The 57,671-nt window shown below is 38.6% G+C and carries 53 protein-coding genes and 1 tRNA gene (2 of these 54 only partly in view); 33 read left to right on the forward strand and 21 right to left on the reverse strand.

Annotated elements, in window-relative coordinates; translation table 11 throughout:
• The 3 genes in view from EHR01_RS11415 to EHR01_RS11425 are tightly spaced (at most 5 nt apart) and all read left to right on the forward strand, a layout consistent with a single transcriptional unit that may run on beyond the window.
• Nucleotides 1-1,298, forward strand: partial view of a hydrogenase large subunit gene (locus tag EHR01_RS11415; protein WP_135694913.1) — the 3' portion only. The gene continues 133 nt to the left of window position 1, outside the view; only the last 1,298 of its 1,431 coding nucleotides appear in the window; its start codon lies off the left edge, out of view; the stop codon is at nucleotides 1,296-1,298.
• On the forward strand, nucleotides 1,295-2,113 hold the full coding sequence (locus EHR01_RS11420) for an NADH-quinone oxidoreductase subunit B family protein (protein WP_135694914.1): 819 nt from the start codon (nucleotides 1,295-1,297) through the stop codon (nucleotides 2,111-2,113). Before EHR01_RS11415 ends, EHR01_RS11420 begins: the two co-directional genes overlap by 4 nt.
• A 5-nt stretch (nucleotides 2,114-2,118) precedes the next feature.
• Entirely contained in the window at nucleotides 2,119-3,351 is a 1,233-nt protein-coding gene (locus tag EHR01_RS11425; RefSeq protein ID WP_135694915.1) for an adenylate/guanylate cyclase domain-containing protein, read from the forward strand.
• A gap of 32 nt (nucleotides 3,352-3,383) precedes the next feature.
• Here the strand turns inward: EHR01_RS11425 and EHR01_RS11430 are convergent, their stop codons facing one another.
• The 3 genes from EHR01_RS11430 to EHR01_RS11440 form a co-directional block, all read right to left on the reverse strand.
• Nucleotides 3,384-4,226: an HDOD domain-containing protein gene (locus EHR01_RS11430; RefSeq protein ID WP_135694916.1), complete on the reverse strand. Its 843-nt coding sequence runs from the start codon at nucleotides 4,224-4,226 to the stop codon at nucleotides 3,384-3,386.
• A 62-nt stretch (nucleotides 4,227-4,288) separates the two neighbouring features.
• Nucleotides 4,289-5,410: a SpoIID/LytB domain-containing protein gene (locus EHR01_RS11435; protein ID WP_208721773.1), complete on the reverse strand. Its 1,122-nt coding sequence runs from the start codon at nucleotides 5,408-5,410 to the stop codon at nucleotides 4,289-4,291.
• 56 nt (nucleotides 5,411-5,466) lie between these two features.
• Nucleotides 5,467-6,786, reverse strand: coding sequence for a class I SAM-dependent RNA methyltransferase (locus tag EHR01_RS11440; RefSeq protein WP_135695076.1), 1,320 nt, complete (start codon nucleotides 6,784-6,786; stop codon nucleotides 5,467-5,469).
• 46 nt (nucleotides 6,787-6,832) lie between these two features.
• Between EHR01_RS11440 and EHR01_RS11445 the strand changes: the two genes are divergently transcribed.
• Nucleotides 6,833-8,887 (forward strand): adenylate/guanylate cyclase domain-containing protein, encoded by a 2,055-nt coding sequence (locus EHR01_RS11445; protein ID WP_135694918.1) that lies wholly within the window; start codon nucleotides 6,833-6,835, stop codon nucleotides 8,885-8,887.
• Between the two features lie 8 nt (nucleotides 8,888-8,895).
• Here EHR01_RS11445 and EHR01_RS11450 read toward each other — a convergent pair whose 3' ends face one another.
• The 3 genes from EHR01_RS11450 to EHR01_RS11460 are packed head-to-tail and all read right to left on the reverse strand — an operon-like array spanning nucleotide 8,896 to nucleotide 11,380.
• The gene (locus EHR01_RS11450; RefSeq protein ID WP_135694919.1) at nucleotides 8,896-9,612 is read right to left on the reverse strand and encodes a DNA alkylation repair protein; all 717 of its coding nucleotides are present in this window, start codon (nucleotides 9,610-9,612) and stop codon (nucleotides 8,896-8,898) included.
• On the reverse strand, nucleotides 9,609-9,893 hold the full coding sequence (locus tag EHR01_RS11455; RefSeq protein ID WP_135694920.1) for an ATP-dependent Clp protease adaptor ClpS: 285 nt from the start codon (nucleotides 9,891-9,893) through the stop codon (nucleotides 9,609-9,611). The genes EHR01_RS11450 and EHR01_RS11455 overlap by 4 nt, the downstream gene beginning before the upstream one ends.
• The gene (locus tag EHR01_RS11460) at nucleotides 9,890-11,380 is read right to left on the reverse strand and encodes a deoxyribodipyrimidine photolyase (protein WP_208721768.1); all 1,491 of its coding nucleotides are present in this window, start codon (nucleotides 11,378-11,380) and stop codon (nucleotides 9,890-9,892) included. The genes EHR01_RS11455 and EHR01_RS11460 overlap by 4 nt, the downstream gene beginning before the upstream one ends.
• Before the next feature lie 295 nt (nucleotides 11,381-11,675).
• Between EHR01_RS11460 and EHR01_RS11470 the strand changes: the two genes are divergently transcribed.
• Together EHR01_RS11470 and EHR01_RS11475 are read left to right on the forward strand one after the other, a co-directional pair.
• Entirely contained in the window at nucleotides 11,676-13,064 is a 1,389-nt protein-coding gene (locus EHR01_RS11470; RefSeq protein WP_135694921.1) for an ammonium transporter, read from the forward strand.
• Between the two features lie 20 nt (nucleotides 13,065-13,084).
• On the forward strand, nucleotides 13,085-13,429 hold the full coding sequence (locus EHR01_RS11475; protein WP_004786287.1) for a P-II family nitrogen regulator: 345 nt from the start codon (nucleotides 13,085-13,087) through the stop codon (nucleotides 13,427-13,429).
• Between the two features lie 69 nt (nucleotides 13,430-13,498).
• Here EHR01_RS11475 and EHR01_RS11480 read toward each other — a convergent pair whose 3' ends face one another.
• Genes EHR01_RS11480 through EHR01_RS11490 form a run of 3 tightly spaced genes read right to left on the reverse strand, consistent with a single transcriptional unit; the run spans nucleotide 13,499 to nucleotide 19,903 of the window.
• Nucleotides 13,499-16,804 (reverse strand): GH36-type glycosyl hydrolase domain-containing protein, encoded by a 3,306-nt coding sequence (locus EHR01_RS11480; RefSeq protein ID WP_244310092.1) that lies wholly within the window; start codon nucleotides 16,802-16,804, stop codon nucleotides 13,499-13,501.
• Nucleotides 16,801-18,504 carry an ABC transporter ATP-binding protein/permease gene (locus EHR01_RS11485; RefSeq protein ID WP_208721769.1) on the reverse strand — a complete coding sequence of 568 codons (1,704 nt, stop codon included), beginning with the start codon at nucleotides 18,502-18,504 and terminating at the stop codon, nucleotides 16,801-16,803. The genes EHR01_RS11480 and EHR01_RS11485 overlap by 4 nt, the downstream gene beginning before the upstream one ends.
• 49 nt (nucleotides 18,505-18,553) lie before the next feature.
• Nucleotides 18,554-19,903 (reverse strand): adenylate/guanylate cyclase domain-containing protein, encoded by a 1,350-nt coding sequence (locus EHR01_RS11490; protein WP_135694922.1) that lies wholly within the window; start codon nucleotides 19,901-19,903, stop codon nucleotides 18,554-18,556.
• A gap of 156 nt (nucleotides 19,904-20,059) precedes the next feature.
• Between EHR01_RS11490 and EHR01_RS11495 the strand changes: the two genes are divergently transcribed.
• The 20 genes from EHR01_RS11495 to EHR01_RS11590 all read left to right on the forward strand — a co-directional run bounded on the left by EHR01_RS11495 (nucleotide 20,060) and on the right by EHR01_RS11590 (nucleotide 37,583).
• Nucleotides 20,060-20,950, forward strand: a complete 891-nt coding sequence (locus tag EHR01_RS11495; RefSeq protein ID WP_135694923.1) for an alpha/beta fold hydrolase — start codon at nucleotides 20,060-20,062, stop codon at nucleotides 20,948-20,950.
• Nucleotides 20,935-21,528 (forward strand): TetR/AcrR family transcriptional regulator, encoded by a 594-nt coding sequence (locus EHR01_RS11500; RefSeq protein ID WP_135694924.1) that lies wholly within the window; start codon nucleotides 20,935-20,937, stop codon nucleotides 21,526-21,528. Before EHR01_RS11495 ends, EHR01_RS11500 begins: the two co-directional genes overlap by 16 nt.
• A 49-nt stretch (nucleotides 21,529-21,577) precedes the next feature.
• The gene (thrS, locus tag EHR01_RS11505) at nucleotides 21,578-23,491 is read left to right on the forward strand and encodes a threonine--tRNA ligase (protein WP_135694925.1); all 1,914 of its coding nucleotides are present in this window, start codon (nucleotides 21,578-21,580) and stop codon (nucleotides 23,489-23,491) included.
• 48 nt (nucleotides 23,492-23,539) lie between these two features.
• The gene (locus EHR01_RS11510; protein WP_135694926.1) at nucleotides 23,540-24,421 is read left to right on the forward strand and encodes a hypothetical protein; all 882 of its coding nucleotides are present in this window, start codon (nucleotides 23,540-23,542) and stop codon (nucleotides 24,419-24,421) included.
• A 90-nt stretch (nucleotides 24,422-24,511) separates the two neighbouring features.
• Nucleotides 24,512-25,075 (forward strand): translation initiation factor IF-3, encoded by a 564-nt coding sequence (gene infC / locus EHR01_RS11515; RefSeq protein ID WP_135694927.1) that lies wholly within the window; start codon nucleotides 24,512-24,514, stop codon nucleotides 25,073-25,075.
• 8 nt (nucleotides 25,076-25,083) lie between these two features.
• Nucleotides 25,084-25,284, forward strand: coding sequence for a 50S ribosomal protein L35 (gene rpmI, locus EHR01_RS11520; protein WP_002988170.1), 201 nt, complete (start codon nucleotides 25,084-25,086; stop codon nucleotides 25,282-25,284).
• Nucleotides 25,285-25,287: 3 nt separating this feature from the next.
• On the forward strand, nucleotides 25,288-25,641 hold the full coding sequence (rplT, locus tag EHR01_RS11525) for a 50S ribosomal protein L20 (RefSeq protein WP_002975326.1): 354 nt from the start codon (nucleotides 25,288-25,290) through the stop codon (nucleotides 25,639-25,641).
• A 57-nt stretch (nucleotides 25,642-25,698) separates the two neighbouring features.
• Nucleotides 25,699-26,337 (forward strand): hypothetical protein, encoded by a 639-nt coding sequence (locus EHR01_RS11530; RefSeq protein WP_135694928.1) that lies wholly within the window; start codon nucleotides 25,699-25,701, stop codon nucleotides 26,335-26,337.
• Nucleotides 26,338-26,342: 5 nt separating this feature from the next.
• Complete coding sequence (locus EHR01_RS11535) at nucleotides 26,343-26,660, forward strand: cell division protein ZapA (RefSeq protein ID WP_135694929.1); 318 nt, start codon at nucleotides 26,343-26,345, stop codon at nucleotides 26,658-26,660.
• Nucleotides 26,657-27,241: a 5-formyltetrahydrofolate cyclo-ligase gene (locus EHR01_RS11540; RefSeq protein WP_135694930.1), complete on the forward strand. Its 585-nt coding sequence runs from the start codon at nucleotides 26,657-26,659 to the stop codon at nucleotides 27,239-27,241. Before EHR01_RS11535 ends, EHR01_RS11540 begins: the two co-directional genes overlap by 4 nt.
• 36 nt (nucleotides 27,242-27,277) lie before the next feature.
• The gene (locus tag EHR01_RS11545; RefSeq protein ID WP_135694931.1) at nucleotides 27,278-27,781 is read left to right on the forward strand and encodes a chemotaxis protein CheW; all 504 of its coding nucleotides are present in this window, start codon (nucleotides 27,278-27,280) and stop codon (nucleotides 27,779-27,781) included.
• Nucleotides 27,782-27,799: 18 nt separating this feature from the next.
• Entirely contained in the window at nucleotides 27,800-30,991 is a 3,192-nt protein-coding gene (locus EHR01_RS11550) for a chemotaxis protein CheW (protein ID WP_135694932.1), read from the forward strand.
• The gene (locus EHR01_RS11555) at nucleotides 30,988-32,055 is read left to right on the forward strand and encodes a protein-glutamate methylesterase/protein-glutamine glutaminase (protein WP_135694933.1); all 1,068 of its coding nucleotides are present in this window, start codon (nucleotides 30,988-30,990) and stop codon (nucleotides 32,053-32,055) included. Before EHR01_RS11550 ends, EHR01_RS11555 begins: the two co-directional genes overlap by 4 nt.
• 1 nt (nucleotide 32,056) lies before the next feature.
• Nucleotides 32,057-32,419 carry a response regulator gene (locus EHR01_RS11560; protein WP_002975323.1) on the forward strand — a complete coding sequence of 121 codons (363 nt, stop codon included), beginning with the start codon at nucleotides 32,057-32,059 and terminating at the stop codon, nucleotides 32,417-32,419.
• A 3-nt stretch (nucleotides 32,420-32,422) separates the two neighbouring features.
• Nucleotides 32,423-33,166 carry a segregation and condensation protein A gene (locus tag EHR01_RS11565; RefSeq protein WP_135694934.1) on the forward strand — a complete coding sequence of 248 codons (744 nt, stop codon included), beginning with the start codon at nucleotides 32,423-32,425 and terminating at the stop codon, nucleotides 33,164-33,166.
• A 6-nt stretch (nucleotides 33,167-33,172) separates the two neighbouring features.
• Nucleotides 33,173-33,802, forward strand: coding sequence for an SMC-Scp complex subunit ScpB (gene scpB / locus EHR01_RS11570; RefSeq protein ID WP_135694935.1), 630 nt, complete (start codon nucleotides 33,173-33,175; stop codon nucleotides 33,800-33,802).
• Nucleotides 33,803-34,894 (forward strand): prephenate dehydratase, encoded by a 1,092-nt coding sequence (gene pheA / locus EHR01_RS11575; protein ID WP_135694936.1) that lies wholly within the window; start codon nucleotides 33,803-33,805, stop codon nucleotides 34,892-34,894. It begins immediately after the preceding gene.
• Complete coding sequence (locus EHR01_RS11580; RefSeq protein ID WP_135694937.1) at nucleotides 34,891-35,784, forward strand: prephenate dehydrogenase; 894 nt, start codon at nucleotides 34,891-34,893, stop codon at nucleotides 35,782-35,784. Before pheA ends, EHR01_RS11580 begins: the two co-directional genes overlap by 4 nt.
• Complete coding sequence (locus EHR01_RS11585; protein WP_135694938.1) at nucleotides 35,781-36,938, forward strand: DUF1343 domain-containing protein; 1,158 nt, start codon at nucleotides 35,781-35,783, stop codon at nucleotides 36,936-36,938. Before EHR01_RS11580 ends, EHR01_RS11585 begins: the two co-directional genes overlap by 4 nt.
• Nucleotides 36,939-36,992: 54 nt before the next feature.
• On the forward strand, nucleotides 36,993-37,583 hold the full coding sequence (locus EHR01_RS11590; protein ID WP_135694939.1) for a LemA family protein: 591 nt from the start codon (nucleotides 36,993-36,995) through the stop codon (nucleotides 37,581-37,583).
• Between the two features lie 142 nt (nucleotides 37,584-37,725).
• On the opposite strand, the gene EHR01_RS11595 is transcribed toward EHR01_RS11590, so the two are convergent.
• The 7 genes from EHR01_RS11595 to EHR01_RS11625 all read right to left on the reverse strand — a co-directional run bounded on the left by EHR01_RS11595 (nucleotide 37,726) and on the right by EHR01_RS11625 (nucleotide 44,230).
• A complete protein-coding gene (locus EHR01_RS11595; protein ID WP_135694940.1) occupies nucleotides 37,726-39,156 on the reverse strand; it encodes an MBOAT family O-acyltransferase in 1,431 nt (476 codons plus the stop codon).
• 1 nt (nucleotide 39,157) lies between these two features.
• Nucleotides 39,158-40,396 carry an LA_2490 family SGNH/GDSL-type esterase gene (locus EHR01_RS11600; protein ID WP_135694941.1) on the reverse strand — a complete coding sequence of 413 codons (1,239 nt, stop codon included), beginning with the start codon at nucleotides 40,394-40,396 and terminating at the stop codon, nucleotides 39,158-39,160.
• A gap of 42 nt (nucleotides 40,397-40,438) precedes the next feature.
• Complete coding sequence (locus tag EHR01_RS11605) at nucleotides 40,439-41,389, reverse strand: LA_2486 family SGNH/GDSL-type esterase (RefSeq protein WP_208721774.1); 951 nt, start codon at nucleotides 41,387-41,389, stop codon at nucleotides 40,439-40,441.
• The gene (locus EHR01_RS11610; RefSeq protein WP_135694942.1) at nucleotides 41,373-42,053 is read right to left on the reverse strand and encodes a DUF6989 domain-containing protein; all 681 of its coding nucleotides are present in this window, start codon (nucleotides 42,051-42,053) and stop codon (nucleotides 41,373-41,375) included. Before EHR01_RS11610 ends, EHR01_RS11605 begins: the two co-directional genes overlap by 17 nt.
• A gap of 96 nt (nucleotides 42,054-42,149) precedes the next feature.
• A tRNA-Val gene (locus EHR01_RS11615) sits at nucleotides 42,150-42,226 on the reverse strand.
• Nucleotides 42,227-42,240: 14 nt separating this feature from the next.
• Nucleotides 42,241-43,524 carry a UvrD-helicase domain-containing protein gene (locus EHR01_RS11620; protein WP_135694943.1) on the reverse strand — a complete coding sequence of 428 codons (1,284 nt, stop codon included), beginning with the start codon at nucleotides 43,522-43,524 and terminating at the stop codon, nucleotides 42,241-42,243.
• 46 nt (nucleotides 43,525-43,570) lie between these two features.
• Nucleotides 43,571-44,230, reverse strand: coding sequence for a class I SAM-dependent methyltransferase (locus EHR01_RS11625; protein ID WP_135694944.1), 660 nt, complete (start codon nucleotides 44,228-44,230; stop codon nucleotides 43,571-43,573).
• 80 nt (nucleotides 44,231-44,310) lie between these two features.
• Between EHR01_RS11625 and EHR01_RS11630 the strand changes: the two genes are divergently transcribed.
• Together EHR01_RS11630 and EHR01_RS11635 are read left to right on the forward strand one after the other, a co-directional pair.
• On the forward strand, nucleotides 44,311-45,996 hold the full coding sequence (locus EHR01_RS11630) for a tetratricopeptide repeat protein (protein WP_135694945.1): 1,686 nt from the start codon (nucleotides 44,311-44,313) through the stop codon (nucleotides 45,994-45,996).
• Complete coding sequence (locus EHR01_RS11635) at nucleotides 45,993-47,162, forward strand: tetratricopeptide repeat protein (RefSeq protein WP_135694946.1); 1,170 nt, start codon at nucleotides 45,993-45,995, stop codon at nucleotides 47,160-47,162. The genes EHR01_RS11630 and EHR01_RS11635 overlap by 4 nt, the downstream gene beginning before the upstream one ends.
• Here EHR01_RS11635 and EHR01_RS11640 read toward each other — a convergent pair.
• On the reverse strand, nucleotides 47,159-48,133 hold the full coding sequence (locus tag EHR01_RS11640) for an alkaline phosphatase family protein (RefSeq protein WP_135694947.1): 975 nt from the start codon (nucleotides 48,131-48,133) through the stop codon (nucleotides 47,159-47,161). The genes EHR01_RS11635 and EHR01_RS11640 overlap by 4 nt on opposite strands.
• A gap of 50 nt (nucleotides 48,134-48,183) precedes the next feature.
• Here EHR01_RS11640 and EHR01_RS11645 point away from each other — a divergent pair, with 50 nt between their 5' ends.
• Genes EHR01_RS11645 through EHR01_RS11660 form a run of 4 tightly spaced genes read left to right on the forward strand, consistent with a single transcriptional unit; the run spans nucleotide 48,184 to nucleotide 52,112 of the window.
• Nucleotides 48,184-50,955, forward strand: a complete 2,772-nt coding sequence (locus EHR01_RS11645) for a hypothetical protein (protein WP_135694948.1) — start codon at nucleotides 48,184-48,186, stop codon at nucleotides 50,953-50,955.
• Nucleotides 50,927-51,535: a tetratricopeptide repeat protein gene (locus tag EHR01_RS11650; RefSeq protein ID WP_135695082.1), complete on the forward strand. Its 609-nt coding sequence runs from the start codon at nucleotides 50,927-50,929 to the stop codon at nucleotides 51,533-51,535. The genes EHR01_RS11645 and EHR01_RS11650 overlap by 29 nt, the downstream gene beginning before the upstream one ends.
• Nucleotides 51,535-51,726, forward strand: coding sequence for a CopG family transcriptional regulator (locus tag EHR01_RS11655; RefSeq protein WP_135694949.1), 192 nt, complete (start codon nucleotides 51,535-51,537; stop codon nucleotides 51,724-51,726). Before EHR01_RS11650 ends, EHR01_RS11655 begins: the two co-directional genes overlap by 1 nt.
• Complete coding sequence (locus EHR01_RS11660) at nucleotides 51,723-52,112, forward strand: hypothetical protein (protein ID WP_135694950.1); 390 nt, start codon at nucleotides 51,723-51,725, stop codon at nucleotides 52,110-52,112. Before EHR01_RS11655 ends, EHR01_RS11660 begins: the two co-directional genes overlap by 4 nt.
• On the opposite strand, the gene EHR01_RS11665 is transcribed toward EHR01_RS11660, so the two are convergent.
• The 4 genes from EHR01_RS11665 to serC form a co-directional block, all read right to left on the reverse strand.
• A complete protein-coding gene (locus EHR01_RS11665; protein ID WP_135694951.1) occupies nucleotides 52,074-53,645 on the reverse strand; it encodes a concanavalin A-like lectin/glucanase in 1,572 nt (523 codons plus the stop codon). The genes EHR01_RS11660 and EHR01_RS11665 overlap by 39 nt on opposite strands.
• 89 nt (nucleotides 53,646-53,734) lie before the next feature.
• On the reverse strand, nucleotides 53,735-54,172 hold the full coding sequence (gene rpiB / locus EHR01_RS11670; RefSeq protein WP_002975248.1) for a ribose 5-phosphate isomerase B: 438 nt from the start codon (nucleotides 54,170-54,172) through the stop codon (nucleotides 53,735-53,737).
• Nucleotides 54,169-54,828: a hypothetical protein gene (locus EHR01_RS11675; RefSeq protein WP_135694952.1), complete on the reverse strand. Its 660-nt coding sequence runs from the start codon at nucleotides 54,826-54,828 to the stop codon at nucleotides 54,169-54,171. The genes rpiB and EHR01_RS11675 overlap by 4 nt, the downstream gene beginning before the upstream one ends.
• Nucleotides 54,821-55,918 carry a 3-phosphoserine/phosphohydroxythreonine transaminase gene (gene serC, locus EHR01_RS11680; protein WP_135694953.1) on the reverse strand — a complete coding sequence of 366 codons (1,098 nt, stop codon included), beginning with the start codon at nucleotides 55,916-55,918 and terminating at the stop codon, nucleotides 54,821-54,823. Before serC ends, EHR01_RS11675 begins: the two co-directional genes overlap by 8 nt.
• Nucleotides 55,919-56,042: 124 nt before the next feature.
• Here serC and EHR01_RS11685 point away from each other — a divergent pair, with 124 nt between their 5' ends.
• Nucleotides 56,043-57,671: the 5' portion of a P83/100 family protein gene (locus EHR01_RS11685; protein WP_135694954.1), read on the forward strand. 48 nt of this gene lie beyond the right edge of the window; the window shows 1,629 of its 1,677 coding nt (coding positions 1-1,629); it begins with the start codon at nucleotides 56,043-56,045; the stop codon falls past the right edge of the window.

Here is a 57,671-nt window from a genome sequence, read left to right on the forward strand (position 1 = left end):
CAGTTTGGCTTGTTCGACATGCATTTGGCCAAGACATGGGTGCAGAAGATTATTCTGAGTTAAAAGAAGAAGACTATTTATCAGAGAATAGAGGAAAAAATCTTTCCTTACATCAAAAAACGGGCATTGTAAGAGATTTATCTTACCACGGACTCTCTGTCCCTTTTCATGAAGGAACATATTCTCATGCAGTGGGACCCATTCACGCAGGAATCATTGAACCTGGTCATTTTAGGTTTGTTGTGGAAGGTGAAGTCATTCGCCACTTAACCATCCGATTGGGTTTTCAACACCGTGCCATTCCTGAGAAAATTAACGGAAAATCAATGGCTGAGGTGATGCCCTTTTCTGAAACTATTTCTGGTGACACTAGCGTTGGTTATGCGAAGGCATTTACTCAAATTTATGAAGAGATGTATGGAATCTCAGTTTCCAAAAGTGTATCTTTGTTTAGATCTTTTCTGATTGAACTGGAACGTATTGCGGTTCATATCGGAGACTTGGGTGGTATCTCTGAAGATATTGGATATTATCCTTTGTATGGAGTATGTGTGACGGACCGCGGGGCTGCTCTTGGCCTTATGGAAACTTGGACTGGAAATCGATTTGGAAAAGCAGCAATTCGACCGGGAAAGGTTCGAGTCAATCGGCGTATTACCGCAAAACAAGCAAAAGATGCCTTTTTTAATTTAAAGAAGGTATATTTTAAAAAAGTTCGTCCACAAATTTTGAGAGCATTGTCTGTTTCTACGTTGAAAGAACGGATGCAGGGTTGTGGTTTTATTTCTGAATTGGATGTACAAAAACATGGTTTTTTAGGAATGGTGGCACGAATGGCGGGAGTAGGTGACGATTTAAGAATCAATCATCCTGATTATCCTGGTTGGACAGCCTTACCATTACAGGAAGAACACCACCATTATAATGGAGATGTTTGGGCTCGTATGTACATTCGTTATTCAGAGATCGAACAATCATTAGGTTGGATGGAATCACATTTGGATGAAATTGATTGGGAATCTTTATGGTCTGATAATGAATCTGCGACTATAAACTCAATTGAAAAAAATGGGAAAGCCAAGGCCGGAATTTATACAGCCGCTGTTGAAGCCTGGCGTGGTCCTTTGCTTGTTTCTTTGGAATTGGATTCTGAAGGATTGATCAAAAACTCTTATATCCGGGATCCTTCCGTTCTCAATTGGCATGCCTTGGAGTTGGCAGTTCGAGGAGAACAGGTAGGTGATTTCCCTTTAAACAACAAATCATTTAATCTTAGTTATGTTGGGTTTGATTTATGAATTTTCTATATGAACTAAAAAGTTTTTTATTCCCAAAGAATGTATTAAATTTTAATACAGCGTCTCCTGTCCATCCTGCAAGTAGAGGAATTCCTGTGCCTACTAAAAAGATGCAAGAGGGCTCTGGTAATTTATCAGAATCGGCAAAAGTTTGTCCGACAAAAGCAATCCGAATTGTATCAGATTCGGAAGTCCAATTTGACTATGGAAAATGTTTGCAATGTGGACTTTGTACAGAACGTTCGGAAGGAAAACTACGTGATTCAGGTTTTATTTATACGTTTGCCTTAAATCGTGAGGAATTGAAAGTCACTTACCTTTCTGGCCGAATGAAAAAAGTAAGTGACTTACCTTTTCCACTGACTGCAAATCAAAAACAATTTCAGAAATTGACCAAGAAACGAGGTTTTCTCTATCGTGAAGTGGCTGCAGCTGGAAACAATACGGTAGAGTCAGAGCTAAATGCTTCTTTCAATTCGGTTTTTGATTCGGAAAGAGAAGGGGTTCGTTGTGTGGCAAGTCCCAAACATGCCGATGCCATTGTGTTTTCTGGCCCAGTTGGTCAGAATATGGCAGCACCTTTGGAAACAGCTTGGGAGGTGATGGCAGAACCTAAAGCACTCATCGCTTGTGGAACAGAGGCAGTGAGCGGTGGTTTGTACCCAATGGGCAAGTTACCCAAAGAACCGGATCTCTATATTTCAGGAGATCCCCCAAGACCAGACGTCATTTTGCAAGGTTTTCGTCTTTTAATGGGAAGATTTTCCTTCCAGTTTCAAGAGGCGCTTCACAAAATTTTAGAGAATGAAAAATAAGGTGCGTGGATTTAGAAAAAGAAGAAATCGTTCGTGTCCTGGTCCTAGAACCTCAAAAGAAATCGTATGATACCGTCTCCCAACTGCTCAGTGAGTGGTTTGGAGATTACATCGAGTTAACTTGGCGATCCGTTTTCGAAAACGGAGCTCAGGAAATCAAAAAAGCTCAGTATGATCTTTTAATTACTGAAATCCAATTCCCTGAATTAGAAGATTCACCCGAAGCAATATTAGAAATGATTATGGATTTAGCCGGTCCATCCGAACTTCCCGTTGTTGTGTTTACCAAAGCAGAGGGAAAACAGCTCCCAATCCAAGCCTTTCAATTAGGAATTAATGAATACTTCGGCAAACGACGGTTAAAGAAAAATATTTTAGAGCATAGATTTCGCAATTTGTTTCGAGAAATATATCGCAAAAAAGTTGTCTCGATTCAAATGGATGATAGTTTAAAAAGATTCCAGGATCTTTATGGAATGAACCAAACAGAGATTCAAGATTTGAATACGATGGTCAAAAAATTTAAGAAGGAACTGGAAAAAGAATACGAAGAGAAATTAAATTTAGAAACCGAAAAAAAGAAAATGCAAAATGTTTTCGGTATGTATGTAGATCCTGTTATTGTTGAAAGTTTGATGAACAATACACTTTCTCTTGATCAAAAAGGAAAAGAACAGGAAGTTTCTGTATTGTTTTCGGATATTCGTGGTTATACGACACTTTCTGAAAAAATGAAACCTGAACAGGTCATTTCTTTTTTAAATGAATACTTCACTGCGATGACAGAAGTGATTCTTGGTTATGGCGGAATGATCGATAAATATATTGGAGATTCCATCATGTGTTTGTTTGGTGCTCCAGTGTTCCAGGAAGACCATAGGCAAAATGCTTTAGATTGTGCTGTGGAAATGGTGCAAGTCTTTGAACTTTGGCAGCCAAAATGGGAACAAATTTATGGTTTTGTTCCACAGATCGGAATCGGCCTTGCATCAGGTAAAGCAATTGTTGGAAACGTTGGTTCTTTTCAAAAACTCTCCTATACGGCGGTTGGAGATACAGTCAATATGGCAAGTCGATTGGAATCAATTGCGAAACCAATGGAAGTTTATGTTTCTGAGGGGTTGTATAATTTTTTACCAGAGGAATATGCCAATAAATATAAATACGAAGAATTAGAGCCTGTAAAAATTAAAGGAAAGGAAGGTTTACACCGAATCCTCAGTGTAAAACCGATTTAACTTATAACAAAGATTAAAAAACTTTATCGAATCTAAAGAGTACTACAGAACTGGTACAATTCGTTTGATTTTAGTTTTTGATCCTTTGCAGTTAAAAATTCTTTTTTATCTTCAATCTCTAAACCAAGAGTCAACTTGTATTCTTCGAATTTTTCTTCCATACCTGGTTCTTGTTTTCCGTGTCCAGTGGCTTTTGCAATCACACCTGCAAATCCAATGATTTGACCAAGAACTGTTTGTTCTGCAACTGGTTTAGATAAATCTTCTATAGATGAAATAATAATATTTGGCATTTTCCAAAGTTTGGCTGCAGCACTTCCTATTTCATAAGAATCTACACCAAAAGATTTTTTCTCTAAGGAAATCAAACTTACATCTGAAGTTTGGAATTCAGTGAGAACTTCCACATATTTTGTTCGGTCAATGGTATTGAGTACGATTCGTCCGAGATCTTGCATAAGACCACATGTGATGGCAAGTTCCGCTTCTTTTTTTAATTTTTTTTCTTCACAAAGAATTTGTGCGAAGATCCCTTTTGCAACGGAATGATCCCAAACTTCATCTCGAAATTTTTTATAATTTCCTTGGCTAAAAAGCGAGTCGGTCATTGACATCGCTACCATACTGCGTACTGTTTTGAATCCTAAACGAGTGATGACCTGTTTCATATTCGCAACGGGGTTGCCTCTGGAGAAAAAAGGTGAGTTCGCCAGTTTCAAAAGTCTTGCGACAAGCACTTGGTCAGACTGGACTTTTTTCTCCAACTCCCCAAAGGAAAGTTCATTGTCATCATCTAGGGAAAGTACGGAAAGTAAGACTGGCGGTACAATCGTCAGGTCTTTGATTTTGGAAAGGTATTCTTCAACAGTTGCCATTCGGATAGGGACCTAAAGTCAGATTCTAGAATCATTGGACTAAGGAAACTAAAAACTCCCAACTATCTAGCAACTATTCTTGCGAATTCGATTCCTTTGAAATAATGTTGTAGGATTTCCCTGTGGTTGAATTGGCTTTTTGCCATAGCAAAACTCCCCCATTGGGACATTCCCACGCCATGACCGGAACCAAGTCCTTTTACGAAATAATCTCCAGAGTCTTCCTTGCGGATCCCAAATCGTGTGGACTTCAATTTAGTGGCACCTAGTTTTTTTCGAAACTCAATTGCTTTGATTTTTTTGGATCCAGAAGTTCCAATAATTTCCATTTCATTCACACGAGAAGAGGGGAAACGGCTTGTCACAAGGATGTCTTGGATTTCTCCAACACCTAAGTCTCGTAAGTTGGTATTTATGAAGTCAGTTTTCCATTTTTCTTCCCAAGAGTATTGTTCTCCATCTTTGTCATATTCGGATGGAACAGGTTTTAAGTATTCGACAGGACTTCCCCAAACATTGACTGGATCTTCTGTATACCCACCAGCATTCGAATGGAAAAAACTTTGGATGGGTTGTCCTTTGTGAATCAAAATTAATCCTTCTGTTTCAAAAACTGCTTCAGATGTATTTTTATGTTCTTTATTTTTTCCTTTGTAAACTTGTGTATTGGTAGAAGTATCTACATCAAACTCTTGTTTTTTTCGGTTCAACATTTCTCGTACAACATAAGTCCTTGCACAAACCGCTTGTGCTTTCAGGGCTTCTTTGGGCCAAGAGGCACTCACTTCAGATGGAACAACAGACAAAAGATACAATTCGATCGGCACTAAATTAATAATAAAAACTTTTCCTTCGATAGGTTTAAGTAAAATAGAACCTCGGTAACTAACTCCTTTGTATTCTATCCATTCTGAATTACTTTGGATTGAGATTGGAGCTTTGATCGCAGTCGGATTTAATGATAAAAAATCATAAGCCTTTTTTATTGTAAGGTCATTGGCATCGCGAACAATGATTTCACCTGAAGATTTGAATACTTCTTCGTCTGTCGCATAACCAAGAAAAACTCGAACTGGTTTGGATTTAAAATTTGGTTCTTCAGGAGACCAATTGGTAACCATTACACTCGCACAACCGATTTGCCCTAAAATGGCCAGACAAAGAATGATCATCGATTTTTGAATCTTCATAGTACCCTCCCTTCTAGTTTCGGAAAAATTCTAAAATTGGTGAAGGGAATTTATTTGGGTTTTCTTTGAAAGAAAAGCACTGATTCTGTATGAGGAGTGTGCGGGTAGGGGTCTATGATAATTCCATCCACAAAATCATATTGGGGAAGAAAAATTGAGACATCTTCTTTTTGTGAATAAGGATTACAAGAGACATAGAAGACATACTCCGGTCCAAAATCTCTGATCCACTGGTTTACTAATTTTCCGGCTCCCGCTCTAGGGGGATCTAAAATCAAAGTTGCGTTATCTCTTTCTTTTAATGGTTCAATTGACATAAACAAATTGGCGATTTGAAAAGAATGAGATTTGTTCGGATAGGTTCTTTGGAAGGTTTGGGTAGCAATTTCAATTGAAGACTCAGTGAGTTCATATCCATCTATATGTTCAAATGAGTCACCGTATAACAGAGAAAAGAAGCCATTCCCACAAAATAAATCGATTAGATTTTTTCCCGTTTTTGGCAAACGTTCTTTAATAAACGATAGGATTGGTAAAAAACCATTGGGATTGGGTTGGAAAAAAGAATCGAAAGGGATTTCAAAAGAACGACCAAGGACAGATTCAATAAACGTTGATTTCCCTCGTAAAATTTCTGGACGACCAAAGGCTGAAACTTCGGATTTCGGTCGGTTATAACAAAAAAGTAAGGATTCTTGTGTTAGTGAATTTAAACATAGTTTACGAAAATTTTCCATAGAAGGATGTGATTCATAACCATCGGTAAACGTAAAAATCAAAATTCCATCATTTGTGTTTTGGGCTTTTCTGATCGTGAGATATTTTAATCCGCCTTCTTCTGATCTTCGATCCCATATTATTTCTGGCATTTCGTTGAGTACAGATTGTACGTCTTTTAGGGCCTGGTTTGCCCAGTTGGATTGGATGGAACAAGATCTAATTGGCACAACTTTTCGAAAGTTTCCACGTTGCCTTTGTCCGATGATGGGACCAGGGAATACAGAAAAATCCATTCTGGATCTATATTCATAAATTTGTTCAGAAGGAATGTATTGGATTGAAATACCTAAGTCTTTTTGGAATCCATCAATGATGGGTGACAGTTTTAAGTTTAATTGTTCTTTGTAGTCGATATGTTGGCCCGTACATCCTCCGCACTCACCAAACACATTACATTTCACTAATTTCCAGTCGTGATTTCGGATGGTTTCATTGATCCTCAAGGATCTTTGTCTTGGCCTTCGTTTGACATACTCTACAATTAATTCATCTCCAGGGTAGGCAAAAAAAACATTCACCTTTTTTCCGTTAGGTGCTGTGACGATTCCCGAAAAATCGGAATCCAAACTTTCCACAATGACTTTGTCCAATGTTTTATACTTGCCAGTTCCTTTTGATTTTAATATGATTTCCGACATGGTTTTTTCGAAAAGACTCTTTTGTTTATTTCTCAGTACCCTTAGTTTTACGGGATTTCTCTCAACCCTTTCTGCCCAGGTTTTGCTCACCAACCAAATTTTGGACCTTAGGTCAGAGACTTCTTTTGGTCAAACAGTTCACAAGTGGAGTTTTAAACCGGGAGACTCTCCTCTCGTCTCAGAAGAAAAAGAAGATGATTTATATTTAGATGAAGAAAATGGCCAAACCAAAGCATTACGTTTTGCACATGCCCAACCTCTTTTGGAAGAATCTGCGCGAAATGGTTGGATCTCTGGGTTTCAAATCCAAACGGCCTGGGACAAAGTAAGAGACGGAGATGGGGAATTGTATTTCCCTGACTTTGTTCAATTCCAAAGTGCTTACCAAGGATATGCTTGGTATCGAACAGAAATTCAGATTTCAGAAGAGGACATTCGGTCAAAATTTAAATCCAGAAATTTAACAGTTCGTTTGGGTCAAATCAGCCAAGCAGATGCAGTGTATTGGAATGGAAAGTTTATCGGTGGAACTGGCCTCCACTTAGATACAGATGTCGGAACAGCATTAGAGGATAAGTCCCTTTACACCGATAAAATTCGGTTTTATCAGATTCCCATAGACCAACTCAAAACAGATGAACCTAATGTTCTTGCAGTTCGTGTGTATGCAAAATATCCATTAAGCCCTGGTTTATCACATGATAAGTTTTATATTTCATCTGTAAAATATGCGGAGAGAGCAGAGTATTGGAACGATTTCAAAAAGATATTTGTGATCGTATTGACCATGTTACTTGGAAGTTTTTATTTATACTGGCAATTTTTGTTCAGAAATGAAGACGACGCTACCATCTATTTTGCGTTAGGTTCTATCTTTATGGCATTGAATACTTTGTTCCAAAGCCAAATTATTTATTCAATTGTTGGTGATGGATTTTGGATCAAAAAAATAGAATATTTTGCTTGGATAGGACTTGTACATTTACTGTTCAATTTTATCGTTCGTTTTGCCCACGTAAGATTCGGGTGGATTGCTGTCACCAATCGATACATTGATATTGCTGGAGTTCTGTCGATGGTAGTCGCTCTATTTTCTCCGAATTTGTTTTTTCTTTCGAAGTTTTTTATCTATTGGAGTTTTGTGACTATATTACTTGGTGTTGCCTTGTTTTATATTATTTTCCTTGGAAGAAAAGTCCCTTCTATGGGGACAGTTTCACTCGGATTTTTAGCCTTCATCACTCTGATACTCAATGATATCTTTGTTGAAATGCAATGGGAATGGTATCCAAGTCATACTTATTTAAAGGATTATGCTTTTGCAGCTTTTTCTGTGTCGGTTGCTCTTTCGATTGTAAAGAACATGATTGATTCTAGAAGACTAGTTGAAAAACAAAGAGAAGAAAAAGATAGGCTCTCTCGGTATTTTTCGCCAGCAGTAATGGAAACCATCGTTGCCGATAATATAAAGTTAGGTGGCGAAGAGAGAGACATTGCTACTTTGTTTTCTGATATCGTTGGTTTTACCACTTTTGCAGAAAAAAATCCTCCAGGTGTCGTACTTGATCATTTAAACACAATCTTTGAATCCTTGTCTGATTTGATATTTCATTATTCAGCCACTTTGGATAAGTTCATTGGAGATGCCATTATGGCATTTTGGGGTGCACCAAAACAAACAGAATTAGATGCTTACCACGCGATTGCTTGTGCTGTTGATATGCAAAAAAAAATGGAAGAAATCAATCGTGATTTAGGACTTCCTCCTGGAACTTTCCGGTTGCGAATTGGGGTCAATTATGGAGAGGCAATTGTTGGGAATATTGGTTCAGTGAAACGAATGGATTACACTGTCATTGGCGATGCAGTGAATACAGCTGCTAGATTAGAAAGCCATGGGATTCCGGGAAAGGTGGCAGTTTCTGAAGCTGCTTATTTGGCTGCTGGTGGGAGTGAATACATTGAATATGAAGATATCAAAGAACTCTCCCTCAAGGGAAAGTCGGAGCCGGTCAAAGTGTACTTTGTGACAAAAGTAAAACCCAGAGCATAAATCAAAAATTACTTAGCGGATAACCAGAATTTTCTTTCAGATTCTGGAAGTTTTTCGATTGCATAACGTAGCATTGTTCTTGGCATCTTTGCTGCGTTAGATTGTAAAAAACGATTTAGGATTTTTTTGTCTCTGTTCCCAACCTCACGTAACATCCATCCGGTGGCTTTATGGATCAGATCATGTTTGTGTGTTAAATAAGATTCACAATATCGTAACGTATCGTTAAAGTCATTTTTTCGAATAAAATAAAATGTGCTTAAGATTGAAATTCGATTTTTCCATAGATCCTTCGATGTATGAAATTTATTTAGGACATCTCTCTGTCTTTGAAATAAGAAGGCACCAAGGATTTTATCGGCACTTGAATCGACTAGATCCCAATTGTTGATTGAACTTGTATGTTTGAGATAAAAATCAACAATTTCTTTTTGTTTTTTTTCAGTGATATCCTTGGACTCAAATTTAAGAACTAAAATAAATAGAGTTGTTAATCTTACTTCGTGAAATGGGGAAGTGATGAGTGATTTGAGAGCAGGGATTTCGATCTCTTTATAATATTTTTTTGCTACCTTTCTTTGGATGGGAACAGTGACTCCTAAAAACTTGTCACCTTCTCCATATTCTCCTGGTCCAGTTTTAAAGAACTTTGGTAAAAATTCTGCCTTTTCTTTGTTTCCTTCTTTTTTTAAATCAGAGAGGATCTGCTCTTGTATTTGTTTCATACACCTAAAATCACAGTTAAGTTGGCACTTGTCATATTCTCTGCAACAGTTTCACATTCTTCCATACTACCTTGAAAACAAACTGCTTTCCCATTGGTATGGGCTTCCATGGCAATTTTTTTTGCTTCTTTTTTTGTTTTGAAACAAAGTTTCATCAAACAATCTTCTACATATGAAAATTCATGAATGGAGTCGTTAAAAAGAATGACAAAGTAAAAGTAAATAGAATCAAAATTGGTTTTTGTTTCTTCAAATGTAGTCGGTAGGTTCTCTTCTGTCATGGAAAAAGTGAGTCGGAGTTCCCACTCAGTTCACCAATATACTCCAAATAGGATTTCATTTTAAACTTCTTTTTTGTGGAATCGGAAGACATAAACCGAACATTCCCGAATACATTTCGTTCAGGAAACCATGGTCTATCAAATAATCCAAAACACCATAAAATCCCTGTATAAGAATTAGGATTTCTGCCATCATAAGCATATTTGTTATTGAGATGTTCTAAAATTTGGAAGGCTTCTTCGTAAGTTTTTGTCCATTCGATTACTTTTTTCCCCCATAACATGCGCATATAATTATGCATCCTTCCTGTTTTGACAAGTTCTGTTTGGGCTGCATTCCAAAGTTCATCGTGAGTTTTGGCAGATTCAAATTGTTCTAGGGAATAAAGATATTCTCTCGTATCTGATTTGTGTTTTTTGAAATTAGTTTTAACCCAATCTGGTAGATGATCTAAATTAATATTTTGAGGTTTTGATTTCCAAAAAAATAAATATCCTATATCTCTCCAAGTGATGAGTTCATCTAAGAAATGATTGGCGGAAGTTGACTCAGAATAAAAATGTTCTCGGTCTCCCGGTTTTTTGTGACTCAAACGTTCTGGATTCCATTTCCCTTTTGAGGAAATATCTAAAACAGCATAGAAAATTTCTTCGATTCCAATATGTCCAAAATGTAGGTAAGGAGAAAGGCCACTTGTTGCAGTTAAGTCAGGGGGATTCGGATTGGATCTACCAGTCTCATATTCTGTTATTTTTTTTGAAATAAATGTTTTTAAAATCTTAAGCGCTTCATTTCGACCACCTTTCACATCTTTGGCGGGGATTACATTGTCTTTGAAATCAAAGGCACTCAAAAATGGTTTCAATTCTTTTGGTAATCCAAATCCATTCGGTGGTTTCGAATTTTGGTGAAGGCCTTTTAAATCTTCTTTTTTCCAGATTGCTTTTGCCCTTTCAGGGATTCCTTTTAAAAATTCTTTATGAATCCAAATGCGTAGAATCCTTGCAGCACTTGCTTCTTTTTCAAATCGAGAGAATGGAATGAGTGAATTACTATCCACAGCAAAAAGAGCGCAGTTGATTTTTCCGGCCAATTTTTTCGTTTGTTCAGGAATGATGAAACAAGGAAAGTCATCAGTGACAATTGCCGCAGCATTTTTGGATAATTCTTTTAAAATTCCACGAGCGGGATTTGTTTTAGATTCAACAAATGGCCAATAATTGATGCCTAACTCGTCTGCTCTTGTTTGGTTATCATACATCCCTTCCATAATGAATTTATGGATCCTCTCGGAAGACCAAGGATAGTCGGAACGTAATCCCTCATACACAATCAGTTCTTTGTTTTGTTCCTCTGCGAGACGGACAGCAAAAGAAAACGCATGGTTTGAATCAAAGCGGCGGTAGGCCTGCATCCAATAGAGGATGTACTTTCCATGGTTCTGAATGGGGTTGGCATTACAGAGACGGATTCGTTCCTGATTCACCTTTATTAGAGGGGGAAAAAGGTAATTCGGTTACTTTTTTTCCTAAGTAAACTAAAGCCAAAGTCCAGAAGATTTGTGTAATAAAAATACGTTATGTTTTATATTTAATCACATTGTCTTTTGTTTGGGATTCCTTTCCTATCAGATTCTTGCGAATTGTCTTAAGAATTTAGACAAAATGGAGGGTTTTTAGGCACGAATTGTTTTTTTTCCAGTCTCTGGTCCCTGGAATTCAATTTGGGTACCAATCTTGCACTGTTACTAAGCAAATAACATGGAAAGGAAACATGGTAATATGAAACAGTATTTCAAATCAATCGCCTTCCTGCTCCTGGTTGTTCCGATGTTCCTTTTTGCAGATGAAGCTGCAACCGTCGCGAACCCGGCGCAAGAAACCGCAAACGCAATCCAAACTTTAACAGTTGGTTTAGACACCTTATGGGTGCTAGTCGCTGGTATGTTGGTATTCTTTATGAATGCCGGTTTTGCTCTCGTTGAATCGGGTTTTGCTCAATCAAAAAACACCGTAAACATTCTCGCAAAAAACTTTATCGTTTTTGCAGCTGCAACATTCTCTTATTGGGCAATTGGTTGGGGTTTGATGTTTGGTGACGGATCTCCCTTTATGGCAACGGAAGGTCTTTTTTTCTTAGGTGGAGCTGATAATTCTCCTGCCATTGGTGACGCATACCAAGGTGTGTATTCCTCTATGAATTGGACTGGTGTTCCTCTTCTTGCAAAGTTTTTCTTTCAATTGGTATTTGCCGCGACGGCAGCAACCATTGTTTCTGGAGCAGTAGCAGAACGGATTAAATTTCATTCTTTTCTTATCTTCTCTTTTATCCTTGTAGCAGTTATGTATCCATTCACAGGTCACTGGGTTTGGGGTGGTGGCTGGATTTCCGCACTTGGTTTCCATGACTTTGCTGGTTCTACCGTAGTACACTCCGTAGGTGGTTGGGCAGCTCTTGCTGGTGCAATCGTTCTTGGAGCAAGAAAAGGAAAATTTTTACCTGATGGTAGAATCAAACCAATTCTTGGTCACAACATGACTTCTGCGGCACTTGGAACTCTTATCCTTTGGCTCGGATGGTTTGGATTTAACCCAGGTTCTACTATGGGTGTAGGTGACGGAAGTGTGATGGCACATGTGATTGTTACCACTAATATTTCCGCAGCACTTGGTGCACTTGCATCAACTGTGACTGCTTGGATCATTTTGAAAAAACCTGACCTTGGTATGATTCTTAACGGAACTCTTGCTGGTCTTGTGGGAATCACTGCTCCCTGTGCGATTGTAAGTCCTACATCTGCTGCTATTATTGGTGCAGTGTCTGGTGCTCTTGTTGTATTATCTGTTCTTTTCTTTGACAAAATCAAAATTGATGACCCTGTTGGTGCAACATCTGTTCACTTAGTTTGTGGTATCTGGGGAACATTAGCTGTTGCAATCTTTGGATACGAAGGTGCACCTGCAGGAGTAGAAGTTCCTTCTATCTTAACACAACTTTATGGAATTCTTGCGATCGGTGGTTTCACATTCGTAGTTTCATTAGTATTGTGGTTTGTGTTGAAACTTGCTGGTGGAATCCGAGTGGGTGAAGAAGAAGAACTCAGCGGTTTGGATCTTGGGGAACATGGAGCGGAAGCTTACCCTGATTTCAACATCCGAGCACGTGGTTAAGGGAATAGGAGTATAACATTATGAAAATGATCATTGCAATCATCCAACCACATAAGTTGGAAGAAGTTAAAGCAGAATTAACTAAAAACGAAATCTATCGTCTAACAGTGTCTGACGTTCAAGGTTACGGACAACAAAAAGGAAAAACAGAAGTTTTTCGTGGTCACGAATACACTGTAAACTTACTTAGAAAGGTTCGTTTGGAAATCGCGGTTAATGATGAATTCGTAAAACCAACTGTTGATGCAATTTTGAAAGCAGCAAAAAGTGGGGATGGAAAAATCGGTGACGGAAAGATCTTTATCTCTCCTCTCGAAGAAGTCATTCGAATCAGAACTGGCGAAAAAGGAAAAAGCGCCATTTAAAAACTTCCTTTCCTCAAAGGAAAAATCGGAAAACGTGTGGGGAAAAAATCTCTACACGTTTTTTCTTTTTTATCGTAGTGTCAAAATCAATTGATTGTGATCGTTTTTTAAATTTAATTCCAAGTCTCTGAACTTTACTCGAATGCAACCTCTGCGGTAGCGGTTTGCTTCTCTCTGGAATGCGATTGGTTTTCCATTCATATCGACTGATTCTATACTTGCATTTTCTGATTCTACACGGTAAATGATTTTTAAATCTTTTTCTAAAAAGCGAACATCCCATTCGAATCCATCTAAACCTTTTGGAAGGATAGGATCTATTTCGAGGGCGTCGAAAAAAACACGAATCCCAAACAAACATTCATAAACTAGTTTGATATAAATTCCTGGACCGCTGGAATAAACACGCCATCCGCCTTCCAAAGGGATTTTGCCCGCTAACAAATCTTTATATTTTTCTTTTGCTTCATACCTATCAAAAAATAAACCATCGGAACTCGAATAATAGCAGTTAGATTGTCTATGGTTACTTGCGGGAACCTTCTTTTGGATTCCTATGGGGTTCACTAAGTTTAAGTTGTGAAAAAAATCTTCGGACTTACCCATATAGGCCAACGCTTCACAATAACGTAAATGGGCATGGGTATACATAAGTCCAATTTCCCTTCCAAAGTAACTGGCTGTTTCTGCTCTCTTAAATTCAAGGTTATTTCCATCTGAATAAAGAATAGGTGCATCGAATAAACGAACTCCATCAGGACCAGTTAGAAAATTTTTAATGAGGGTTAGGTGAAACTCTGCCTCTTTGGGATCCAAAACCTCTGCTAATATTCCATAAATCATGGGAAGGATGCTATAACGGATTCCGGTTTTTGTATCACTTGGATGTAAAAAGAATTTTTGGGAATCGGTACCATCAAAGTATCGTAAACCGGTTAGGGTTTCCTCCGCCATACAATGTTCTTTGATATTTTGTTTGATGGTCTCTAGTTCTCTTTGGTAAAATTCTACTTTCTCTCTATCATCTGTTTGTTGGTAAATTTGGATCAATGCCTGATAGGTAAGCGATTGTAATTCGGCAGTCCAAGTGCTGACTGCATGAGTTCTGAAATTTTCTTTTACTGGTTGTAAGGAATCATTCCAATCCCCATTTCCATAGATAGGAAGGTTTGTATTTGCCACCAAACGTTTGTTTATGAGAGAAATTGTTTTCTCCACTGCGTCCAAAATCTTTTTTTGTTCTTTTCTATGAATTCCATTGGTTTTAAGATCAAGGAAGGAAAGATCACCTGTTCTTTCTAAGTAAGTGGAGAGAGCAAGAATGGGCCAATATACAATGTCTCCATGTGAATCTCCAGCTCGAATCGTTTTGTCACGAGGATAGAGCATAAACCATTGTGGCCAATCACCATCCTCATTTTGTTCCTCAAATACAGTAAGAAGTAGTGTTCGGCAGGATTCGAAATCACCGGTGGCAAGTAAATACTCAAAAGCACCTTGGCAGACATCTCTCGTTCCCCATCCTCCTCCCGAATATTGTTCGAGTCCTCTTGGATTTAAATAGTGAATGTGTGCATTTTGTTCGAACCAAGGAAGGATTTCTTTGATTTGGTGGAAAACTTCTAATTCCTGGTTTTTGATTTTTCCTATTGGAAGATTCTTTGTAAGAGAAAAAATATGCGTTAGGTTATCTTTTTTGGTTTTGGGTTTAAGAGAAGGAGTCATATCTCCTTGGATCGAAAACTGAAGGTTCGAATGTACTTGTATCTTTGCTGTGAGATAGGATTGTCCTCTTGATTTCCCATCCAAAAATAAAAGTGAATCATCGGAAACTTTCCAATCACTGAGGTCTTCTCCACAGATTCGAAATCCTTTTCCTTCCAGTCTTTGGAATAGGGGAGAATTTGGATTTGGTTGTATATAGATATTGGTTTTATTTTTTGTGATCACAGGCGGGAGTTCTAAAGTTCCGTTATCTCCATCAAGGGCAATGTGAAACGATAAAAAAATCTGTTTCGCCTGTGTGTTGTTTGTTGCCATTTGAATCAAAAATTGATGATCGTTTGTGGCCTCTACCTGGATACGTAAAATTTCTTTTTCTAGTAAGTAGATCCATTCCATTTGGTTAGGTTCCATTCGTAAAAAAGAAGGTGTGTCCAAAAGGGCAAACCCAGAATCCTCTTCTATAAAAATACGAAATCCATAAGAATGGAAAAAATTTAGATAACTATGGTTACGTGATAAGTATTGGTTGATGCTCGTATGACCTTCTGTCAGTTGAGATAAAAAAATCCCATTAAAATAGCAAGTTCCCGTGAGCGAAGATTCCTCTGGAACTTTGGGAACCCCTGTCCTTAGAATTTGTCCGTGAGGTCTGAGACAAAGTGCCTCTTTTTCTTTTGAGACTACATGGGTGGACTCATCTGTAAAAAAAGAAAGAATCTTACCCGAAGGAGAAAATTCCACTTCTCTCCATTCGTTTGGAAATAGAGTTTTTAAATCAGATTCTGTGGCAGTTTCACCTTCGATTCGTTTTGCGGAAGAAAAAAGACTTTGCGAACTTTGCAAATTTTCGGTTCCCCAATTTGGACTCTCGTTCCAGCCCATTCGAATCTTTTGGATTAGGGTTTGAACTTCAGGAAAGGATGATAGGGTTTTTAGGTCAGCGAATAGATAACCATAAAAACATGTTTCTTCTGACTCTCCTGGAAGTAATCGGGTTTTTAGTCTTTCAAGGCCAATGATCGAATGTTCACCTTGTCTTCGTTTTGCGGGAAGTTTTTTCCTTATACCATCTGGATATAAGTCCAATCCATCAGTAACAAAAGAGGAAATGGGACTTGTGCTAAACAAAAAAGAGGCTGGGTTTTTTCCTGCTATGGTTTCGTTTTGCCTAGAAAGAATGCCATAACCATATTCTTTTGTGTCGATCGGTTCATGGTGGATGTAATGGCAAACAAAGAATTCATTTAATCTAGCAGCACCATAATCGCAAATTCCTATATCTTGCACATAAACCAAATCATAGTCCAATGTTTCCTTGTTATTGTTTGTGATTTGTATTTTGTATCGCCAAGCAGGGAGATTTGGATGGAGTTCCAAAGACAAGTTGCAATCCAATCCATGAATTTTTCCTTGGGAAAGATAAAAAGAATCAATAATTTGAAATTGGGAATTTGTATTGGATCCAAACAAGGGATATAAAACCAATCCGTCTTTTGTATGGATTCGTAAAAAAAGATTATTTATGTTCGGCTCCATCTCATTTCCAAGATAAAGATTCACAAACAAATCTTCAAAACGAATGGAATGTATATTTCCATTGGATAAAAATTGAAATTTTAATTGTGATTGGTTTTTGATGGATTGTTTCAATGTTTTTCTGCTCTTGTGGTTGAACTTAAGGTCCATTTCCCAAAATGAGAAATGTCCAGGTGATGATCATATTCCAAAACGGTCTCTTCATCCTTGGCAATGACAACAGTTGTCACTCCCAGTTTGTGAAAGAGTTTTAAAATTTTTGAAATTTCAAATTTCCCAAGGCTTGATCCTGGACGATCCAAAATCAAAAACTTTGGTTGGGCAAAAAGAACACGGATGACTGCAATTTTGTACTTTTCAGCTAACGAAAGTTCTTCGTTCCATTCTTTTAAGGTTCTTAGACCACCAAAACGACGCACCAAAGTTTCAAGTCCCATTTTTTTAAGTTCAACAAGAATTTCCGAATCGGACACATCGAGGTTTCTGTATGCAGGAACAATCACATTGCGGAGTCTACCAGGCGGCAAATAAGGTTGTTCTGGCAAAAATAGAATTTCTTCTAAATTCGGTTTTTTGATTTTACCTTCACTGTGATTGCTGATCCCAGCAATGGATCTGAACAAACTCAGTTTCACTGTTTCATCTGGTGAAGTCAAAAGCCAACGTTCTCTTCTTTGGATCTTTAGATCTAAACTATCAACTAAAAGTTTAGATCGGTCATTGGAATATAAAGTAAAGTTTTCAAAACTAATTTCATCAGAACTATAATTTGTTTCTCGTTTTTGTTTTTCATCTGCTTCTGAGTGTAACATAGCTGTTTCCAGTGAATTCAGTCGTTTGACCACAGCAGAAAAAGCAGAGATGGATTGGAATTGTGTCACAATCAAAGAAAAAGCATTGAGTAAAGTAGTAAAAGCAAGAGCCGCCTGCGTGATGACTCCAAATTCAATTTCTCCTCTCATATAACTGGGAGCGATGATGAGCATGGGTATGATCTGAATGAAGTAATTATAATTATTTGTAAAAAAACTAAGTCGCAAGTTTACAGAAATGAGTTTGCGAAAATTATTCACTAATTTACGAAGTCTTGATTTCAATCGAACGGACATCCTCGCTTCTCTATGAGTCACAGCAATGGACTCTGCATGTTGGCGGATATGCAAAAGATCGGCCCTGTAACTTGCTTCCATATCCAATTGATCATAGTTAAGACGAATGAGCGATTTTCCAAGAAAGATGGTGGAGATTGTTCCTAAAAATGCATAAGTGACTGCCACCAAAAACAATAAAGGGTTAATGCTCCAAAGAACTCCAGAAAAGGAAATTGCAGAGAACACTCCACCGATAAAAAGTAAGGTGAAAGAAATCGTTGTGGTGGTGAATGCTTTGACATCATCGGTAATCCTTTGGTCCGGGTTTTCGATGCCAGGGCCACCAATGATTTTTTGGAAGGTTCTTTCGGTTAAATAGTTTTCAGTGAATTTCCAGGTAAGTTGTTCTCTCCATAAGATACCAAGTCTTTCCTCTGCATACCGATTGATGGAACCGATACCTGAAGAAATAATAAAAACAATCGCATAAAGAAAAGCATTAGTATAAAAGGCGGTTGTGTTTTTCCTCTCAATGGAGGAAATAAAATCGCGGCCAACATAACTATTGATGACATTGAATACATTAAATAAAATCACAAGGATGATTAGGATAATCCCATAACGAATGGCAGTTGGTCCTTGTTTCGATTGGATTAGTTGCCGTATGGTGTTTGTTAAACGCATCCAGTTTTCGGATGGTTTTCGTTTTTTATCTAAAGGCATTTTTTAACTCTTATCAAAACAGAGTTTTAAATTAAATGCAAGGAGGTTTTTACGATTCAATTGTTTCGATGGTGAGATCCATTGTGACTTGATTCCAGATTGATTCTAAATCGGCATTCCACTCGGAAGGAAGATTTTCACGAATGGAAGAAATAAGGATTGGTACTAGTTTTGGAAAATCTTTTTTAGAGATACCAATGGACTCATAAATGTTTGTTAGTTTAGATATTTCTTTTTTTAAAGAATTTCGGTTTCCTAACTTTTCAATTATAGACTCGATGACCGATAAAAATTCAGAAGAATGAATGGGGAATCCTTCTGAATTTAGATGAAGATGTAAGTTTTCTTCAACAAAACTTTTTAGTTTTTCAGTATAGTCTTCTATCCAATGCGGATTGTGTTCTAAAACATGATCAAAAGATTTTTGGATGCGGAGGATCGAATCCGAAACTTTAAAACCAAGCACCGAATAGGCTGCCATTTTTTCTGACTTACCTCGAAGTTTTGTAATGATCTTTTTATTCACAGAAAGAGAAGGGCCGATTAAATGATAAATTTCATCGGAGACTAAAAAGTTTGTATTTGTTTTTTTGTTTAGTGCTTCCAATCGACTTGCCACATTCACAGTATCCCCAAGCACAGTTTGGCTTTTGTACTCGGAGTGGCCGATGTCTCCGTAAATGACATTTCCTGCATGAAGTCCAATGCGAATGTCAAAGGTAAAATTAAACCTATCTTTCATTTCTAAATTGAATTTTTTCAATTGATCAAACATACGAAGACAAGCACGGATTGCGGAATGAATGGTTTCTTGTTTTGCTTTTTTGAAACTTTCTTCGTTTTTTATGGCCTCCTCTTTGTTTCCAATTTGGAAAAAAGCTAAAATTCCATCTCCAATGAATTTATCAATTTCTCCTCCATTGTTGAGGATTGGTTCACTCATCTCCTGAAAAAAACGGTTTAAAACAAAAACAACATCATAAGGCAAACTAGATTCGGTAAAAGCTGTAAATCCTTTGATATCAAGAAAAAGAATCACCGCATAACATTCTTCTCCTGTTTTGGAAGATTTGGATTCGCTAGTTACCGTTTTTAAATCCTTATTATCTTTTATGATCCTACGCAGTGTGACATCTCCAAACACTTCCGTTTGGCAAGCGAGTCGGATTTCAGAGGGCCAACCTTTTCTATCTGCGAGAGTTTGTTCTCTATCGTTGCGAGTACTGAGATGCGAAAGGCCTTCCGTAATAAAAACACGACATGTGGTGCATTTGGCATTTCCCCCGCAAAGATGGTAGAGGGGATATTCGTGTTTTAAGGCAGTTTCTAGGATGGTGGCCCCTGGTTTGTTCGTTTTTAGGGGAAAATCTTTTTGGTCTTCGAAGGTAACAATGGACATGGATCACCAATCTCTTTCGGGTTATTGAATCATCCAACTGCCAAAAAGGAAGGGCAAGCGGGAAAACACTTCGATTTTAGAAAAAAAAATCTACATTTAAAGAAACTTTGGTAAAAACTAATTGCATTAGTTAAATAAACTAATAGTATTAGTTTTATGAAAATTACCTACCACAAAATGATTCTATTTTTCCCATTTTTTTTCCCTTACTTTCTTTGGGGAAAAGATCTAACACCTGAACTTACTGCAAAAACTTTTTATTTTCAGACAAATGAAGGCCGAGTTGCTTACACAAAAAAAGGTAAGGGCAAACTCAATTTAATTTTACTTCCAGGGATTGGAGACAGGAAGGAAAGTTATGTAGACCTTGCGAGGATTCTTGCCAAAGAGAATTCTGTGTATCGTTTTGATTTACGAGGACTTGGAGAATCTGATTCCAGTTTTTCTTCCTATGGACCCAAAGAAACAGCAGAAGATATTTTGGCATTTATCAGGGAGAAAGATTTAAAAAATGTCTATATCATTGCAAATTCGATGACCGCAGCATCGGCTGTATACATTCGTTCGAAAGAAAAAACTAGGGTTTTGGGTTTGGCTCTTTCTGGTCCTTTCGTTCGCGATATAGAACCAATGTCTTTTGGAATGAAGGCACTCATCCATCTTGCCTTTCGTGGACCTTGGGGCCCAAGTGCCTGGGTTTCTTTTTATGAATCTTTATTTCCAGTCCATCCACCCAAAGATCTAAAAGAAAGATCTGAAACATTAAAAATGAATCTAAAGGAAGAGGGTCGTATGTCAGCTGTTAGATCCATGTTACTTGCACCCAAAACGGAATGTGAGGAAAACTTGCCACAGGCATCAGGCAATGTCCTTGTGGTAATGGGTTCCAAAGATCCCGATTTTGATTCCCCCAAAGAAGAAGCCGAATGGATCGCCAAAACTTTGGATGGATCAGTCAAAATTTATGAAGACGTTGGTCATTATCCTTTTGTGGAAGAACCTTCTCGATTTGCATCCGATGTAGAACTGTTATGGCAAAAAAAATAAAACACAAACCAGGTAGACCCAAAAAAGGCCAAACACAAATCACAAGAGAATTTGTTTTGGATTCTGCTTGGGACTTGGTGATGGACCAGGGACTTTCTGAATTTCGACTGGCAGGACTTGCGGAAAATTTAGGTATCCGTACACCCTCACTTTACAACCACATCCGCGATTTAGAGGATGTGCGTAGGGAAATGAAAAGAAGGTCCTTGCAAATATTAGGTGATAGGCTTTCTCTGAAGTCCAAAACTTCGAATGGTGGATCCGAAGGAATTTCCGAATTTTTAAATACTTACAGAAGTTTTGCGAAGTCTCACCCCCATGTTTACCCTTTAACCATTGAATCGACAGAATCCGATCCTGAACTAAAACCCATGGGTGATAGGATTTTGGAAACTTGCATGGAAGTCTTTCAGTTCCAAGCCTTGGATGAAACAGCAGTCCATAGGATTCGGATTTTACGTTCTCTCTTACACGGGTTTATTGTTTTAGAAGAAGCTGGCGGGTTTGGCCGGAAAGAATCCATTGAGGATAGTTTTAAGAAAATAACAGAATCATTGGAATCTGGTAGACTCTGGTAAAACTTTACTTTTCGGGAGAATGTGTCTGCGAAAACCTGGGTAAAGAATTATGGCAGCACTTACAATCACACTACCAGATGGAAGTTCCAAGGAACTAGAATCGGGTAAATCCTTTTCTGATTTCATCCAAGCCCAACTGCCTTTCTTGAAAGAGAAAGCTTTAGCCGTTGTTTTGTCCGATGGTCGCACCGTTGACCTTTCTTATATTCCTACGACGAACACCACAGTAAAGTTTCTCACCTTTGATGATACAGAAGGAAAAGAAGTTTTCCATCATTCCTCTGCCCACTTACTCGGTATGGCTGTCCAAAGGCTTTGGCCAGAGGCTCGTCTGACTGTTGGCCCAGTGATTGAAAATGGTCCTGGATTTTTCTTTTATGATATTGATTTTGGAACCATCATTTTAACCCCTGAGGACCTTCCAAAAATCGAAGCTGAAATGGCAAAGATAGTCAAAGAAGATCTCGTTGTCAAACGTTGGGAACTTTCTAAAGAAGAAGCTATCGAAAAGTTTAAAAAAGAAAACGAACCTTATAAAGTAGAACTCATCCAAGGATTCGATTCCGCATCTGTTTCGTTATACGGACAAGGGGAATGGTATGACCTTTGTCGTGGACCTCACGTGGCCCGCACTGGCCAACTCAAAGCTTTCAAACTCACTGCTATTTCTGGTGCGTATTGGAAAGGGGACTCCAAAAACAAACAGCTCACTCGTATTTATGGTGTGTCTTTTCCCACCAAAAAACAGTTAGACGAATATATCTTTCTCATTGAAGAAGCCAAAAAAAGAGATCATAGAAAACTGGGTAAAGAATTGGATCTTTTTAGTTTCCAAGACGAAGCTCCTGGGTTTCCGTTTTGGCATCCAAAGGGTACGGTTCTTTGGAACACTCTTGCTTCTTATATCCGTGAAGAATGTTTTCGTCGTGGATACCAAGAGATCAAAACCCCTGCGATTTTAAATTCCTCTCTTTGGAAAAAATCAGGCCATTGGGACAATTTTAAAGAGAACATGTATTTCACAGACATCGACGAAAGTGAATTTGCAGTGAAACCCATGAACTGTCCTGGTTGTTGTTTGATTTACAAATACCATATGCACTCGTACAGAGAACTTCCCCTTCGGTTTATGGAACTTGGGAATGTACATCGCCATGAAATGTCGGGCGTTCTTCATGGACTTTTTCGTGTGCGAGCATTCACACAAGATGATGCGCATATCTATGCACCGTTAGAAAAAGTAGAATCCGAAGTCGAGGATATCATTGATTTTACTTTTGATGTGTATAAAAAATTTGGATTTACTGAATTCAAAACTTTTATTGCGACAAGGCCAGAAAAATCACAAGGAAGTGATGAAGATTGGAATCTCGCCACACAAGCATTACACGATGCTTTGAAGAAAAAAGGAATCGAATACGGAATCAAAGAAGGGGACGGTGCTTTTTACGGACCTAAAATTGAATTCAATATTAAAGATTCCTTAGGTAGGTTATGGCAATGCGGAACCGTACAAATTGACTTCTCTATGCCGAATCGTTTTGAACTCGACTTCACTGCTTCAGATGGAAAAAAACATGCACCAGTGATGATCCATAGAGCTATCTACGGATCTTTGGAAAGGTTCATTGGAATCCTCATCGAACACTTCGAAGGGAAATTCCCACTTTGGTTAAATCCGACACAAATTCGTGTCTTAACTGTGGCAGAAGTACATAGTGATTATGCTAAAGAAGTATATCAAGATTTGGTAATGCAAGGTTTCCGAGTCGAGATGGACCTTCGTAATGAAAAGATTGGTAGTAAAATTAGGGATTCCATCCTAAAACGAAGTAGTTACACTTTGATTTTAGGTGATAAAGAAAAAGAATCAGGTTCTATCTCCTTCCGAAAGATGGGAGAAGAGAAAACAGAAACAGTTTCTCGAGATGGATTTCTTTCTCTTTTGAAAGGGGATCTTTAAATAAAGAAATTTCTTGACTAACACTTGGGGGGATCTACACTCCCTCCAGTGCCTCAAAAGCTAATCATCACCAAACAAACCAGTCCGGTCATTTACGATTTGGATCTTCCCATCCATCCACCGTATGATGCCCGTGATGCGTTCGATGCCATTCCCATGCAGCTCCTTCCCTATGCGGATGGACTCACTGTGGGTTGGAAGGTGAGTCCTATGCAGTTTGTCGATGGACTTGGTCGTGATTTAAAGTTAGATTGTCCAAGCATTGTGATTACCGGGGGACAAAACCTAGGGGATACTCCTGTGGTGCTCTATGTTGTTGCGGCTTTTTACGATAAAGAAAATCGCCTACTTTCTTGCCAGACTAGCGAACATATTGTCCAACCTTGGGAAAGTTACGATATCCCAGGGCTTTGGAGCCGATTTCCATTTCCCATCACCGAAATTGCAAGAGCCTCTGTGGGGATTACTTCCTACGGTTGGGAAGATCCAAGGCCAGAAGAAACCCAGATCCTTTCCAAAAGGAAGCCAAAACCCGAAACCAAATACGAATGGAAACGGGAGGGGGGAGTGGTTGGCTCCTATAGTTTCCAAAAATGGAACCCAGGTGTTGGAGACCTCCTTCTTGCCACAGAACCTCTCACGAAAGAAAACCGCGTCCGCATTCGTTTGGAGCGCCGAAAAAGTGAAGGGCTTAGTTACCTGGCACTTGTCCAGTCCCAATCACCAAAACATCTTGCCAAAACCCACGATCATTTGATCCAATATGCCATTTATACGCAAGATGGCCGACTTTTCCATGGCGGGTCTTGTATGGGAATGGGAAATCACGGGGATTTGGTCTCTCTGGTTCCCATTTTGCCAGAGTTATTAGAGTCTCCCTCCTTGTATTTAGAACTGGTTGTCTGGGAAGGTCCTTCCGGCTCGCTTTAACTCCTTTCCTTACGCAATTCCCAAAGAAATGTACTTGCGTGCCTCGTTTTTCATCCGAAATTGGAAATTGAAAGAAATTTCGGAGACTGAATGCAGAAACGGCCCAACCCTAGAGGGAACCCAAACCAAGATAAATTCGCCCACATCAGAATTAACGAACAAATTACCAATGTAGCATCGATCCGACTCGTCTCTGACGAAGGGTCTGACATCGTTACTCTGGAAGAAGCTCTGAAAAGAGCTAAGGAAGCTAACCTTGATTTGGTGGAAGTCTCGGGAGACCAAGATGTTCACGTCTGTAAGTTGATCGATTTTGGAAAATACAAATTCGAACTTCTTAAAAAAACGAAAGAAGCGAAAAAGAAACAACACGTTGTCACGGTGAAAGAAATTAAAATCCGCCCGCGGATTGATAACCATGACTTCGAGATTAAGAAGCGTCATGCTTTAGAATTCTTGCAAAAGGGTGATAAAGTAAAAGTGACTCTTCGATTCCGAGGCAGAGAGATGGTTCACTCTGAAATTGGAATGAATATTGTTAACCGGTTTGTCGAGGACCTAAAAGAGCATGCCTCTCCCGAAAAAATGCCGGTACACGACGGAAAGACGATAGTGGTCGTGATGAACCCAATTAGTGAGAAAACTAAAGGATAAAAACAACTATGTATAAACTAAAAACAAACAGGGCAGCAGCCAAACGTTTTAAGTTTACCAAGTCTGGTAAAATTAAACGCGGTTGTGCGTTCCGAAGACATATCTTAGAGAAAAAATCTCCTAAGATGAAACACCAAAGCCGTGGAATGCACCTCATCCATGAAACCGATTATAACCGTGTAGAAAAACTTCTACCTTACGGAGGTTAAACGATGCCACGCGCAGTCAACGGAACCATCCATAAGAATCGTAGAAAAAAAGTTCTCGCTAAAGCAAAAGGTTTTAGAGGCGGACGTTCAAAACTTTTCAGAACAGCAAAATCTGCTGTGATGAAAGCTGGTCAATGGGCATACCGTGACCGTAGAAAGAAGAAGTCCGAATTCCGTAAACTTTGGATTACAAGAATCAATGCTGCAGTAAGAGAAAATGGAATGTCTTATTCAAAATTCATCCATGCACTCAAAACACACGGAATCAACTTAGATCGTAAAACTTTGGCTGACCTTGCTTACAACCACAAAGAAGTATTCAACGCCATCGTAGAAAAAACCAAAGTCGCTAAGTAAATTAGTGCTTGATTGGAATAGAATGGCTCGGCTATTCTATTCCATCGGATTGTTATCATGTTAAAAATCGAAACCATTGAAGAGCTAGAAAGTAAAGTTGTTAAGGCTTTGGAGTTAATCCAAGACCTGAGAACGGAAAATGCACGCCTGGAGACGGAAAACGAATCCCTTCGTGCGGAAAACGACCAAATGAAGCTCGCAATGGAGGAGAAGGAACGTGAACTAAAAACACTTCGTTCCCAACTCCAAGACGCAAACGATGAGTTAAACCAACTCCGCGAAAGGGAAGGACTTTTGGAATCCAAAGTCCACCAACTCCTTGGTCGTTTGGATGGACTTCCTACCACAGGAAGTTCGGCTCCCAAATCACAACCAAACACAGATTCTAGTCCTGTCGAACCGGCGGTTGCAGCAGGGACTGCGGCGATTCCCAGCCTCGTGACAGACGAAGATGATGAAATCATTTTACTTGATGAAGACGAATCAGAATTCCAAACAGAAGATGTTTTGGAAAAACCTCCTGCTTCTGCTTCCTTTGAAAAAGAAGAACTAGTTGTCGAATCAGAGGAAGAAGTTCCTACCGTAGAAATCGATGAAGATGATGACATCATCATTGACGACGATGACGAAGCGATCAGTGTGTTTGATGCTGACGACGACGATGATTTTTTAATTATCGAAGACGATCCTAAATAAATTTTATGGCAGAGTCTGCCCCAAAGTCACAGAAAATAACCAAACAGATCTTTGGTGAAACTTATACCATTGTAGGTGAGGCTTCCTCGGGATATATTTCTGAGGTGGCTGATTACGTAGAATCTCGTTTGAATGAATTGTCGAAGGCTTTGCCTGCGGCATCCAAAACAAAATTGGCAGTGCTTTGTGCTCTCAATTTAGCAGATGAATTATTTCAAATGAGAGATGTTTCCGCAAAGGCAAAAGAAAATCCCGAACTAGAAGAACGAACAAAGAAGATCATTTCTCTATTAGAAGAGGGGATCATTGGGGATCATTTTTGAATCCAATTTCCAAAGAAGATGCTAGGAACATTCTAAAAAAAAACCTCCCGAACCTTCCTGAACGGGAAGACCATGAAGCGGCCATCTTAAAACGATTGTACCCGCTTTTGCAAGGCAAATCAAAAATCATCACATATGCACCGGACCTTCGGTACGAAGTGGACGTACTTCCAATCATTGAGTCCTGTCCTCTCCCGAGGCCAACTGGATTTATTGAAGCCAGACATTCTGCCAAATGGTATTTTCCTCGAATGAATGCAGAAAAAAACCTTCGGTTCCTTCGTCCCTATTCCTTTGAAAAAAATGCAATGGGACTTTTTGAACCAATTGGAGATGAGGAGATCTCCGTAGAGGATGCCGATTTGATTCTTGTGCCGGCCCTCGGATTCAATGAAAAAGGATACCGGTTGGGTCGAGGTGGTGGGTATTACGATCGCATTTTAAATTCAGAATCTCTCCAAAAGAAAACTGTAGGACTTAGTTTTTCTAAACTTTTTCCCGTCCCATTTCTTGCAGAGAATCACGATTTAAAAATAGGAAAAATGATTACGGAAACTCAGATTCATTCGTTTTTAGATTGAATCCGTGAAGGATTCTGACACGATTCCAGGTAGCATATGGACCAAGAAACATTACTCACATCCCTGGCGGAAAAAACCAAAATGGAACAAGAGTCCGATCTGGGAGACTTGGAACAGTTCCTTACGTTTACCATTGATAAAGAATTTTTCGGAATTCGTTTACTCTTGGTACATGAAATTTTAAAACCAGTTTTAATCACTCGGATTCCCAATGTAGATGATTACATTTTAGGTGTGATCAACCTCCGTGGAGAGATCATTCCCATTGTGGATTTGAAAAAAAGATTCCATGGAGCCGATTCTGAAATTTTTCCAATTTCAAGGATCATTGTCATCATGTTAGATGAAAAAAGAATCGGTGTCCTCGTTGATGAGGTCAAACAAGTTGTCAAAATCCAAAAAGATTTTATCAGTTATACAACGGATGACTTGTCGTTAAACTATAGTAAGATGGTTGAGTCGGTATCTAGATACGAAGACCATTTGATTTTGAATTTGGATTTGGAACAAATTGTTGATTTTGTTTCATCCGCAAAGTAACGAGAAAGGGATACGACATTGGCTGGAATTTTAGGCGAATACACAGAAGTTTTCCTGGAAGAATCTGAGGACCAAATTGAGGAATTAAATTCCAATTTGGTAAAACTCGAAAAAGACCATGAAAACCCAGAAATCATCAATGACATCTTTCGTGCGGCACACTCTTTAAAAAGTTCTTCTGCCTTTGTCGGTTTATACAATTTATCCGACTTAGCCCATACGATGGAAAACCTTCTCCAAAAAATTCGAGAAGGTAGTTTAGAAATCAACGTTAAACTTGTTAATTTACTGTTTGAATGTTTTGATCTAATCAAACAAGTGATCGAAGGTGTTGCTAACGGTGTAAAGGTGGAAACTCCTTTTACAGACATGATTAAAAAACTTCAAGACTATGAAGCCTCACCAACTCAATCTGGAACTTCCAAACCCAGCGAGGCCAAAACATCGAAAGAAAGTTCTTTATCATCGATCACCTTAAATGAGGAAGAAATTTCTGAAATCCGTCAGTCCCTAAAAGAGGACAGTGATTTAACTGCATTTTCTGTTCAGTTAAAATTAAAAGACGAAACACCTATGCAAAATTTGAGACTTCTTTTGATTTTGCAATCGGTGAAACAATCAGGTGTCATCATTAAATGTAATCCGTCTGAAGATGCATTGGACAATGGCCAAGGAAGTTTCGCACTTTCCTTTGTCACCGTCACCAGACTGAACAGACAAGAATTACATGTGCAGTGTAATATCGATATGGTGGATACGCTTTCTGTAGAAGAAATTAAACTTCCCGAAACAGAAATGGAAGCTCTTGAAAAAAAGACTGATGCCTCTAACAATTCATCCACAAACACAATGTCCACACATTCTGATTCAGAGGAAAAACAGGTAACAAAAGGATCTGCTAACTTTGAAAAGGCGGTCACAGATTCTAAAGTTGTGATGAGAACCATTAAGGTATCGTCTGACAAACTAGACCAACTCATGAATAACGTGGGGGAACTTGTCATTACCAACTCCGGATTCCAAAAAATCTATGATGATTTAGTGGCGCAATTCGGTGAAGATTCATTATTCAATGAACTCAAAGGAAAAATAGACCAAATCAATCGAATTTCCAAAGACCTACAAACCGGAATTATGAATATCCGAATGGTTCCGATTGGATCTGTATTCAACAGGTTCACAAGGCTCATTCGTGATCTTTCTTTGGAAACAGGCAAACAAGTGAATCTGGTATTACGTGGTGAAAACACAGAACTAGATAAAAAAGTAATCGATGCCATTGGGGAACCACTCATCCACCTCATTCGTAATTCAGTCGATCATGGAATTGAGTCTCCTTCCGAAAGACGAGCGGCCGGCAAACCAGAAGAAGGAACTGTGGAGCTGAATGCCTACCAAGGTGGATCCAATATCCTTGTCGAAATCCGGGATGATGGAAAGGGATTAAACAAAGATAAGATTCTAAAAAAAGCCATCGAACGTGGACTTGTGAGTGATACCGATGCACAGAACCTTTCTGAATCCGATATCTTCCAGTTTATCTTTGCGCCAGGTTTTTCTACTGCTGATAAAATCTCCGATATTTCTGGTCGCGGTGTGGGGATGAACGTAGTCAATAAACTCATTGAAGAGTTTAAAGGTAAAATTCTCATCCATTCCGAAGAAGGGAAGGGATCTTCCTTCACCTTATCTTTCCCACAAGCACTTGCCATCATTCCATCCATCCTTGTGATTATGGAAGAAGAAGTGTATGCTTTCCCCCTTTCCGAAGTTTCCGAAACCATCAAGGTCAATTTGGACCAAATCACTACTTTGGAAGGACACGAAATCATCAACTTACGAGGAGAAGTTCTACCAATCTATCGTTTGAATCGTATCCTTGGCCTTGCTGATAAACAAGATATGGTGGAAGTTCCTGTGGTCATCGTGAACTACAAAACCAGAAAACTTGGTTTTATGGTCGATGATTTGATTGGAAAACATGAAACAGTCATCAAGTCTCTTGGTAAAAACTTCAAAGACATCCAAGGTCTAACAGGTGCCACCATTATGGGAGATGGAACCATTATCCTGGTTTTGGACATTCCTGGTCTTGTGGAAATTGCCGCAGATAAAGTGGACTGGTCTGACAAGTTGGTTGCTGGTGAAATGATGAAGAGGGCCTCTACCATTCGTTCTTTGGAGATGTCTGATTCTGAGTTTATGTTCAAATCCAATCACCCAACAAACCGCTATAATGCGAAGTTGATTGAATTACGTGCCAAAGACAAATCACGAGTTAAAAAAGATAAACATAAAATTGAAAAACACGTGATTGTTCCAAAAGAAGAAGTTTTTGCGGAAGAACCTGTCACCAATCTGAAAATCACTACTGAGGTGATCAAAACAGAAACAGAAGTGAATGGGGATTCTGGTGAATCTTCTAAATCGGCTACAGCAACACTTGTGATCGATCACAAAACAGATGAAATCCATCGTTTGGCTGATGTTGCAAAAATCGAAAATGTAAAGTTAACCGAAAGAGAACAAGCCGCGGAAATCATCAAAGGTTTTGTGGAACAAAAAGAAGAACGTTTGAATCAAGTGGCTGCTTTGAACTCCGACGCGATTAATGAGATCATGTCTTCCAAAGATATCAAAAAGCTGGAAAATATTGTGAATACTGGTATGATGAATGCCGGTGTCGTACTCTCTCAGTTAGTTGGTAAAGAAGTGGAACTTTTTATTCCAGAAATCAAACTGACCGATAGAGAAGGGTTGGCGAAAGAATTCCGATATTCTATGGATCAGTTTTTTGGAATGAAAATCCGTATGACAGGGGATCTCAACGGAAACCTTCTTATGATGTTTTCTGAAGAAAATGGATCGGAAATTGCAAAAGAGTTACTTGGGTCAGAAGATGCCAAGTATGCAGAAGGAAGCATTCATAAACTATCAGAGGATATGGTTTCTGTTTTATCTGAAATTTCCAATATCGTTTGTTCCAGCGTAATGAACTCCCTATCGAATAAACTGAAAAAAGAAATTTTACCTTCAGTTCCAGAGATGATCACCGGAAGTTTTATGGATGTGATCGACATTGTAAAACCGGAAAGAACAAAATTTTTGTCCATGCATACGGAATTTAATCACCAAGGTAGCAACCTAATCGGTGTTTTGGTATTCCTACCAGATTTTGATGAGCTGGTAGATTTAATTCATAAATCATGAATAAAAAACCAACCGTTGCCATCATTGACGACTCACTTCTCGTGAGAAATATCCTGAGTGATGCTCTCACCAAAAAGGATGAAGTGCAGGTCATTGCCACAGGCAAAACCGGGATGGACTGCATTGATTTGGCTGGGAAGTTAAAACCTGATTTTATCGTCTTGGACATTGAAATGCCGATCATGGATGGGCTTACTGCATTGGCAGAAATTAAAAAATTAAAACTGCCAAGCCATGTGATCATGCTTTCGGTGCTGACCCAACATGGTGCAGATGCCACATTTAAGGCTTTGGAACTAGGAGCTGTTGATTTTATTCCCAAACCTTCCAGTGGAAACCAGTTCTCCCCGGAAGACATCGCTGCGGTTTTGTCCGCAAAAATCAAAGGGTTTTCTGATTCAAAGCAGCCGAGCATCGAAGTTCTCCTAAGGCCCGAGAGAACCGAACGCCAATTAAATAAAAGTTTTCAAAAACCGATCAAAGTAGACGCTATCGGAATTGGGACCTCCACGGGAGGACCAAAAGCATTGCAGACAGTCTTTGCAGGGATTCCGGAAGATTTTGCAAAACCAATCTTTGTGGTGCAACATATGCCAGCAGGGTTTACCAAGGCATTTGCAGATAGATTGAATTCCTTGTCGAAGATACAAGTGAAAGAAGCAGAGCAGGGTGACTTGGTTCAGTCTGGAACTGCTTACATTGCACCTGGTGATTACCAGATGACTGTGATCACAAAAGGAAAGGATCATTTCATTGAACTGCACCACACAGGTCAGGTCAATGGGCATAGACCTTCGATTGAAGTATTGTTTGATAGTTTGGTGGAAGCTTACGGTGGGGACCATCTTTTATCCATGATCATGACTGGTATGGGCAAAGATGGATCACAGGCCATCACCAACATTCACGCCAAAGGTGGTATCACTCTGGCGCAGAATGAGGCAACATCCGTAGTGTACGGAATGAACCGTGTTGCAGTAGAACTGGGAGGAATTGATTTTGTTCTTCCAGTGGATGAATTGGTACCAAAAATGATTGAATTATTAAAGTCGAGAGGGAATTAACATGGCAAGAATTTTGGTTGTAGATGATGCAAAATTCATGAGAACGCTCGTAAAAGATGCGTTAGTTGGTGCGGGTCACGAGATCGTAGGTGAAGCTGAGAACGGTAATATTGCGGTAGAACAATACAAAAACCTCAAACCGGACTTAGTGACTATGGACATTACCATGCGTGAAAAAGACGGAATCGAAGCAACAAAGGAAATCATTAAATTTGATGCATCCGCTAAGATCATTATGGTAACGGCTCTTGGTCAGGAAGATTTACTAGCAAAAGCAATTAAGATGGGTGTGAAGGATTTTGTTGTGAAACCTTTCCCTCCTGAAAGATTGCAACAAGCTGCAGCAAAAGCACTAGGTTTATAAATCGTGTCTAGGACCCCGGAGTTTATCGTCCGGTGGCAAAACCAGGACGGAGGACTGACAGAAGGACCTTTAACGGTTTTATGGTCTCTGATTGATAGTTATAAGGTTGATATTTTTGAAGTCTCCCTTTCGCGTATCACATCCGATTTCATTCAATTTTTGAGAACCAGTCAGTCCTTATCGATTGAACTTACTTCTGAGTTTGCCGTAATGGCATCTCATTTGGTGTATTTAAAATCCAAAGCCTTATTGCCAGATCCTGGTTTTGAGGAAGAGGATTATGACCCGCCTCTTCCCAAAGAACTTGTAGATAAATTACTCGAACACAAAAAGTTTCAAATGGCTGGGCAACGTCTGGCAGAACTGGACAGGTTGACCGCAGGAATGTTTACCCGGGAAACCAATCAGGTTTTGGATGAAACCGAAGTATGGTTGGATGTAAGCCTTGTGGATTTAATTTCCGCTTTCAATTCGATTTTGGAGCAAGAGTCTTCCAATGAAATTGAGGACCTAGTCCCCATCTATGAAGGGGTAAGCCAATACTCCGTAGAGGACAAAATGGCCTATTTACAGGGCCTTTTAGAAAAAACCGGGGAAATCCACTTTATGGATTTGTTTGAAACAGAAAAACCGGAAAAAAAAGAAATCGTCGCTGCCTTCCTTGCCGTATTAGAAGTTGTTAAAATCCGAGTTTGCAAAGTCCTCCAACATGCAGTTTTCGGAGAAATCAAAATAGTCAAGGTTTAGATTCATTTGGAAGAAAGAACTTATACTAAGGGCCTTCTTGAGGCGCTTCTTTTTTTATCTTCAGATCCAATCAAATTGTCTGCGCTTGCCAAGTCTGCTGGGATCGAAAAAACAGAAGCCCGGGAACTCCTCGACGAACTGATATTAGATTACCAAGAAAAAGAAGGTGGTTTTTTATTAAGAGAAATCGCCGGTGGATACCAGTTCATCACCAACCAAAAATATAGCGAAATCTTAGCACATATCTTTAAGGATAAAAAAAGAGAAACCCTCTCTCGCGGAACCTTAGACACTCTTGCCATCATTGCTTACAAACAACCCATCACACTGACAGAACTGGATGAAATTCGAGGAGTATCTTCTCGCGCTATGGTAGCAAGTCTTATGTCCAAAAAACTGGTGAAAGCCGTGGGACAAAAAGAAGTTCCTGGAAGACCAACTTTGTATGGAACCACCAATGAATTCTTGTTACACTTTGGTTTAAGTAAACTCACAGACCTTCCAACACCTGTGGAAGTCAAAGAACTTAAATTTGAAGAATTCACACCAGAATCCATTATTGTGACTGATGAAACAGAAATGAATCCTGATTTTGATACAAGCACACTACCGGAAGAATTACAAGAAGGGTCTTAAATGAGCAGTGCAGAAGAAGAACTAAAAAAAATCCGTGCTGGTATCGATTCATTAGACACTGAAATCATTGCTCTCATTCAAAAACGGGCTGGTTACGCACAAGAGATTGGCCGTGTTAAAAAAGAATCCGGTGGACCAATTTACCGCCCGGATCGTGAAAAAGATGTATATGAAAAAGTTACAAAACTATCAGGTGGGCCACTTCCTTCTTCTGTGATTCGGGCAATTTACCGAGAGATGATGTCTGGGACCATCGCCTTAGAACACCCGTTAAAGATTGGTTTTTTAGGCCCAGAAGGAAGTTTTTCTCATTCTGCAATGCGTTCTAAATTTGGAAGTTCCATTGATGCAGTTCCTCAAACTTCGATTCCAGATGTGTTTCGAATGGTGGAGGAAGGTAAGTTGGATTATGGAGTGGTGCCTGTGGAAAATTCCACAGAAGGCCAAGTCAGTTCCACCTTGGATATGTTTTTAGAAACTGATCTTTTCGTTTATTCAGAGTTATACCAAAGGATTTCATTTTCTTTACTCGGTTTTGAATCAGACCTTTCTCTTGTGAAAAAAATCTATGGAATTCGAATCGGAAACGAACAATGCCGCAATTGGATTTCTGCGAATCTTCCAAATGCAGAAGTTGTGGATACTTCTTCTACTGCGATGGCGGCAAAGTTAGTATCCGAAAGAAAAGACGGCCTTGCCATTGCATCCAAAATAGCTGGCGAAATTTATAATTTAAATATAATTGCAGAAGGGATTGAAGATTATTCGGGAAACACCACTCGGTTTCTTGTGATTGGCAAAACAGAATCACCTAAAACAAAAGAAGATAAAACATCCATTGTGTTTTCTATTCCGAACCAAACTGGTTCTTTGTTTGCTATTTTAAAAACATTTAATGATGCTTCGATCAATCTAACAAAAATTGAATCAAGGCCATTAAAACGAAACTTATGGGAATACCATTTTTTTGTCGATTTTATTGGTCACAAAGAAGATCCAAAAATCGCAGAACTTCTCGAAAAAGTAAAATCACAATGTACTTTGTTTAAACTTTTGGGTTCCTATCCAACAGCCGGATCTTTTCCGACATGAACTTATCCACAGTTTTGGTTTATGGAATGGGCCTTATGGGTGGTTCCCTTGCCCTCGCGATTCGTCAGAAATTTCCAAATACAGAAATTTCAGCTGTGGTTCGTTCCGAAAAAAGTAAATCTACGATTTTGACAAAACAACTGGCAAATCATGTTTTTTTGCAGAATGAATTCCAAACGCCAAATTGGTCTAACTATGATTTGGTGGTATTTAGTACTCCTGTTGAGTCCATTTTGAAAATCATTCCGACTCTTCCTAAATCGGGAAATACAATTTTTATCGATTTAGGATCTACCAAAGAAACCATTGTTTCTGCAGTGGAATCCTATTTTGGGGATATGGCCCACAATTACATTTCTACCCATCCTATGTGCGGATCTGAACAAGCGGGCCCAGATGCTGCAGTTCCAGATTTATATGTAGATAAACTTTGTATTTTAACTTCTCCAAAATCTGCATCTAACACTAGTTTGGAATGGGTTCGGTCGTTTTGGGAAAAAATTGGTTCCTGGACTTTGGAAATGGACTCCAAATCACATGATGAAACATTGGCTTATCTTTCCCATCTTCCTCATGTGATCTCTACCTTACTTGTCAATGTGGCTGGATCCAATCCTACAACTAAAAAAGAAATCTTAGAATCTTCTAAACCCATTACGGGTGGTGGGTTTCGGGATATGTCAAGGATTGCCGGTTCCAACCCGGATATGTGGATTTCTATCTTCAAAGAAAATCAAAGATTTCTACTTAAATCAATTGATGATTTGATTCAACAATTATCGGAGTTTCGAAATCTTTTTGGATCAGATGGTTCTTTTGATGAAACACAAATTCGAAAAATTTGGGATTTGGCAATAGCAAACAAAGATGAAATTCGAAAAACAAAATGAAGTTTTTAAAAAACATAAATAAGTTAAGCGGCTGTAAGGCGGCCATTCTTACCAACCAAAGTGCTTTTGGTCATCTTGGAAAATACCATTTTCAAACATATTCAGAGATTTTTGATTTAAAAACAATATTTTTGCCAGAACACGGACTCTTTGCTGAGTTACAAGACCAGGTCAGTGGGGATGAACTCAAATATCTTTTTGGAGATATGCAGATTGTGAATCTGTATGGGAAGGAAGAATTTAGTTTAGTTCCACCAAAAGAAAATTTAACCAATGTAGATGTGATCATCATTGATATAAAAGATGTTGGTTCGAGGTATTATACTTTTTTAACAACAGCCTATTATATTTTATGTGAAGTTTCGCGTATAAAACGGGAAACAGGAAAGGCGCCCCTTTTTTTAGTGATCGATTCCCCAAACCCTATTGGAACTAGAGTTGAAGGGACACCACTGCAAAAAGAATTTGAATCTTTTGTAGGGGTCACTTCGGTTCTGCATAGGCATGGACTCACTCCTGGTGGATTATTGTCATATTATAATGAAACCTTTCAGCTAAAGGTGGATGTGATTGTAGTTCCTGTAGGAGTGTTTCATCCAAAATCTGTATCAAGTTTTGAATGGGTTCCTCCTTCGCCAAATATCCCAACACAGAGCACTTGTTTGGTGTATCCAGGGATGTGTCTTTTGGAAGGAACTAATTTATCAGAAGGCAGAGGGACAACCAAACCTTTCGAAACTTTTGGGGCTCCCTATTTAGTTGGTAAAGCGAAAGAAGAATTAGACAGGCGGATGCTCTCCCACCAATCAGGAAAGTTTATTTTACGTAACTTAAGATTTTTGCCTACATTTCATAAGTATGTTGGCTCCATTTGTGAAGGTTACCAACTCATGGTATTAAAACCAAAGCAGTTTCATTCCTTATATTTTGTATTATATTTTTTGAAACAATTGTTGGAACTCTTTCCCAAAGAATTTGAATATTTAAAAGGAGTCTACGAATTTCGTTCGGATCGCCCTGCCATTGAGCTTCTTTGCGGTGATTCAACTTTATTAGACTATTTATACGGAAAACGAACAGATTCTGAACTTGAGATGTATTTAAAAGAATCAGAAAGTCGTTGGACGAAACTGATAAAACCCTTTCGGTATTAAATTTTTTAACAAAATGGTGTTGCAGACCGACTAAAGGTTAGGTATACAATCACCATGACAAGAATGTTTCGAACCATTTTTCTAATTTCCCTTATGGCAACAGTTCTTACCAACTGCGGTTATAACCGTATCCAAGAGTTGGATGAAGAAGTGACTGCTTCTTGGGCAGAAGTTCTCAACCAATACAAAAGAAGATCGGACTTAGTTCCTAATTTGGTTTCTGCCGTTAAAGGATTTGCCAACCAAGAAAAAGACATCATGAAAGGAATTGCAGAAGCAAGAGCAAAAATTGGTTCTATCCAAGCAACTCCTGAACTTGTAAACAATCCTGAAAGTTTAAAACAATTTGACCAAGCGCAAGGACAGTTGGGTTCAGCTTTGTCTAGGCTATTGATGATCCAAGAAAATTATCCTCAACTCAAATCGGACCAACACTTTTCAGATTTAATGGCGCAGTTAGAAGGAACAGAAAATAGAATCACTGTTGCAAGAAACAGATTCATCAAAGCAACCAAAGACTACAATGTGTACATTCGTCAATTTCCGGCAGTACTTACTGCGAAAGCTTTTGGTTATGATGCAAAAGCAACCTTCACAGTGGAAGATCCAAAAGCGATTGAAAATGCACCGAAAGTAGAATTCTAAATTGTAATAGAAAGTAAATGTATTAAGAAATTTAAATCATACAAAAAGATTGAATCAAATTAAGGATTACTTAGATTCAATCGAAATGCATTGATTTTGAATTATAAAAGGAAGCCGGTAAGTGATTACCGGCTTTTTTTATTTAGAACTGAAAGTAGAGGAAGGGGCTTGATACTGTTACACTATAGATAATAAATGAAGTGATATAGAGTAAGATACAAGTTGGAATGAGAAAGTATAAATTGTCTGTGATAAAGGCAAATCTGTCTTCGTTTCTATCTTGGAGGATATCGACTAAAAATAAAAATCCAACTAAGACCACAAGGCTTACACTCATTTGAGGAAACATTCCACTCACACCGGTAAAGGCACGCTCTAACATAATTTTGGTGATTCCCATTCCTGTGGGAACTTCTGGAGTGGCTTTTGCTCGGAAGAAAAAACAAGACAAAACAAATACACCAACGGGATACAATGGTTGGATGGAGCGTGGTACTCGGTTCCAGGCCTTTCTCATGGTTTCAAATTTGAAAACAAATTTTTCCACCACCATCATTGTGGAATGAAGGGTCCCCCAAAATACAAATGTCCAATCGGCCCCATGCCAAATTCCAGAAACAAAGGTAGTGATGAAGAGATTTACGTAGGCCATAATTTCCCCTCGTCTGTTTCCGCCCAGAGTGATATATACGTAGTCACGTAACCAAGAACTAAAGGATATATGCCAACGCCTCCAAAGTTCAGTCAGTGTGCCTGATAAAAAGGGACGATCAAAGTTTTTCGGAATATGAAAACCAAGAATCCTTGCAGTTCCAATGGCAATGTCGGAGTATCCTGAAAAATCGCAATAGATTTGAACGGCAAATAAAAAAGCGGCAATCCACATCGCGATCCAATTGTATTCTGTTGGATTGGCATACATGGGATCGATCACATACGAAACCGGATCAGCAATGAAAGTCTTTTTAAAGATTCCCCAAAAGAGTTGTTTTAGACCCTGTTTTAGATTCTCTTTCGTAAAGTCTTTAGAATCTAAAAACTGGTGGAGGACATCACTGGCACGTAAGATGGGACCAGCTACGAGTTGTGGAAAAAATGCTAGAAAGAGTCCGAAATGAAAAATGGATTTGGCTCTTTCGACTACACCTCTATAAACATCGACTGCATAAGATACTGCTTGTAAGGTGAAAAAACTAATCCCCATCGGAAGAAGAATTCCTGACTTTTGTACAAATTCTGGATCACAAGGGGTAAGGGAAAATGTTTGGTTCCAAACCGTAATGGAAAAGTCCAAATATTTAAATACAAAAAGTAAACCTAAATTACTCCAGACAGCCACATTCAACCAAAAGAGTTTTTTTGCTTTGGAAGAAGCTAACTCCATATAGTCGACAGCAAGTTTTGTAATGACGAAGGAAAACACGAGTAAAATTAAAAAAGGAATTCGAAAGATTGCATAGAAATACAAACTAACAATAAATAACCAAAGACCTTGGAATCGTTTTGGAATTAAAAAATAAACAAGGATAACAACGGGTGCAAAGATCAAATAGTGAACTGAATTAAAAAGCATATTATTTGTAATCCTTTAGGGCATCGGCAATTGATTCGGCAGCCCACAGATTGCCTAATTTGGTTAGGTGGCCATCTCCCGGTATGTAATAATCCTGAATCCCAGCTTTGTTAGTTTTCCCATTTCGAGTGAACTCGCGACCGCACATTTTGTCCGTATAGGGGAGAATGTCTAAAGTTTTGATCCCTTTTGAATCCAAATATTTTTTAGCTCGAATGGCATAACCTCCGAGTGCATTAAACTTTCCGAGTTGGCGACAATACACTTCTTCGATTTGCATGGGAAGGATGACGGGAACCAATCGGTATCCTTTTTCTTTTGACAGTTCTATCATCAAATCATAGGCCCTGGTTGTGGTTTCAGGTAAGGGTTCTAGTGAATTTGGATCCACTGGCGTATCAGAACAAATTACATTCAGATTTTGTAGAGGAGTGGGGCAAATAAACTCATTTGTCTCTTCACATTTCTGGTGTTTGACGGGAAGAATAAAAGTTTCTCGCAAATACACCAGCGGAGAGGAACTCAAAAGATTTGTATCTGCTGCAATTAAATATTTGGTTTGTGCAAATTTGACTTTCGTTTGTTCGTAACCAAGTTTTAGGGCCTGTAAAAGATAGGAAATTCTTGTAAGTTCAAACTGAATGCGAAAGTTTTTTTTCCAAACAGGATCGTTTTCGTGAAGTGCATCGTTTTCATCATCTGGAAGGATACCTTGGGCTCGTAACTCTTCAGGCATCGTAAAATCATTTGGCGAAATAAAGAACAATACAGTTTTGATATTGTCAATCTTTGTGGACATATCTTTTAGGCGTTTGTAAGAACCAAGAGATCCATAAGCATCCACACCCAAATTCAAACTTTGGTAACTTAGTCCGTTCTCTTCCAATCCACCAAGTCTGGAACAAAATGTATCTTCATCGGAAACACCAAATCCCATAACCAAACTATCCCCAAGACAAACAAGTTTCGGTTTTTTGGGGATTGGCTCTTCTATACCTCGAAGTCCCAGCGAATTGGTAGTAAACTGTCCTTGCCAGAGATCGGCATAGTGACGGACATAGCGACTTTCGTTTGGTTCTAAGGTGACACCATATTCAGGATGGTAGGCATGCAACAATTTGACATCGCGGTAATAACGTAAAGCAGGCGGATTGGAAATGCGTAAAATCAATTCCAAAGAGAGTAACGCCAACGGGAAAAATAGGACAATGGCTCCCCATCGTTTCCAGTTTTGAATCATATCCCTCTAAAATTTATACATAGGGCAGAGAATCAAGCATTTCTAAGGCAAATTTAAGAAGTCCTTGGCAATCGCATCGGCAAAAAGTTCCGCTAGTGCTGGCCCTGGATGACCATCAAGAGGAATGTACACTTGCTTTTGTTCTTTAAACAAAACTTCTGTTTTTTTTCTTAGATCGATGGTTTTCACTTTTTGTTTGGAAAAGAAATCTTTTGCTACATCGTAATTTGGATCTTTTGTGTCAGGGGTTCCTTCTCTGGACATTCCCCAACTAAAGAGGATTTTCATTTTTTCTTTAGGGATGACTCTATCTGAGAAAAAATCCACCAAGTGAGAATACGTAATATGTGATTCAGGATACTTTATCGGAATTCCGTACGAAGTGTACACATTCGCTTTGGGAGAAGGAAGAAGATTTCGATACAGGTAGGAAATTTGGGACAGTAGGTGGTGGATGGGATAAAAAATTCGTTTGAACCCTTTTTTTTCTCGTTCGTCATCAATAAAATCGGAAGGATTCCAAATCCAGTAGATTTGTTCGGGATAATCTTTGGTGTCAATGGTCTGTAGTGTTTCTTTCAGAAGTTTTAAAACACCTTTTGTTCCAATGGCATCCACAGCAACCACTCTTACATCTAAATTATATTTTGAGTTTATATAAAAGGCAGGTGTTTCTTTTGTTGGTAGGCCATATCCCATTGCCATAGAGTCGCCAACTAACCAAAGTTTTGAATTGTTTTTGTCTTTACCTAGAATTCTTTCCCCGAAGGAATTTGTTTGGATATCCCAAATTTTTCCATCCTTACGTAAAAACTCTGCATTAACATTGGGGCAAAGGCGGATATCCGTGAATCCATACAAACAATGAATTTTTTTGTATTCAATTTCTTCCGTTTCTCTTTTGGACTTGTAACGAAAAAACCCCTCTCCTAGAAAAAAAACTAAGAGAGTAAGGATACCAATTATGGATGAAAATTTATAGAATTTTTTCAATGAGAAGGTAAAAGAAAGAAAGGTTTCCAATATAGAGAATCATTACTAAAAAACCCATAGCAATTTGAAAGATATAAGCAGAATAAGAAAATCCTTGGTAAGCAAGATAAGCGGTAATACCTAAGATCATCTCGGGAACTAACACATAGTAGGCTACTTTTCCCCACATCTTCACATTTTGAGGATACCAAGAACCGAGTGCCCACATGGTAGCTTCCGAAGTTCCAAAAATCACGAGAGCTGTGATTCCAACCCAAAGTCCCGTTCCAATGATGGAAACAGACATTTCTTCCAATTTGATTCCTGTATAAACACAAATAAATAAAGGAATGACCCAAAGCCCTGCCATATAACCAGAAACAGTTCCTATTTTCAAAAATCCATCGTCAGGAAACACTAAGATTTGTAAGGCGCTAGAAAGAAACCAATCAGGAAAGACCATAAAAATGGACAAAGGAACTAAAAATTTCCAAATCCGAAAGGGTGTATGCCAGCGAAGTGCCAGAGAGAGGCCAACAAAACTAAGATGGAATAGGAGAGTGAGGGAAGCAAGTTTGACCCCCGAAGGGCTTTCTGACCAATACAAAACGAAGACGGATACAATGCTAAATATCAAAAAATACAAAGCCAAAAGGAATTCTTCTGCAAGGAACTTGGGTTTCATCGCTTTGCACTGTAAGGAATCTGAAACGGGATGCAAGTCGAAACTTGATTGGGCAGGGTTAAAAAACGATAACGAAACAATTTTCGTTTATGTTCTTGGTGGGAGATACTGGGTTCGAACCAGTGACCTCTACCATGTCAAGGTAGCGCTCTAACCAACTGAGCTAATCCCCCAAGGTAAAACCACTTCACCAGAGCCGGGCCCACCGTAAAGTACGATTTCGCAATCGGTTCCTGAATGAAAAATCCCCACTCATTTGATCGGCCAGACGATCGGGTTTGGATTTGTCCGGGATGAATAGTATCAAATTGTCTTTTGCTCTTGAAAGTCCAACGTAAAGAATCCTTCGTTCTTCTGCTTCATCAACTTCGTTTCTATTTTCGCTCCAACCAAGTACAAGATCCAGGAGAACAGTTGTGAATTCCAAACCTTTGGCACTATGGATGGTCATCACTTGTGCCAAAGGTACTCCCGATTGGATCCATTCAAATTTTCTGAAATTGCTACGAGTGAGAATGATTGTGTTTGGGTCTTTTTTCTGCCATTGTTTCCAAATCTCCAATGGTCTTTTTTTGGTTTCTCTGATTCGTTCTACTTGGAAGATTCCTTTTTCCTTTCGAAAGGTTTGTACCTGCTTTTGGATTTTGTCTTTATTGTGATGCAAAGGAAGGAGAGATGATTGGATGATACATTCCTTTGAACGGTAGTTAGTGGATAAAAAGTATTGGATCACAGAAGGAAAATGTTTTGGAAAGTCCAAAAAAGGTTTTGGTGTGGCACCGCGAAATCCGTAGATAGCTTGCCAATCGTCACCTACCACAGTGATGGATTGGAAGTTCATTTTTTTAATGATTTGGAGCTGGACTTCGTCAGTGTCTTGGAACTCGTCGATGATCAGTGATGTCCATCTTTCTTTGGCTAAATTGGATGGTTCCGTATCCAAAAATTTTAGAAAGTCAAAAATCAAATCATCAAATTCAAAGTAACGGTTGTTCTCTTTCCAAGATCGAAATTTTGTTAAAAAAGATTGGTATGTGGTTTCAGAAAGTTGGCGAAAATATTTTCCATTGTTTTTGAAAAGGGTGGGAAAAGGAATTCCTCCAATTTCATAACGATATTCATAAAGAATATTCTTTGTGATTTCCCATTTTTTGGATTCGCAGAGTAATTTGTAATCTGACCAATTTTTGGATGAATCGTATTTTTTTAATACATGATAACAAAACGAATGAAAGGTGGAAATATGGTAATCTTTGGATAAACCTTTTTTTTCACACCTTTCTTTGAATTCGTTTGTTGCTTTTTTTGTAAATGTAACGATGAGAGTGTTTTTTGGGAGAATGGAGTTTTGTTTTTCCCTTTCTTCCAAAAGACCAACCATTGTTGCGGTTTTTCCAGAACCTGCACCAGCAATGACTTGTTTGATTGGAAAATTAGAATGAATGATTTTTTTTTGTTCTTCGCTCCACATAAATGGAGAGAGAAAACAAAAACTTTTTTGGTTCTACTTTTTTAGATCATTGTTTAAAAACTGCACTGTCTTCATCTTCCTCTTCTTTGAGGTCATAATAACCATAAATAAAATTGGAACTTGCCTTCACTTCCATTCCGTAAAAATGTTCGGAGATCCTTCCTGATTTTGTGACTTCAAGTTTGTATTCTTCCGCAAGAAATTTCATTTTATCCATAGATATCTTTTCGTTGATTTTAGGACCAAATCCAGATTCCGTTTTTGACCAATCGATGATAAACAGTCTTCCTCCTGCTTTCATGGAACGAATGAGTCCGTCCATCGCCAAACCAGGGTTTGGGAATGTGGATAACGATAGCGATGCAAAAATTATTTCGGGGACAGGCACCCATTCCGGTAGAAGGGGATGGTCTGATTGGTCCATATGGAACGGAGTGAGTTGTTCGATTCCTTCCATGAGTTTCCGGCGTAAGACCATATCGATGATCTCTTGTTGGCATTCCGCAGCCCAGATCCAAACATGGGGAAACCATTTTCTAAACTCGTTAAAGTAAAACCCAAGCCCACTCCCAAAATCAACGAGGTTGTTTAGACCTTTCCAGTTGAAAAAGGCATAAACATCTTCAGGAGGACAAACATCTCTCCTATGACTTGAAAGTAAGTATTCCTGGTAACTTTGTGAACGGTAGTATTCCGTTTCCGACATAATGACAATTCTTACAGAAAAGCTGGGAAAGTACAAACGAAAAATTCAATTCGCAGGTCTCGACCACCGAAAATCTAAGTATGAAGTTCTCGATTCAATTCTGGGTGGCTCTACTGCTGTTCTCTCAATTCCCTGTTTGGGCAGATTCTGGATTTGAGGAGAGCCGTTATCCGACGATTGCCAAAGCAATCCATGCAAGCATCCTTCCCGATAAAAAATCGATTCGTTTGGATTGGGACCCACCCAAACAGGAAGGGGAAATCATCGTGGCTCGTTCCACTGTGATGATCGATAGCCCTGAAAAACTTTATATTGCCGATTCTTTAGGCCGGTACAAAGCATCTGGAGCAAACGCAACTCGTGTTTATTTTGATTATAATTTAAAACCAGGCACTTATTATTATGCGATTGTAATGGTAACAGATGTTCGCCGAAGAGAAGTAAAACTTTTTTCAAACCAAAACTATACAGTTGTCCCTGTCCATATTGAAGAAGAGAATGGAACACCGGTTGTTGGACAAAATCCCGATTTTCCAGCATTTCCTGCGGACGCCGGAATCCAATCAATGGTGGGTGGGGTGTCGGGAATTACTGCGAATATTGAAAGAAAATTTGTTCGTTTGAATTGGACACCACCAAACGGTGCAACTGCGGGGAGAACGATGTACACAGTATATCGATCCAATTCACCTTTGACTAGTTTACCTCTGATGCAAAAAGCAGAAAAACTGGCAGAACTCACTCATCCTGTGAATTCATTTTTAGACCAAGATTTGGATAAATCACAAACTCTTTATTACGGAGTTTCTGTCAAACAAGTTGGTGGCGAAGAAACCCTTCCTCTGGAAGATAAAAAATCCACCTTACGTGTGTTTTATATCAAACAGACCGAAAAAAATAATGCAGAGGTCATTGTAGAAGAATCCCCTAAAAAACCAAAACAAGAAGTGGCATCCAATGAAACCAGAGCCGATCTTGGTGGTGCCATGCATGTTAGAGGTCTTGGATACGAACGTGTAGGTAAAGGTGCCGTGATCAGTTGGCTTAGTCCAGAGGCAGCTGATGAAACAACTGTTTATAGTTTATATGCATCGGTGAAACCTTTGAATCAGGGAACTTCTTCTTTCGGCCAAGGTTCAGTGGTAAAAGTCGCAACTGTTCTACACCCCAAAACTAATTTTTTTATCAAAGAGCTAAAAGAAATTGATGAATTGTATTTTGGTGTGACGGCAAAATCAAATGGAATTCCAGAAGATTATAATCTAAAAGAAAACGTATCCTATTTTAAATATAATTTTTCGAAAGACATTCTGCCGCAAGAAGAACCAAATGCTGTGGCTGAGTCTCATCCGAAAAAAGAACCAGAAAAATCAGAAAATTATAAAAATGAACATTCGGTAACTCCAACGGATACATTACCGCCGAGAGAAACTACAGAATCAGTCAATGATTTGCAGGAAGAACCTTCGGCAACGGTGAATTATGATTTAGGCCAAACTGATTTAAATCGAATCATCAAAGAAACAGTCATTAGAAAAAAATATGAAACAGCTGTATATCGGTTGGAAGAGTATTTAAAATATGAAACCAATGCTTACTTACGAGGAAAGGCTATGTTTTTTCTTGGAGTGAGTGCATTAAAAACAGGTGATACTAAAAAAGCATTAAAATGTTTTTTGAAAAGGGAAACTAAATCCTATTCACCAACTCGAGTGGAATTTTGGACGAATCAAACCCTAAGTCAAGCGGGTAGAGGAAATTTATGAATCGAATCATAGTAACTTTAGCAGGTTTTTTATTCATTGTTGCAGGCCTTTCTACTGCATACTACCAAACAAATATTTCAGCTAAAGAAGACCAATCACAAGTCATTCTGGAAAAAATTGCGGAAGGAGAGGAATATTTAAAACAATCCAATCCACAGAGTAAAGAACGGGCAATCGCCATTTTTTCCGAGTTAGCTGGAAAAAGAGGATTGGAAAAGTTTGAATTCCAAATTAAATACAACCAAGCAAGAGCCTTAGAAAAAAACTCTGATTTTTATCCTGCCCTTGATATTTACAAAGATCTAAAAAAGAATTCTAATCTGAAAGCTGATGAAAAAGAACGTTTGAGTTACTCACTTGGAAACCTACTTTTGAAAATTGGAAATGAATCAGAAGGAAAAGCTCACTTAGAATCAGTATTACAATCAAGTTCAGATAACAAACTAAGATCTAAATCATTTTATTCCCTTGGTGATTTTTATTATCGAACAGGGCATTTTGAAACAGCTCGCAAAAACTATACATTAGCTCTTCAAGAAGATCCTAATAATACAGAGTCAAGAATTGGATGGGGAAGAGCCCTTCGCAAACTTGGAAAAGACTGGGCTTCCTTTGACGTCTTTGATGAATACATTGAAACTGCTGACCAGTTGGCTGGTGCTGATGAAAAAGTAGTCGGGGAATACAAGGACTCAGTATTAAAAGATGCTAAGGATAATTATACAAAAAAACAATACGGAAAGGCAATCGAACTTTTCCAAAAAGTAATCACAGTGAATCCAACTCCTAAAAAAGAAGAGGAAGCATTGTACTATATCGCTTTATCCTATGATGCAATGGGAAAACAAATAGAATCTCTGACTTATATCAATAAGGTTCTCAATAACAGCGATTATTCGCTCGACCAAGCTGCATTATATAAAAAAGGAACTATCTATTTCAGACAACGGAAGTTCGAAAAAGCGGCAGGAATCTTTCAAACGATTGTAGATAAATACCCTAAAAACCAGATTACCGACAAGGCGATTGCATGGAAAAAAGAATCACTCGATCAGTTCACCGACCACAATGATCTTGATGATTCAGATGTATCGTCTGATTCCAATTCATCTAAACCAAGTTCGGTGTCAAATCGACCTGAACCAGGAAATGATTTAGAGTTTTAGTCGGATTCAATTAGAAATTCATTCGTTTTGGTATTGTAAATGGCTTCTTCCATTCCGAAAGTTTTGTAAATTTCCGGAACAATATCAGCAAGCGAATGTATATTTTCTGCGAAGCGGTCAGCATCCTTTCCATATAGGATGGTGGCCGCCGGGTTTTCCGTATGGTTTTTTTGGCTTAAGTCTTCCATATTTCCATGATCACTTGAAACTATAAGTAAATCCTTTGATGGATCTAAACTTTCCAAAATTCCACGAAAAAAATCTTCCAAGTTTTTGATTACATGTTCCGCCTTTTCCCAATCCATAGCATGACCAACTTTATCTGTCAGAAAGTATTCATACAAAGCCAATTGGTAGTGGGCAAATCGAGATAAAGATTTTTTCCCGAGTTCGTATGGATCTCTTCTGTTTAGAAGTGGATCACCTGGTTTTAACATATCGATGCCTAGAGTCCCCATAATCTCATGGGTTAGATCCATGTACAAACCTCTTTCATTGGAAAGGTCATCAAAGTTTTTCAAAGGCCGACCACTTGCCAACTGGACCAAGGTTGAAGCAGAAACTAGTTTGGGTTTTTCCTCTACGTGTTTGAGGTAGGGTGGGGAAAAACAATTTAGAAAATCGCTTAAATGACCATTTTCATTTAATACTTTGATGAGTGAATATTTAGATATGATTTTGCGAAGTGTGATGGTTGGAAACCCACTCACATGTCGGCCAAGGACTTTGGGCCCGGGAATCCCCGTCCAAAGAGCGGTCTGGCCTGTGGCAGATTGAGGGAGGCCAGAAACTCCCATATGCGCATCGGTTTTGATATAATGGATTTGGGAAGGTGAAACAGATAAATCGGCATCTGACTTGGGAATTCCTCCAACAGGTGCTAAAAATCCTTTGGCGTAACGGCTGAAGGGGTTGGATTTGGGGTCGTAGTCGGCAATGCCCACTCCGTCCAAAAATACATAAAAAATCATTCCTTTCCTTGGACTGATTGGTTTTTGCCAATGACAACCCGATAATTAGAATGATGAAACGGAATTTCGGAAACCTGTCTATTCTTTTTGGATACTTTGTGGTTTCTCTCCTCGTGACCTCCGTTTTGTTCGGATATTTTGAATGGATTCGTCCCCTTCGGATGAAATCAAATTTGATTTCCGCTTTGGAACGTTTTGATGAGGATCGAACAAAAGAGTATTTGAATACACTCGAGTTCTTTTTTCGCGAATCAACTCTTCCTTACCGAGCCTCCCAAGTCACTTCCCGAATCAAAGACACCCTTGGTTTAAAATACGTTCGGTTGTATGATGATTCCCTTCGCCTCATCCATAGTACAAACGAAACAAGTGAAATTTTCCAAGATGAATTGAGACAGGATCCTTCTGGGTTGTCAGAGGGAAAATTGAAAAACCTTTCTAACGGTGATTATGTGTATCGTGATTTGTCCGGGAAATTTTTTGTTGTATTTCCCCAAGGTCCACCACTACCAAAACAAATTCAAAATGCTAATTTAGAATATGGATATCTATATTGGGCCTTCGATCCCAAATCTCAAAAAGTTTTATATACAAATGATGAATCCATTTTAACGGGTGATAGAGAAAGTAATCAATTACTTGGATTGTTTTATGGAAAAGAAGGGCAAACCATCACTTGGCAGTTAGATGGTGAAAATTCTAAACTCATTTTAGAATCCAGAGAAAAGTTTTCTATTTATTTGCTTCGTCAATCAGATTCAGAAGCTGATGAAATACGGTTCGGTTGTTTTATCCTTTTTCTTGTTACCTTTACCGGATTGTTTTACATTCGGTTTATTTGGACTGTCACTCACTCTCGCAGTTTTCAGTTCAAACGTAGAATTCTTTTACCAGTCATTGCTTATCTAATTTTACTTTTGTTTTATCAAAAGAGTTATGAACTTTTTCCTGATTATCGTTATTACAAACCCTGGACCAAACATAGATTGGCTCAATTTGAAGAGACTTTATCTGTCCTTGAAAAAAATCTTCTTCGTGAAGGGCTTGGAGAAGGTGGGGGACTTGGAGAAACGGAAAGAATCGTTTCTGAACTGTACCTTTGGAAAAAAGATTCAAATGAAAATAAAACAATTCAAAATCGTTTTGGAACTGAGATTTTTAGTTTATTCGAACGCATCCAAAATCATCCTATTACAATTTTATTCGAATCTGATTTTGACTTAGTATATTTAATTCCCAAACGAAATTATGAAACGGGTTCCATCTCCATTCTTGTGGCGGTATTAGATTCTAATCTTTTACAGGCGAAAAAAGAAAAAGACAGGGATGAGTTTTATTTTCCATTAGTTTCTGCTAAATTATCGGATAACAAAAGTAAGGAACAAGTTCTCTTTAATCCTCGTATCTGGAAAGGAGAGGATACTTCCAAATTTGTTCATTTGGATTCGAAAAAACAATCAGTTGGTTTTTTACATCATAAGTTTCATTCTTATTATACTTCTAAAGAACATGGGAAACCTGGATTTTTATCTGGCTTGTCTGTTTATCGTTATTCTTCCTTCCCACCTTATTTGTTAAGTTTTGGATATTTATTCATTGGACCTTGGATTTTCTTTGTGTTGTGGGCTTCCATAAAACGTAAATGGGAACATCGTAATATGTTAGGGGAATCCCTTTTGGTGAGTGATGAATCACCAAATCTAGAAATAGAGATAAAAAAATCTGTCTCTCCTAAAGAAGGAATTGAAACTAAAATGGAACCCGTTATAAACAATCCTAGTCCTGTGAAAAAAACGAGTTTTAAAATTTTACCCCCGGCCACTTGGAGAAGAGTCGCCATTCTCGATGCAGTACAAAAAAAACGAGAAACTATTTTTAATCCTGAATTAGAAAAACTAGTTCAATCCGTTACCAAAAAAGAAGAACCAAAAGAAACTAAGGCCAGTTCGCCGGAAAATTTCTTCACAATGATCCCGGAAGAAAAACGTGTAGAATATGGTTTGCTTGATAAGATATACAGAGAAAACGAAATTTCTTATGACGGAATTATTGGTTACACTAAAAACTTTATTTCAAGGCTTGGTTCACCTCGATTTTCTTATCTGTTTTTAAATGATTCTTTAGGTTCCTTTCACAATCAAATTTCATCCGGACTTGACTATAACACTCGCTCTAACTTAATTTTTTTACACCATGATCCTTATTTGCTTTTTGATGAATCTGGATTTGCTATGTTGGATGTTGATGATTCAGTAAGGCTTGATCGATTTATTGCAAAAAAGTTTTCTTGGGAAATTCTTTTGCAAACGGAAGCCATCATTGCATTTCATATGGAATCATTAGGTTTCCCCGGTATTTTTTTGGTTCTGTTAAACAAGGAAGAAAGGGCAAAATTTTTAGAATCTCATAAACGTATGATTCAAGAAAAACTTCGCCAAGTGATCCCAGCTCTACATGTCCTTGTGGAAAAAGAGGAACGAAAACCTGAGTTTTTAAAAGATAGTTTGTCTTGGATGATTCGATCTTTTATGCAAGCAACCTTCGGCGGAAAAAGATCCACATCTGTACTCAGAATCCAATGGCCAGAATACCATCCATCTCCAGAATGGGAACGTTCAAAACGTCATTTTGTGGACTCGATCCAAGGGTATTTGGAAAGTAAAGATCGATTGATTGAAACATCACCCAATTCTATGTTGATTGTAACGGCAAAAGATTTGTATCTTTCTGTGATTCAAAAATTACAGGAACTTCCATTTCGCCATGAAATCAAATCGATGAAATTTCCTGATGATGGACAAAACTTCTACTTATACTTTTAAATTTGTTTGTATCTTATTTTTATCCACCCAAATGGTTTTGGCTGGCGGAAGCAAAAAAAAAGAAGAAACAACTGCTCTAAGAAAACAAATTTACAACTTACACAAAGTAGATGATGAAACAACCTCCATTCCTTATTTAGAAAGGTATTTGGATTTAAGCCAAAACGAGCTGTATTTTAAATTACTTTATGCAAAAGCACTTTTGTATAGAAACGATTTATCTGTTCCAAGGCCGGATGAACCGGCAGAAGATCGAATCAATAAGGCAAAACTCATTCAAAAAAACTATAACCTTTCCTCTAAACTTTTCCAAGAGAATGTATTACATCTGGAAAAAGTGAGGCCAAGGGATCCAAACCTTGGTCGGTGGTACTATCTTTGGGCTTTTAGTGAATGGTTTTCAGATAACAAAGAAAAGTCGATTAAACTATTTCAAAAGGCAGTGAAGTTGGACTACCGTTTGACCGAATCATATTATAATATTGCATCTCTGTACGAATCTCTTGGTCAGTGGCAGGATGCCAGTTTGTATTGGCGTAAGTTTGAGAAGGCCGAAAAAGAATTGGAAGAAGAAGATTAATGGCAAAAATTGATAAACGATTTCAGATCCTACTTTCCGAAGACGAACAAATTTTATTAAAAAATGAAGCTTCCAGAAGAGGAATTTCCCAGGGCGAACTCATTCGGATGGCTTTAAAAAATGAAATCATTCAAAAATCGGAACTTGTGAGAAGAAAGGCACTTGTCGCCTTAACGGAGTTACTGGATTGAAGGTTTATCTTACTTCTTCTTTGTTGTTAACACTGTTACGTTCTTCTCGTAAACTAAAGATTCAAAAACTTTTGTTAGAAGCACTTGATTCTCACCAAAGATTCTTTACATCTTCATTTTCGATCCACTTATTGTTTCAAGGATTAGAGGATATTGATGTTACAAAGAAAAAACAGATCCTTGGTTTTTTGGAAGATCTAACGGATACTATTTTCGAATTAGATACAGAAAGTCTGAGAACTCAAATTTTAATGTCCGAAACCTGTGATCTTGAGACGGCAATTGCTTTGAAAGAGGGGATGGAAGAAGTATTTGTTGATTTAGAAAGGGAGGTAACCTCCCTGCCTTTACTTGTTGTTCGAAACTTCTTTGGGGAAACTAAATGAAACCGGAGGAGAAAGTGGACTTTTTTGGTCTTTCGAATCCCATTCATTCAGATAACGATTGTAAGCTGATATTCTGAAATAATAGGTAAGTCCTGGTTGGAAAAGAAGTCCTCGTTTTTCCCTTCTTGAATGATCCACTTGGTCGGCTAAAGGCCTAAATTCATCGGCTCCCAATTCACCTTCAGGAACATATATATTGTTTACGAGGGTTTCTTCATTGATACAGAAACGTTTGTTTCTAAAACTACTTTCATCTTCGTTCCCATCAATTTTATTTAAGTTTCCAACTTTGTCTTTTTTGACAAAAACTGAACCGAGCATTCGTGTGGGTGTAAGTCCGTAATGGATGATATAACCTCCACCACTTTGGACTTCTTTTTCATGATTGGAATTCCATAAAAAACAAATTGGATCCCCTGTGTTTGGATTTGATTCCAATCGAAATCTAGTGGGAACATCAGGAGGAGTTTGTTCTGTATATTCAAAGGAAAGGGATTGGACATTCGGAACGGATTTTCCCATCGGGTCTGGCCTAAACCATAACTTCCATTGGTAATATTTGAATTTGATTTTTGGGAGTCCTTTGTCCAGAGATCCAATCCTTGTCCAAGAAGGATCCATTTTAGAATCCAAAAACTTTTGGTTCGAACCGCGGAAGTAAAGTTCTAACATTGTGTCTTTGGGTTGTTCGATATTCCAATGAACACGAGTTAAACTAGAATTGCTATATTTTGTTTCTAAAACAGGAGAGATAGCAGTGTTACCTTCCATAAAACCAATTTTGGTTTCATCATCATAACGAACGGATTCAAACTTAGTGTATTCTACTTCCGGTTCTCCTTTGTGGATATGAAATCCATCCAAATTTCCATAAAATGATTTTCCAAGGACTAGAGGAGTGGAATCGTTTTCAGGAAAACCGAAACCCAATGTATCTGCTTGGTTGTTTTCATATTCCGCAGTTTCAATTCCATTTTGGTACATGATGTATTTGTGATTCAATGTATCAAAATATAAAGAGATCACTTCCCAAGTTTTTCGTTTGAGTTTCACTGGTGACTCCAAAACAAAACTTGCGGTTCGGCCATCAGATTTTTGGAGTAGGTTGTTGACTTGTAATATTGGTTTACTTTCGTTTAACTCGAGTGAGATGCCGTATTTTTTTCCTTTTACATAAACAGTTCGATCCAAAATGACAGAACCCGCACCTTGTTCTCCCAACCGAACGGGAATGGAAATGGTAAAAGGATCGGGATGAGTTCCAAAAAGAGAATTTCCGGAAACGGAAAGATGGATTTGGTTTCTGCGACCAGAAAAGTATGCGGACCTTTTCCCAAAAAAATAATTTTGGTCATCGGTTAAATAGGAAGAGGAAACAACTGAGATGGATTTGGATTTAAAAGGATTCCCGGCTTCCGTGATCTGTGGTTCTCTCACATCACCTTCAAAGTCGAAGAAAAGTTCTCCGTGTTTTGGGGTATTTTCTTTGGGTTTGAGAAAGTTCTTTTTGCCTGGTTCCGAATTCTGAACCACACCGTTTTTTTTCCAAAGGCTTAGGTTCAGGATTTCTTGTTTTGGGACTTCCCATCCAAATAAGGGTAGGCCCCAAACAAGGAATAAGATTACGACTGTTCTTCGATCAGTCCCAATCGTTTTTGGTGCCGTCCACCTTCGAATTCTGTTTCTATCCATTTTTTTACGATTCTCTGCGCTAAATCTGTTCCGAGAACCCTTCCCCCTAAAACGAGTACATTCGCGTTGTTATGGCGTTTGGACATCTCCGCCGTAAACTCATCATGGCAAAGGGCCGCTCGAATGCCTTTGAAACGGTTGGCGGCAATGGACGCTCCAATGCCTGTTCCGCAAAGGGCGATGAGTCTAGGAACTTCACCGGAAAGAACCTTTCGGCAGGCATCTCCGATGATGGTGGGGTAGTCGACGGACTCTTCGCTCTTAGTACCGTAATCGACAATTTCGTAAGTTTCCTCGAGACTTTTCCTAAGGAATTCTTTGAGGGCAAATCCTCCATGATCAGATGCAATTCCAATTTTTTCTTTCATTCTGCTTTCTCCTTTCTATGTTTTAGGGCATCGGTGTATGATTTTAATGATTCCAAAGAAAGAGAGAGTAAAAACTTATCTCGTTCTCTGAGTAAACTTCCATAGTATCCTGTGAATAAATCTAAATAACGTTCGTACTTATCTTTAGGATTTTTTTCTGATAAATATTCTATGGAAAGATTTGTGATTTCTTTTTTGATTTCCAAATGTGACTCAAACCATTGTTTGGCGAGTGTTACTTCTCCAGGAGTGAGTGGGTACGGACGACTATCGGAGAGAAGGATTCTCCACTCATAGGAAAAAAAACTCTCTTCCTTTTCGTTACCAGCGAGTAGTGAGGATTGAAAATACTCACCTAAATCTTTTGTCTGTGGGTCATCTTCGGGGAGAGTTTTGGATACCTGGTCTCGAAAACATTCTAAAGAGGCCATACGGAGCTCGGCCGATTCTTTTGCATATTCTCCCATTCTCGTCCGGTCCAAATTGATGACATTTGGACTAATCGCACCAAGTGGGATTTCTTTTTTTAAAGGTAAATAACAATCTTTCGCAACTTCCCAACCCAAGTTCCCTTCGGGAATCCAAAGAGAATGGGCAGATAAAGATCCAGCGAAAATGAAAAAAAGAATTGGGAAAGGTTTTGCAAAATTACCCATGGGTTCTTTCAAATTCTTTGATCAAAGAAATGAGTGAATCCACACCTTCCTCAGGCATTGCATTATAGATACTCGCCCGGAATCCACCAACATCGCGGTATCCTTTGAGTCCAGCAAACCCTTGTTCTTCGGCAAGGGTTAAAAATTTGGAATCTAAAGCATCGTTATAACCACGAAACACAACATTCATAGCGGAACGAAACTCATCTGGAACTGGTGCATAAAAAAGGTTGGATGCATCAATGGCATCATACAATTTTTTTGCTTTCCGTTCGTTTGTGACTTCCATTTCCGCAAGGCCACCATTCCGTTTTAAATATTTAAAAACAAGCCCTGCAATGTAGATGGAATAAGTAGGAGGTGTATTGTACAAAGATCCATTTTTTTCCATGAGTGCAAAGTTCATTAGGTTGGGAATCGGGTGATCAAATGTTGGTAATTTTTCTTTGTCGTAAATGACAAGTGTGAGTCCAGAAGGCCCGATGTTTTTTTGTGCTCCCGCAAAGATGACAGAAAAATCTTCTATAGGAAGTTTTCGACTAAGAAGTTCACTTGTCATGTCAGCAAAAAGAGGAGCTTTTTTTAATTTAGGAAAAGTTTTATAACGAGTTCCATAAATGGTATTGTTGGAAGTGATATAAACATATTTGGCTCCATCATTCACGATCTCGTCAGTGATGGTGGGAAGTTCCATATATTTGGAATCGGCCCCATTAAAAATAGATTTTACATTCGGGTAAAATTTCTTTGCTTCTTCAAAGGCTTTTTTGGCCCAAACCCCTGTGAGCGCAAAATCAGCAGAGTCTCCTGCTTTTAGATAATTAAAAGGAATGGCGGAAAATTGTAAAGTGGCACCGCCGGGGAAATAGACCACCGCATAACGGGAAGGTAGGTCTAGTAATTCCCTGAGATCACTGAGAGATTCGTCCAAAATATTTTGGAAAACATTTCCCCTGTGGCTCATTTCCATTACAGACATTCCAGTTCCTTTGTAATTTAGGAACTCACTTTGCGCTTCCTCCATGACTTCTGTGGGCAACATGGCAGGGCCGGCATTAAAATTGAAGACTCTGTGCGTAAATGTAGGCATTCTCCCACAGAATTTTGAATATCCACCCCCCGGTAAATAGATTTTTATTCTAAAACTTGCTTTGCAGAATCACAAAGGTTGTTAATCTTGTGGGCATCTTTACCCCAAATTTCGTGAGGAAACAATGAGAATTTCTCGTTCCATCATCATCTGTCTAACTTTCGTCAGTCTTTCTCTGACAGCCCAATCCAAAGCCCCCCTCGGCGAGTCCGAAATTAAGGGTTCCAAAAAAATCGAATTCATCAACCGTTCCTTACGTAAGGCCTCGGATGAGATCATCCAAGAAAATACTGAAATTGGTCGTAAACTGGCAGAAACCTTGGCCAAAGAAAATACGGCAACTGTGGATGGAGTGAAAATCCAAAGAATACTACCTGGTGCTGATGGAAAATTAGGAGCCGATATCCTCACTCTTTCCGAATCACAAAGTTTTGACCATGTGAATTCCATTGTTCGGATCATTGCCTCCTATGTGGAAAAATCTTTCCAATACAAAGTGGGGAATGCGGAGACTTTGGCTCAGTACATTCTTTATTACAATGCAACCCATAGAAAAGACTCCAAGTTTTTTACAAAAAAATATACCGAAGGGGTGATCGCTGCCACTTCTCCAGACAAACTAGGGATTGATACGGTTTATAAAAATTGGCCAGGAAAAACACAAATCATCATTCCGATTGAAGGAAATATCCTAAAAGATAGTGGAAAAGATTTAACCACAGATGAGTTAGAAAAAGACGTCAACAAAACGGTGAAGGACAAAGAAAAAGATCCTGCCACCAAACAGAAGATGGAAGACGAAGCCAAAAAAATGGATAAGTTGCAAACCGATAAAATCAAAGAAGAAAAAAAGGTTTTGCAAGATAAAAAACAAGAAGTAGCAAACGAACAAAAAGACCTCCAAGACAAAAAAGATGCATTGAAGAAAAAGGAACAAGAAACGGTTGCTAGTCTCAATGAGTTAAAAAAAGACCCGGTCAAAAACAAAGCAGAGATTGAAAAGAAAACCGAAGAAGTCAAACAAATCGAACAAGAAAAAAAAGACACTGAGAAAAAGTCAGAAGCGGTAGAAGCCAAAAAAGAGGAACTCAGTAAAAAAGAAGAACAAATCGCTAAAAAAGAAGAAGCAAGAACTGGAACCACATCAGGTGACACAGCTAAAAAAGAGGATACTGTTCAAAAAGCAGAAGCAAAAGTGGAAGAGTTAAAATCGGAACTAACGCAAGCTAAAGAAGAACTGAAGAAAAAAGAAGAACAAAGCGACAACGTTGTGAACAACAAAATTCTTTTTATGAAGTTTATCAAATATGATACGGATGGTCATTATTCAAATGAACTTTGGGCCATTGATCCTGCAAAAGACGATGCTCTTTATAAAAGTTCCTATAACAATATTTGTTCCAAGGAATTTAAAGAAATCGCCAACCAAGGTGTTCTTGTTCTGGGTTATGACGGAGAAAAAGTCGAAAACAGAAAACACAAACTAGTGTTACTTGATCCAGATAAACTCGGTGTGAAAAAAACAAGTGAGTCTGCAGATATTTTCTGGAGAACTCCGATGATCAATCGCGAAGATAAAATCTATGTGATTGAAAAAGTAAAAGACAAATACCATGTTTCTCGTTTTAAATCTGACCTAACGTTTGAAAAAAGAACAGAAGAAGCAGTAGAAGAAAACTCAGAACTAACGTTTTTCGGGGACAAAATTTATGTGACCGGCAAACCAAAAGAAGGTGATAAAACCACCATTAAG

Source organism: Leptospira mtsangambouensis, assembly GCF_004770475.1.
In the GTDB taxonomy this organism is placed as follows: domain Bacteria; phylum Spirochaetota; class Leptospiria; order Leptospirales; family Leptospiraceae; genus Leptospira_A; species Leptospira_A mtsangambouensis.

Excerpts from the sequence above, each read along its gene's own strand:
- EHR01_RS11455 (WP_135694920.1), bottom strand. The coding sequence starts at position 9,893 with ATGACAGAAGAGAACCTACCGACTACATTTGAAGAAACAAAAACCAAT.
- EHR01_RS11430 (WP_135694916.1), bottom strand. The coding sequence starts at position 4,226 with ATGGCAACTGTTGAAGAATACCTTTCCAAAATCAAAGACCTGACGATT.
- serC (WP_135694953.1), bottom strand. The coding sequence starts at position 55,918 with ATGCCTACATTTACGCACAGAGTCTTCAATTTTAATGCCGGCCCTGCC.
- EHR01_RS11580 (WP_135694937.1), top strand. The coding sequence starts at position 34,891 with ATGAACTTATCCACAGTTTTGGTTTATGGAATGGGCCTTATGGGTGGT.
- EHR01_RS11585 (WP_135694938.1), top strand. The coding sequence starts at position 35,781 with ATGAAGTTTTTAAAAAACATAAATAAGTTAAGCGGCTGTAAGGCGGCC.
- rpmI (WP_002988170.1), top strand. The coding sequence starts at position 25,084 with ATGTATAAACTAAAAACAAACAGGGCAGCAGCCAAACGTTTTAAGTTT.
- EHR01_RS11650 (WP_135695082.1), top strand. The coding sequence starts at position 50,927 with ATGGACAAAACTTCTACTTATACTTTTAAATTTGTTTGTATCTTATTT.
- rpiB (WP_002975248.1), bottom strand. The coding sequence starts at position 54,172 with ATGAAAGAAAAAATTGGAATTGCATCTGATCATGGAGGATTTGCCCTC.
- EHR01_RS11475 (WP_004786287.1), top strand. The coding sequence starts at position 13,085 with ATGAAAATGATCATTGCAATCATCCAACCACATAAGTTGGAAGAAGTT.
- EHR01_RS11630 (WP_135694945.1), top strand. The coding sequence starts at position 44,311 with ATGAAGTTCTCGATTCAATTCTGGGTGGCTCTACTGCTGTTCTCTCAA.
- EHR01_RS11600 (WP_135694941.1), bottom strand. The coding sequence starts at position 40,396 with ATGATTCAAAACTGGAAACGATGGGGAGCCATTGTCCTATTTTTCCCG.
- EHR01_RS11535 (WP_135694929.1), top strand. The coding sequence starts at position 26,343 with ATGGCAGAGTCTGCCCCAAAGTCACAGAAAATAACCAAACAGATCTTT.
- EHR01_RS11655 (WP_135694949.1), top strand. The coding sequence starts at position 51,535 with ATGGCAAAAATTGATAAACGATTTCAGATCCTACTTTCCGAAGACGAA.
- EHR01_RS11610 (WP_135694942.1), bottom strand. The coding sequence starts at position 42,053 with ATGAAACCCAAGTTCCTTGCAGAAGAATTCCTTTTGGCTTTGTATTTT.
- EHR01_RS11500 (WP_135694924.1), top strand. The coding sequence starts at position 20,935 with ATGGCAAAAAAAATAAAACACAAACCAGGTAGACCCAAAAAAGGCCAA.
- EHR01_RS11640 (WP_135694947.1), bottom strand. The coding sequence starts at position 48,133 with ATGATTTTTTATGTATTTTTGGACGGAGTGGGCATTGCCGACTACGAC.
- infC (WP_135694927.1), top strand. The coding sequence starts at position 24,512 with ATGCAGAAACGGCCCAACCCTAGAGGGAACCCAAACCAAGATAAATTC.
- EHR01_RS11470 (WP_135694921.1), top strand. The coding sequence starts at position 11,676 with ATGAAACAGTATTTCAAATCAATCGCCTTCCTGCTCCTGGTTGTTCCG.
- EHR01_RS11635 (WP_135694946.1), top strand. The coding sequence starts at position 45,993 with ATGAATCGAATCATAGTAACTTTAGCAGGTTTTTTATTCATTGTTGCA.
- EHR01_RS11675 (WP_135694952.1), bottom strand. The coding sequence starts at position 54,828 with ATGGGTAATTTTGCAAAACCTTTCCCAATTCTTTTTTTCATTTTCGCT.
- EHR01_RS11645 (WP_135694948.1), top strand. The coding sequence starts at position 48,184 with ATGATGAAACGGAATTTCGGAAACCTGTCTATTCTTTTTGGATACTTT.
- EHR01_RS11545 (WP_135694931.1), top strand. The coding sequence starts at position 27,278 with ATGGACCAAGAAACATTACTCACATCCCTGGCGGAAAAAACCAAAATG.
- EHR01_RS11450 (WP_135694919.1), bottom strand. The coding sequence starts at position 9,612 with ATGAAACAAATACAAGAGCAGATCCTCTCTGATTTAAAAAAAGAAGGA.
- pheA (WP_135694936.1), top strand. The coding sequence starts at position 33,803 with ATGAGCAGTGCAGAAGAAGAACTAAAAAAAATCCGTGCTGGTATCGAT.
- EHR01_RS11530 (WP_135694928.1), top strand. The coding sequence starts at position 25,699 with ATGTTAAAAATCGAAACCATTGAAGAGCTAGAAAGTAAAGTTGTTAAG.
- EHR01_RS11625 (WP_135694944.1), bottom strand. The coding sequence starts at position 44,230 with ATGTCGGAAACGGAATACTACCGTTCACAAAGTTACCAGGAATACTTA.
- EHR01_RS11490 (WP_135694922.1), bottom strand. The coding sequence starts at position 19,903 with ATGTCCATTGTTACCTTCGAAGACCAAAAAGATTTTCCCCTAAAAACG.
- EHR01_RS11595 (WP_135694940.1), bottom strand. The coding sequence starts at position 39,156 with ATGCTTTTTAATTCAGTTCACTATTTGATCTTTGCACCCGTTGTTATC.
- EHR01_RS11555 (WP_135694933.1), top strand. The coding sequence starts at position 30,988 with ATGAATAAAAAACCAACCGTTGCCATCATTGACGACTCACTTCTCGTG.
- EHR01_RS11590 (WP_135694939.1), top strand. The coding sequence starts at position 36,993 with ATGACAAGAATGTTTCGAACCATTTTTCTAATTTCCCTTATGGCAACA.
- EHR01_RS11485 (WP_208721769.1), bottom strand. The coding sequence starts at position 18,504 with ATGCCTTTAGATAAAAAACGAAAACCATCCGAAAACTGGATGCGTTTA.
- rplT (WP_002975326.1), top strand. The coding sequence starts at position 25,288 with ATGCCACGCGCAGTCAACGGAACCATCCATAAGAATCGTAGAAAAAAA.
- EHR01_RS11620 (WP_135694943.1), bottom strand. The coding sequence starts at position 43,524 with ATGTGGAGCGAAGAACAAAAAAAAATCATTCATTCTAATTTTCCAATC.
- EHR01_RS11445 (WP_135694918.1), top strand. The coding sequence starts at position 6,833 with ATGGTTTTTTCGAAAAGACTCTTTTGTTTATTTCTCAGTACCCTTAGT.
- EHR01_RS11495 (WP_135694923.1), top strand. The coding sequence starts at position 20,060 with ATGAAAATTACCTACCACAAAATGATTCTATTTTTCCCATTTTTTTTC.
- thrS (WP_135694925.1), top strand. The coding sequence starts at position 21,578 with ATGGCAGCACTTACAATCACACTACCAGATGGAAGTTCCAAGGAACTA.
- EHR01_RS11560 (WP_002975323.1), top strand. The coding sequence starts at position 32,057 with ATGGCAAGAATTTTGGTTGTAGATGATGCAAAATTCATGAGAACGCTC.
- EHR01_RS11420 (WP_135694914.1), top strand. The coding sequence starts at position 1,295 with ATGAATTTTCTATATGAACTAAAAAGTTTTTTATTCCCAAAGAATGTA.